59 protein-coding genes, 2 tRNA genes and 3 pseudogenes are annotated in these 52,102 nt (G+C 33.4%); 25 read left to right on the forward strand and 39 right to left on the reverse strand.

Annotated elements, in window-relative coordinates; all coding sequences use genetic code 11:
- Positions 1-94: 94 nt before the first annotated feature.
- Positions 95-268: a hypothetical protein gene (locus JR312_RS00940; protein ID WP_179943622.1), complete on the forward strand. Its 174-nt coding sequence runs from the start codon at positions 95-97 to the stop codon at positions 266-268.
- Between the two features lie 141 nt (positions 269-409).
- Here the strand turns inward: JR312_RS00940 and JR312_RS00945 are convergent.
- Positions 410-482 (reverse strand) — tRNA-Thr (locus JR312_RS00945).
- Between the two features lie 19 nt (positions 483-501).
- Here JR312_RS00945 and JR312_RS00950 point away from each other — a divergent pair.
- From JR312_RS00950 to pdxH, 3 genes are read left to right on the forward strand one after another with little or no spacing between them, the layout of a single operon-like run.
- On the forward strand, positions 502-723 hold the full coding sequence (locus JR312_RS00950; protein ID WP_264330807.1) for a hypothetical protein: 222 nt from the start codon (positions 502-504) through the stop codon (positions 721-723).
- Between the two features lie 17 nt (positions 724-740).
- Positions 741-1,556, forward strand: coding sequence for a bifunctional DNA-formamidopyrimidine glycosylase/DNA-(apurinic or apyrimidinic site) lyase (gene mutM, locus JR312_RS00955; RefSeq protein ID WP_416647488.1), 816 nt, complete (start codon positions 741-743; stop codon positions 1,554-1,556).
- Between the two features lie 15 nt (positions 1,557-1,571).
- A complete protein-coding gene (gene pdxH, locus JR312_RS00960; protein WP_006014087.1) occupies positions 1,572-2,165 on the forward strand; it encodes a pyridoxamine 5'-phosphate oxidase in 594 nt (197 codons plus the stop codon).
- Between the two features lie 113 nt (positions 2,166-2,278).
- On the opposite strand, the gene JR312_RS00965 is transcribed toward pdxH, so the two are convergent.
- The 4 genes from JR312_RS00965 to trmD form a co-directional block, all read right to left on the reverse strand.
- Complete coding sequence (locus JR312_RS00965) at positions 2,279-3,076, reverse strand: phosphoribosylformylglycinamidine synthase subunit PurQ (protein WP_416647489.1); 798 nt, start codon at positions 3,074-3,076, stop codon at positions 2,279-2,281.
- A complete protein-coding gene (locus JR312_RS00970) occupies positions 3,073-4,323 on the reverse strand; it encodes a PstA family ABC transporter permease (RefSeq protein ID WP_264330701.1) in 1,251 nt (416 codons plus the stop codon). The genes JR312_RS00965 and JR312_RS00970 overlap by 4 nt, the downstream gene beginning before the upstream one ends.
- Positions 4,324-4,576: 253 nt before the next feature.
- On the reverse strand, positions 4,577-4,954 hold the full coding sequence (rplS, locus tag JR312_RS00975; RefSeq protein ID WP_006014069.1) for a 50S ribosomal protein L19: 378 nt from the start codon (positions 4,952-4,954) through the stop codon (positions 4,577-4,579).
- Positions 4,951-5,649 carry a tRNA (guanosine(37)-N1)-methyltransferase TrmD gene (gene trmD, locus JR312_RS00980; RefSeq protein WP_416647490.1) on the reverse strand — a complete coding sequence of 233 codons (699 nt, stop codon included), beginning with the start codon at positions 5,647-5,649 and terminating at the stop codon, positions 4,951-4,953. Before trmD ends, rplS begins: the two co-directional genes overlap by 4 nt.
- A gap of 74 nt (positions 5,650-5,723) precedes the next feature.
- On the opposite strand from trmD, the gene purC reads away from it, so the two are divergent.
- Complete coding sequence (gene purC, locus JR312_RS00985; protein WP_416647491.1) at positions 5,724-6,446, forward strand: phosphoribosylaminoimidazolesuccinocarboxamide synthase; 723 nt, start codon at positions 5,724-5,726, stop codon at positions 6,444-6,446.
- Here the strand turns inward: purC and purM are convergent.
- Positions 6,443-7,480, reverse strand: coding sequence for a phosphoribosylformylglycinamidine cyclo-ligase (gene purM, locus JR312_RS00990; protein ID WP_416647492.1), 1,038 nt, complete (start codon positions 7,478-7,480; stop codon positions 6,443-6,445). The two genes, purC and purM, sit on opposite strands and share 4 nt — an antisense overlap.
- Before the next feature lie 137 nt (positions 7,481-7,617).
- On the opposite strand from purM, the gene JR312_RS00995 reads away from it, so the two are divergent.
- From JR312_RS00995 to virB9, 3 genes are all read left to right on the forward strand, one after another.
- Positions 7,618-7,893, forward strand: coding sequence for a hypothetical protein (locus JR312_RS00995; protein WP_264330698.1), 276 nt, complete (start codon positions 7,618-7,620; stop codon positions 7,891-7,893).
- Between the two features lie 14 nt (positions 7,894-7,907).
- The gene (locus JR312_RS01000; RefSeq protein WP_264331008.1) at positions 7,908-8,243 is read left to right on the forward strand and encodes a histidine phosphotransferase family protein; all 336 of its coding nucleotides are present in this window, start codon (positions 7,908-7,910) and stop codon (positions 8,241-8,243) included.
- Between the two features lie 534 nt (positions 8,244-8,777).
- Entirely contained in the window at positions 8,778-9,563 is a 786-nt protein-coding gene (gene virB9, locus JR312_RS01005; RefSeq protein WP_006014058.1) for a P-type conjugative transfer protein VirB9, read from the forward strand.
- A 7-nt stretch (positions 9,564-9,570) separates the two neighbouring features.
- Here virB9 and JR312_RS01010 read toward each other — a convergent pair whose 3' ends face one another.
- Together JR312_RS01010 and mraY are read right to left on the reverse strand one after the other, a co-directional pair.
- Positions 9,571-10,164: a ribonuclease HII gene (locus JR312_RS01010; protein ID WP_006014056.1), complete on the reverse strand. Its 594-nt coding sequence runs from the start codon at positions 10,162-10,164 to the stop codon at positions 9,571-9,573.
- A 5-nt stretch (positions 10,165-10,169) separates the two neighbouring features.
- Positions 10,170-11,150, reverse strand: a complete 981-nt coding sequence (mraY, locus tag JR312_RS01015) for a phospho-N-acetylmuramoyl-pentapeptide-transferase (protein ID WP_264330696.1) — start codon at positions 11,148-11,150, stop codon at positions 10,170-10,172.
- A 155-nt stretch (positions 11,151-11,305) separates the two neighbouring features.
- Here mraY and JR312_RS01020 point away from each other — a divergent pair, with 155 nt between their 5' ends.
- The 4 genes and pseudogenes from JR312_RS01020 to JR312_RS01035 form a co-directional block, all read left to right on the forward strand.
- Positions 11,306-12,145, forward strand: coding sequence for a hypothetical protein (locus tag JR312_RS01020; RefSeq protein ID WP_264330695.1), 840 nt, complete (start codon positions 11,306-11,308; stop codon positions 12,143-12,145).
- 68 nt (positions 12,146-12,213) lie between these two features.
- On the forward strand, positions 12,214-12,756 hold the full coding sequence (locus JR312_RS01025) for a DNA-3-methyladenine glycosylase (protein ID WP_416647510.1): 543 nt from the start codon (positions 12,214-12,216) through the stop codon (positions 12,754-12,756).
- Between the two features lie 16 nt (positions 12,757-12,772).
- Complete coding sequence (locus JR312_RS01030; RefSeq protein ID WP_416647493.1) at positions 12,773-14,005, forward strand: IS256 family transposase; 1,233 nt, start codon at positions 12,773-12,775, stop codon at positions 14,003-14,005.
- 33 nt (positions 14,006-14,038) lie between these two features.
- Positions 14,039-14,122: pseudogene (locus JR312_RS01035) on the forward strand (DNA-3-methyladenine glycosylase); the annotation flags it as partial.
- 586 nt (positions 14,123-14,708) lie between these two features.
- Here JR312_RS01035 and JR312_RS01040 read toward each other — a convergent pair.
- Positions 14,709-15,728: an Mrp/NBP35 family ATP-binding protein gene (locus JR312_RS01040; protein WP_264330683.1), complete on the reverse strand. Its 1,020-nt coding sequence runs from the start codon at positions 15,726-15,728 to the stop codon at positions 14,709-14,711.
- A 79-nt stretch (positions 15,729-15,807) separates the two neighbouring features.
- On the opposite strand from JR312_RS01040, the gene JR312_RS01045 reads away from it, so the two are divergent.
- Positions 15,808-16,671, forward strand: coding sequence for a WD_0033/WD_0034 family tandem repeat-containing protein (locus JR312_RS01045; RefSeq protein ID WP_416647494.1), 864 nt, complete (start codon positions 15,808-15,810; stop codon positions 16,669-16,671).
- 79 nt (positions 16,672-16,750) lie between these two features.
- Here the strand turns inward: JR312_RS01045 and JR312_RS01050 are convergent.
- A pseudogene (locus JR312_RS01050) lies at positions 16,751-17,132 on the reverse strand (IS4-like element ISWosp8 family transposase); the annotation flags it as partial.
- 510 nt (positions 17,133-17,642) lie between these two features.
- On the opposite strand from JR312_RS01050, the gene JR312_RS01055 reads away from it, so the two are divergent.
- A complete protein-coding gene (locus JR312_RS01055) occupies positions 17,643-18,395 on the forward strand; it encodes an ankyrin repeat domain-containing protein (protein ID WP_319606752.1) in 753 nt (250 codons plus the stop codon).
- Positions 18,396-18,497: 102 nt separating this feature from the next.
- Here JR312_RS01055 and tyrS read toward each other — a convergent pair whose 3' ends face one another.
- The 4 genes from tyrS to JR312_RS01075 form a co-directional block, all read right to left on the reverse strand.
- Positions 18,498-19,760: a tyrosine--tRNA ligase gene (gene tyrS / locus JR312_RS01060; RefSeq protein WP_341813228.1), complete on the reverse strand. Its 1,263-nt coding sequence runs from the start codon at positions 19,758-19,760 to the stop codon at positions 18,498-18,500.
- 230 nt (positions 19,761-19,990) lie between these two features.
- Complete coding sequence (gene rsfS / locus JR312_RS01065) at positions 19,991-20,317, reverse strand: ribosome silencing factor (RefSeq protein WP_006014384.1); 327 nt, start codon at positions 20,315-20,317, stop codon at positions 19,991-19,993.
- 18 nt (positions 20,318-20,335) lie between these two features.
- Entirely contained in the window at positions 20,336-20,923 is a 588-nt protein-coding gene (locus tag JR312_RS01070; RefSeq protein ID WP_416647495.1) for a hypothetical protein, read from the reverse strand.
- Positions 20,884-22,422 (reverse strand): aldehyde dehydrogenase family protein, encoded by a 1,539-nt coding sequence (locus tag JR312_RS01075; RefSeq protein WP_416647496.1) that lies wholly within the window; start codon positions 22,420-22,422, stop codon positions 20,884-20,886. Before JR312_RS01075 ends, JR312_RS01070 begins: the two co-directional genes overlap by 40 nt.
- An 81-nt stretch (positions 22,423-22,503) precedes the next feature.
- On the opposite strand from JR312_RS01075, the gene JR312_RS01080 reads away from it, so the two are divergent.
- The 3 genes from JR312_RS01080 to JR312_RS01090 are packed head-to-tail and all read left to right on the forward strand — an operon-like array spanning position 22,504 to position 24,377.
- Positions 22,504-23,112 carry an AAA family ATPase gene (locus JR312_RS01080; protein ID WP_264330813.1) on the forward strand — a complete coding sequence of 203 codons (609 nt, stop codon included), beginning with the start codon at positions 22,504-22,506 and terminating at the stop codon, positions 23,110-23,112.
- Positions 23,105-23,599 carry an RNA pyrophosphohydrolase gene (locus tag JR312_RS01085; protein WP_416647497.1) on the forward strand — a complete coding sequence of 165 codons (495 nt, stop codon included), beginning with the start codon at positions 23,105-23,107 and terminating at the stop codon, positions 23,597-23,599. Before JR312_RS01080 ends, JR312_RS01085 begins: the two co-directional genes overlap by 8 nt.
- Positions 23,589-24,377 carry a TatD family hydrolase gene (locus JR312_RS01090; RefSeq protein WP_264330815.1) on the forward strand — a complete coding sequence of 263 codons (789 nt, stop codon included), beginning with the start codon at positions 23,589-23,591 and terminating at the stop codon, positions 24,375-24,377. Before JR312_RS01085 ends, JR312_RS01090 begins: the two co-directional genes overlap by 11 nt.
- A gap of 5 nt (positions 24,378-24,382) precedes the next feature.
- Here JR312_RS01090 and mdh read toward each other — a convergent pair whose 3' ends face one another.
- The 7 genes from mdh to JR312_RS01125 all read right to left on the reverse strand — a co-directional run bounded on the left by mdh (position 24,383) and on the right by JR312_RS01125 (position 28,177).
- Complete coding sequence (gene mdh, locus JR312_RS01095; RefSeq protein WP_416647498.1) at positions 24,383-25,327, reverse strand: malate dehydrogenase; 945 nt, start codon at positions 25,325-25,327, stop codon at positions 24,383-24,385.
- A gap of 6 nt (positions 25,328-25,333) precedes the next feature.
- Positions 25,334-25,906 carry an NADH-quinone oxidoreductase subunit C gene (locus tag JR312_RS01100; RefSeq protein ID WP_416647499.1) on the reverse strand — a complete coding sequence of 191 codons (573 nt, stop codon included), beginning with the start codon at positions 25,904-25,906 and terminating at the stop codon, positions 25,334-25,336.
- Position 25,907: 1 nt separating this feature from the next.
- Entirely contained in the window at positions 25,908-26,411 is a 504-nt protein-coding gene (locus JR312_RS01105) for a NuoB/complex I 20 kDa subunit family protein (protein ID WP_264330817.1), read from the reverse strand.
- Positions 26,402-26,755, reverse strand: a complete 354-nt coding sequence (locus tag JR312_RS01110; protein WP_416647500.1) for an NADH-quinone oxidoreductase subunit A — start codon at positions 26,753-26,755, stop codon at positions 26,402-26,404. Before JR312_RS01110 ends, JR312_RS01105 begins: the two co-directional genes overlap by 10 nt.
- A 17-nt stretch (positions 26,756-26,772) precedes the next feature.
- Positions 26,773-27,141: an HIT domain-containing protein gene (locus JR312_RS01115; RefSeq protein ID WP_416647501.1), complete on the reverse strand. Its 369-nt coding sequence runs from the start codon at positions 27,139-27,141 to the stop codon at positions 26,773-26,775.
- Positions 27,142-27,147: 6 nt separating this feature from the next.
- Positions 27,148-27,429, reverse strand: coding sequence for a hypothetical protein (locus JR312_RS01120; protein ID WP_319606744.1), 282 nt, complete (start codon positions 27,427-27,429; stop codon positions 27,148-27,150).
- A 97-nt stretch (positions 27,430-27,526) separates the two neighbouring features.
- Positions 27,527-28,177, reverse strand: coding sequence for a hypothetical protein (locus tag JR312_RS01125; RefSeq protein WP_416647502.1), 651 nt, complete (start codon positions 28,175-28,177; stop codon positions 27,527-27,529).
- 184 nt (positions 28,178-28,361) lie between these two features.
- On the opposite strand from JR312_RS01125, the gene JR312_RS01130 reads away from it, so the two are divergent.
- Both JR312_RS01130 and JR312_RS01135 read left to right on the forward strand, forming a co-directional pair.
- The gene (locus tag JR312_RS01130; protein ID WP_265022835.1) at positions 28,362-29,738 is read left to right on the forward strand and encodes a UDP-N-acetylmuramoyl-tripeptide--D-alanyl-D-alanine ligase; all 1,377 of its coding nucleotides are present in this window, start codon (positions 28,362-28,364) and stop codon (positions 29,736-29,738) included.
- Positions 29,739-29,786: 48 nt separating this feature from the next.
- Positions 29,787-30,737, forward strand: coding sequence for a complex I NDUFA9 subunit family protein (locus tag JR312_RS01135; protein WP_176691187.1), 951 nt, complete (start codon positions 29,787-29,789; stop codon positions 30,735-30,737).
- 8 nt (positions 30,738-30,745) lie between these two features.
- Here JR312_RS01135 and JR312_RS01140 read toward each other — a convergent pair.
- The 4 genes from JR312_RS01140 to rpmF form a co-directional block, all read right to left on the reverse strand.
- A tRNA-Arg gene (locus JR312_RS01140) sits at positions 30,746-30,819 on the reverse strand.
- 142 nt (positions 30,820-30,961) lie between these two features.
- Entirely contained in the window at positions 30,962-31,918 is a 957-nt protein-coding gene (locus JR312_RS01145) for a beta-ketoacyl-ACP synthase III (protein ID WP_264330822.1), read from the reverse strand.
- Complete coding sequence (gene plsX / locus JR312_RS01150; protein WP_416647503.1) at positions 31,911-32,948, reverse strand: phosphate acyltransferase PlsX; 1,038 nt, start codon at positions 32,946-32,948, stop codon at positions 31,911-31,913. Before plsX ends, JR312_RS01145 begins: the two co-directional genes overlap by 8 nt.
- A gap of 8 nt (positions 32,949-32,956) precedes the next feature.
- Positions 32,957-33,139: a 50S ribosomal protein L32 gene (rpmF, locus tag JR312_RS01155; protein WP_006014434.1), complete on the reverse strand. Its 183-nt coding sequence runs from the start codon at positions 33,137-33,139 to the stop codon at positions 32,957-32,959.
- Between the two features lie 231 nt (positions 33,140-33,370).
- Here rpmF and JR312_RS01160 point away from each other — a divergent pair, with 231 nt between their 5' ends.
- Positions 33,371-34,153, forward strand: coding sequence for an MlaE family ABC transporter permease (locus JR312_RS01160; RefSeq protein WP_012481974.1), 783 nt, complete (start codon positions 33,371-33,373; stop codon positions 34,151-34,153).
- Positions 34,146-34,847: an ABC transporter ATP-binding protein gene (locus JR312_RS01165; RefSeq protein WP_006014440.1), complete on the forward strand. Its 702-nt coding sequence runs from the start codon at positions 34,146-34,148 to the stop codon at positions 34,845-34,847. The genes JR312_RS01160 and JR312_RS01165 overlap by 8 nt, the downstream gene beginning before the upstream one ends.
- 279 nt (positions 34,848-35,126) lie before the next feature.
- Here the strand turns inward: JR312_RS01165 and ffh are convergent, their stop codons facing one another.
- Together ffh and JR312_RS01175 are read right to left on the reverse strand one after the other, a co-directional pair.
- The gene (gene ffh, locus JR312_RS01170) at positions 35,127-36,470 is read right to left on the reverse strand and encodes a signal recognition particle protein (protein ID WP_264330824.1); all 1,344 of its coding nucleotides are present in this window, start codon (positions 36,468-36,470) and stop codon (positions 35,127-35,129) included.
- Complete coding sequence (locus tag JR312_RS01175; protein ID WP_416647504.1) at positions 36,455-38,014, reverse strand: proton-conducting transporter transmembrane domain-containing protein; 1,560 nt, start codon at positions 38,012-38,014, stop codon at positions 36,455-36,457. The genes ffh and JR312_RS01175 overlap by 16 nt, the downstream gene beginning before the upstream one ends.
- Before the next feature lie 404 nt (positions 38,015-38,418).
- Between JR312_RS01175 and JR312_RS01180 the strand changes: the two genes are divergently transcribed.
- Both JR312_RS01180 and JR312_RS01185 read left to right on the forward strand, forming a co-directional pair.
- Positions 38,419-38,766, forward strand: a complete 348-nt coding sequence (locus JR312_RS01180; RefSeq protein ID WP_213864026.1) for an IS630 transposase-related protein — start codon at positions 38,419-38,421, stop codon at positions 38,764-38,766.
- A 28-nt stretch (positions 38,767-38,794) separates the two neighbouring features.
- Positions 38,795-39,277: an IS630 family transposase gene (locus JR312_RS01185; RefSeq protein WP_264330460.1), complete on the forward strand. Its 483-nt coding sequence runs from the start codon at positions 38,795-38,797 to the stop codon at positions 39,275-39,277.
- Positions 39,278-39,553: 276 nt separating this feature from the next.
- On the opposite strand, the gene JR312_RS01190 is transcribed toward JR312_RS01185, so the two are convergent.
- The 6 genes from JR312_RS01190 to rseP all read right to left on the reverse strand — a co-directional run bounded on the left by JR312_RS01190 (position 39,554) and on the right by rseP (position 47,602).
- The gene (locus tag JR312_RS01190; protein WP_264330826.1) at positions 39,554-39,955 is read right to left on the reverse strand and encodes a hypothetical protein; all 402 of its coding nucleotides are present in this window, start codon (positions 39,953-39,955) and stop codon (positions 39,554-39,556) included.
- A gap of 85 nt (positions 39,956-40,040) precedes the next feature.
- A complete protein-coding gene (locus JR312_RS01195; RefSeq protein ID WP_416647505.1) occupies positions 40,041-43,106 on the reverse strand; it encodes a WPE palindromic element domain-containing protein in 3,066 nt (1,021 codons plus the stop codon).
- A gap of 45 nt (positions 43,107-43,151) precedes the next feature.
- Positions 43,152-43,583 (reverse strand): 3-hydroxyacyl-ACP dehydratase FabZ, encoded by a 432-nt coding sequence (fabZ, locus tag JR312_RS01200; RefSeq protein ID WP_264330828.1) that lies wholly within the window; start codon positions 43,581-43,583, stop codon positions 43,152-43,154.
- Positions 43,584-43,587: 4 nt separating this feature from the next.
- On the reverse strand, positions 43,588-44,148 hold the full coding sequence (locus JR312_RS01205; RefSeq protein ID WP_416647506.1) for an OmpH family outer membrane protein: 561 nt from the start codon (positions 44,146-44,148) through the stop codon (positions 43,588-43,590).
- Positions 44,149-46,479, reverse strand: coding sequence for an outer membrane protein assembly factor BamA (gene bamA / locus JR312_RS01210; RefSeq protein ID WP_416647507.1), 2,331 nt, complete (start codon positions 46,477-46,479; stop codon positions 44,149-44,151). It abuts the gene before it with no gap.
- Between the two features lie 7 nt (positions 46,480-46,486).
- A complete protein-coding gene (rseP, locus tag JR312_RS01215; RefSeq protein WP_006014462.1) occupies positions 46,487-47,602 on the reverse strand; it encodes an RIP metalloprotease RseP in 1,116 nt (371 codons plus the stop codon).
- Positions 47,603-47,701: 99 nt separating this feature from the next.
- Here rseP and JR312_RS01220 point away from each other — a divergent pair, with 99 nt between their 5' ends.
- Positions 47,702-47,968 (forward strand): succinate dehydrogenase assembly factor 2, encoded by a 267-nt coding sequence (locus tag JR312_RS01220; RefSeq protein WP_010404229.1) that lies wholly within the window; start codon positions 47,702-47,704, stop codon positions 47,966-47,968.
- Here JR312_RS01220 and JR312_RS01225 read toward each other — a convergent pair.
- The 3 genes from JR312_RS01225 to JR312_RS01235 are packed head-to-tail and all read right to left on the reverse strand — an operon-like array spanning position 47,946 to position 50,257.
- Positions 47,946-48,263, reverse strand: coding sequence for a cell division protein ZapA (locus JR312_RS01225; protein ID WP_010404232.1), 318 nt, complete (start codon positions 48,261-48,263; stop codon positions 47,946-47,948). The genes JR312_RS01220 and JR312_RS01225 overlap by 23 nt on opposite strands.
- A gap of 43 nt (positions 48,264-48,306) precedes the next feature.
- Complete coding sequence (locus JR312_RS01230) at positions 48,307-48,585, reverse strand: HU family DNA-binding protein (protein WP_006014469.1); 279 nt, start codon at positions 48,583-48,585, stop codon at positions 48,307-48,309.
- 19 nt (positions 48,586-48,604) lie between these two features.
- Positions 48,605-50,257, reverse strand: coding sequence for a 30S ribosomal protein S1 (locus JR312_RS01235; RefSeq protein ID WP_416647508.1), 1,653 nt, complete (start codon positions 50,255-50,257; stop codon positions 48,605-48,607).
- Between the two features lie 103 nt (positions 50,258-50,360).
- On the opposite strand from JR312_RS01235, the gene trmB reads away from it, so the two are divergent.
- A complete protein-coding gene (gene trmB / locus JR312_RS01240) occupies positions 50,361-51,005 on the forward strand; it encodes a tRNA (guanosine(46)-N7)-methyltransferase TrmB (protein WP_264330833.1) in 645 nt (214 codons plus the stop codon).
- Between the two features lie 40 nt (positions 51,006-51,045).
- Here the strand turns inward: trmB and JR312_RS01245 are convergent, their stop codons facing one another.
- The 3 genes and pseudogenes from JR312_RS01245 to JR312_RS01255 form a co-directional block, all read right to left on the reverse strand.
- On the reverse strand, positions 51,046-51,234 hold the full coding sequence (locus JR312_RS01245) for a hypothetical protein (RefSeq protein ID WP_416647509.1): 189 nt from the start codon (positions 51,232-51,234) through the stop codon (positions 51,046-51,048).
- On the reverse strand, positions 51,210-51,731 hold the full coding sequence (locus tag JR312_RS01250) for a pyrimidine dimer DNA glycosylase/endonuclease V (RefSeq protein WP_264330834.1): 522 nt from the start codon (positions 51,729-51,731) through the stop codon (positions 51,210-51,212). Before JR312_RS01250 ends, JR312_RS01245 begins: the two co-directional genes overlap by 25 nt.
- A 130-nt stretch (positions 51,732-51,861) precedes the next feature.
- A pseudogene (locus JR312_RS01255) lies at positions 51,862-52,102 on the reverse strand (hypothetical protein); the annotation flags it as partial.

The raw sequence follows: 52,102 nt of genomic DNA on the forward strand, positions 1-52,102 counted from the left end.
AATACCATAATGGAACTTTATCATCCATTTTAGAAAATACTATAGTTGGGCTAAGTTCTTATCAGATAAATTTTTTAATAACTTTTTGAGTGATATGGAAAATAGGCCTGATGATTGTAAGCAGTGTTGTTATGAAAATATTTGTGGTGGGGGAAGTTATGGTAACAGGTTTAACCCTGCCAACGTAAGTTTTAATAATCCTTCAGTATATTGTGAGGGATTTTTGGCAAAGGATTATACAATTTCTTTTAATGCATGGATTTTCTAAAGAAAAATTACGGCAGGTATTATTGAATAGTGATACTGAAAAAGCAGCTTAATGGTAGTGTATAAAAGGTATTTACTAGACATTTTTCTATAATCTAATTAGCATCTAGAGGGTTGACTTTATGAATATCGTCCTCTAAACTGCCGTTACCAAGGTTCGAACTTGGGACCTCGTCATTACCAATGACGTACTCTACCACCTGAGCTACAACGGCAAGTTCACGTATTATGATAATGAATAACATAAAAAAAAATAAGGAAAAAGAAGAAGAGAGAAAAAGATTGGCAAAAGCTTTAAAGCAAAATATTCTAAAAAGAAAAAAACAGCAACAGAGTAGACAAAGCAGACCCCTTTCAAAATTTGTTTGTGGTGAGGAATTTTTAGGAGAAAGCGCCGCAGAATACCCAAACATATTTGAGGAAGCTTTAACGACAAAATTACCATCAGAAACTTAAGTTTTTAAGGAGGTATCATGCCAGAGCTGCCAGAAGTGGAAGTCATCTCTAACTTCTTATTTGATAAAATCAAAAATAAGAAAATAAGCAATGTGACAGTCAATAATTGTAATTTGCGTGTACCAATAACAAAAAATATTGATGATTTGCTAAAGGGCAAAGTTATAAATGATATCAAGCGTAGAGGTAAATATATAATCTCGAATATAGATGCTAGTATGGCTGTAATCATACACCTCGGCATGAGCGGAAAGCTTATATATGCTGAAGACAATCAAGCACAGAACAAACATGATCATGTGATATTCTTATTTTCTGACAACACTTCACTAATCTTTAATGACCCAAGAAGGTTTGGATTAGTGATTGTTTTAAACAGAGAGCAAGAACTAAATTTTTTTAATAACCTAGGAATAGAACCCCTCACAGATGAATTTGACGGACATTATTTACAGAAGTTGCTAAAGAACAGAAAAGCAAATATCAAATCAGTATTAATGAATAATAGGCTAATAGTTGGCGTAGGTAACATATATGCTTCTGAGAGCTTATTTAGAGCTCGCATATCACCACTTAGGCTAGCGCAAGATTTAACATATATAGAGTGCGAAAAACTTGCTATCGAAATAAAAAATACTCTGAGTGATGCAATTGCTGCTGGTGGTTCAACACTGAAAGATTATGCACAACCATCTGGATCTGCTGGATACTTTCAAAATAACTTTTACGTATATGGTAAAGTGCAAAAACCTTGCAGAATCTGCAACAATATCATAACACTTATACGACAAAATGGTCGTAGCACTTATTTTTGCAATGCATGTCAGAATTAAATTTTATTTTTGCATATGACACTCTTACCTGAAAAAGATCCTTTTGATTTGTTTTCAAAGTGGTATCAAGAAGTACTTAATTTTCCGTGTAAAGAGTCAACTGCAATGACGCTAGCAACGTGTAGCAAAGACTGCATTCCATCTGCAAGAGTGGTATTACTAAAGGAATATAGTAAGGAAGGTTTTGTGTTCTTTACTAACGTAAACAGTAGAAAAGGAAAAGAATTGACTGAGAACCCCAAAGCTGCACTCGTATTTCATTGGACAGAATTTTCTAGACAAGTACGAATTGAAGGAGAAGTTAGGCTTCTAAGCGGCAAAAAGGCTGACGAATATTTCTCTTCTCGAGCACGCGATAGTCAAATTAGCGCGTGGTGCTCAAAACAATCAAGAGTTCTGAAAAATTGGCAAGATTTTGAGCAGGCTATAGAATTGAAAGAGAAAGAATTTCACAATACACAAGTTTCTCGTCCTGACTTTTGGGTGGGATTTTGCGTAATCCCAAAGGTAATTGAATTTTGGCAAGAAGGTGAATATAGGAGACACACTAGATTTAGATATACTCTTGTTGAGAAAAGCAATTGGAAAGTGGAACAATTATATCCCTAACGTTAGAGAAAGCTACTCTGCAGATCAAAGATAAGGATTTATTGTCATAACAGGACCTGATCAAGTAACTTTTTATGGTTTAAAAACTTGTTGTATGTAACGTATTGTAATACTTACGCAAAATATTTTAGTGCATTCTCAAATATGAGCATTCCATCACCATATTTTGGCATAGCCACTCCTGAACGTTTACATTTTTCTTTTTCAAGAGGCCAGTTGTCCTGCTGAGTAAAAAATATTCCTCTCTCTGGGTGAGGCATTAAAGCTAGTACTCTTCCACTTTTATCTGATAAAGCTGCCAGGTCGTATATAGATCCGTTTGGATTGTAAGGAAATTGTAAATTTGCATAGTCACCATTTTCATCAACGTAACGCAGTGCAACGGAATTATCTTCAATCAATTGATTCAAAGTATCTTGATCCATAAAAAATTTGCCTTCCCCATGAGCAATAGGGAGATATAGTTCACTCAGGCCCCGTAGCCAAACAGAATTACTCTGCGGATTAACTCTCACTCTAATCCAACGACATTGGTAATTACCTATATCATTAGAGGTTAAAGCTAGATTAGAGAATTCTGGAACTAACTTTACTAATATCTGGCAACCATTACATATCCCTATAATAAGCTTATCCTGAGATAAGAAATTTTGAAATTCGTCTAACAAGTTGTTTTTTATACGCAAAGCAAATGCATTGCCAGCACCAGTGTCATCACCGTAAGAAAAACCTCCTGGAATTGCAAGTATATTACTTGATTTTAGTTCATCTGAATTACTTATAACTTCATTAATGTGAACGATTTTTACTTCAATATTATTAATACCAAGCTTTCTGCTGCATTCCATAAATGCAAATGCAGTTTCTTTTTCACAATTCAAGCCATAACCAGATAAAACAATAATTTTCATGAATCAAAAAACTCAAACTTTCTTTTTACAAAATTTGCTATTAAATTCAAAGCAAATAGCATTAACAATAAAGCTATAATTGCAATGGCAGCAAGCTCAATAAATGCAATTTCAGGACTACTTGACCATATGTATATTTGTACAGGTAAAACAGTTGCCGGATCGAAGAAGGATGTAGGTGTATCAGCAATAAATGCTACCATGCCTATCATAAGTAAAGGGGAAGATTCGCCTAAAATCCTTGCAATTGCAAGCACTGCACCATGTATTATCCGTGGCAATGCAATCGGTAAAGAGTGATCCAATATCACCTTGATGTGAGGTGCACCTAGCGCAAACGCTGCATCTTTTATTGCAATAGGAACGTTTGTAAAGGCATTTTTTGTTGCAATAATAATATTAGGCAGCATCATAAATGAAAGAGTCATCCCGCCAACAAGCGGTGAAGAACGGGGTAACCCAAATATGCCCAAGTAGAGAGTCAGTCCTACCACACCAAATATTATTGAAGGCACTGCAGCAAGGTTATTCATGCTAATTTCTACAATACTGGTTATTAGCCTATTTCTAGGCATAAATTCATAAAGACAGATACCTGACATAATTCCTATTGGCAATGCCAACGCTAAGCATACTATAATTGTCATTAATGAACCGATAAATGCCCCTAAAATCCCTGCATTCTCAGGTTCACGAGAGTCAGATTTAAGGAATAAAGACTTATTAAAAAATTTTTTCACTCTCCCCTTTTCTTTTAGCCAATCAAGTAATTTAGCATAACGATCATTCAAATGTTTATCTTTATTTATTGAATTAATTATACTTGACGCGGTAAACCAGATCTCATATTCACCACTATTTTTTACTCTCTTACGAAAAAATTTCTCTAGTTCTTTGTAAGAATTACGACTTAAAATTTCGTCACCGTCTTTAAAATCAGTTCCTTCAAACACCTTACGTAAAGAATTGTTGAGTAAGCCAATGGACTTATATCGTAAATCACCAGGATTATTAGTTAAAATAAGATCAGCATTTATTTCAACTGGCAATAAAATTTTCGTTACTGTTAAAGCACTGTAAGAGTTAACTAATATACTCAACAATATACACACAGGACAGCCAAGTGAGATAACTAGTGCCGTGAAAGAACAAAAGCGTAACGCTCTGTTCTTTTTATTTTTTCTTTTTACACGAGCATGTACGCGCTTAGATTGAAGTAACTTAAGAAAGTTTTTCTTTATACTCATTTACTTTTCTTTACATGAGGATTTGAAAAAACTTTCCCCTTTTTCCAGTGCTTGACACTGAGATCTAGCAGGCTTTGCCTGCAAATAATTTTTATATTTTCCATGAAAGCACAAACCAAAAGGAGAATCTGGATCCCAGTGTCAAACACTGGGATGACACCACAGCGGGAGGCAAAGTACAGTTGTGCGTCACACATTGGGATAATAAGAGAGGGTTTTGAGATGATACAATTGACATCACTCCCTATTGTATCTACTTAGATTTTTTTTTAACATAAGTAGTACGTTCTTTGATCCTTGCAGCTTTCCCAAATAGCTTGCACAGATAATATAATTTTGCTCTACGGACCTTTCCCTTTCTCATCACTTGTACTGAAATTAATGCAGGAGAGTAAACAAAAAATTGTGATACTATACTTTCTCCATGACTTACCTTTCTAACTGAAAAAGAAGAGTGTAATCCACGATTTCTTTTTGATATACATACGCCCTCAAATATCTGTATACGCTCACCCGTACTATCAACTACCTTAAAAGTGACCTTCAAATCATCGCCAGGACAAAAAACCGGCATCTCTTTGGCTAATCTTTGTATTTGTTGTTCGTTAAATTTTTCAAGCAAGTTTGTCATTTATCATCTCCATTCAACAATTCAGGTCGACGTTCCTTTGTTCTAACGTATGACTGTTCCCTTCTCCAATCACTTATTTTTCTGTGATTGCCAGACAACAGAACCTCAGGAACTTTGTACCTACTCCACTGCTCAGGCCTAGTATATTGAGGATATTCAAGCATACCACCACTATAACTAAAACTTTCTTCAGCAACGCTATCGAAATTATTTACTACACCTGGAAGAAGCCTAATACATGCATCAAGAACCACCATCGCAGCTGGCTCACCTCCCGAAAGTATATAATCTCCAATACTTAACTCATAAGGAGTATACACATCAACTACTCTTTGGTCAACACCTTCAAATCGACCACACAATATTGTTACATGAGGAATTTCTGTTAACTCCTTTGCAATTCTCTGATTAAATTTTGTACCAGATGGAGTCATATAAATAAATCTAGTATTTTTATGAGCAGAAAGCACATTATCAACTGCATTACCAATCACATCTGGGCGCATAACCATCCCTGCTCCACCTCCATATGGAACATCATCCACAGTTGAATGTTTATCTTTAGCAAAAGAACGAATATTTACTATTTCAAGATTCCATATTTTTTTTTCCAACGCTCTTCCAGCAAGAGAATAGTTCAAAAATCCGGGGAACATTTCTGGAAATATGGTTAATATTGTAACATTGAACGCCATTAAGGTTTATTTTAAGTTATTTGGGGCTATACTCTAAGAACAGTAAATTGATATGATACATAGTTAAATTAAATATGCCACTGAATAAAACTATATACGAAGGTAAAGCCAAAGTCATTATTGAAACTGAAGACTCATCAACTGTTATACAGTACTTTAAAGATGATGTTACAGCATTCAATAAGGAAAAATATGAAATTATTGAGGGCAAAGGAATAATTAATAATCATGTTAGTGCTTTTATCATGGAAAAGCTTGAAGAAGCAGGAATTAGCACGCACTTTATAAAAGCTCTAAACGAAAGAGAACAGCTAGTCAAAAAGCTCAAGATAATACCTCTTGAGGTAGTGGTTAGAAATATTGCAGCTGGCAGCTTTTGCAAACGTTTTAATATCAAAGAAGGTGAGGCACTTACATCTCCTATAATCGAGTTTTTTTACAAAAATGATGACCTAGCCGACCCAATGGTGAATGAAAATCACATACTATATTTTGGTTGGTTATCCCATAAAGAAATGGAAGAAGTTAAAACTACAACTTTAAAGATCAACAAAATCTTAGTCGACCTATTTTCAAATGCAAATATATATTTAGTTGATCTCAAGTTAGAATTTGGCAAATTGATAAACAACAGCACTAAAATCATTTTAGCCGATGAAATCAGCCCTGATAATTGTAGGCTATGGGATAAAAATACTCATAAAAAGCTAGACAAAGATGTTTTCCGTTTAAATCTAGGAAACTTAAAGGAAGCATACTCAGAAGTTGCAAAAAGACTGTCGGTAAAGTTAGACTAACTAAATACTACTCTATCAAGTGGAGGCTGACATGCTTCATCAAGTTTTCCAATAATCTCAATTTTTTCTCCACGCTTTTGGAAATGGCTTTCCACATCCTTCATATTATCGGGATCTACAATCAGTACTATACCTATGCCGCAATTAAATGTTTTTAACATTTCTCTCTTTTCTATTTTGCCTTCTTCTTTCAGCCATAAAAATATATCTGGCCATTTCCAAGAATTAATATTTATGTCTACAAATAAATTTCCTGAGAGAATTCTTGGAATATTGTCTATTAACCCGCCACCTGTTATATGCGCAACGCCTTTTACCTTTGGCATAATAGGCAACAAAGAATCAACATATATCTTTGTTGGCTTCAGTAATATTTCACCCCAAGATTTATTATTCCATGGAGATATATCATTATAATTTATACCTAAGCTTTTAAAAATATGGCGCACCAAAGAAAATCCATTTGAGTGAATTCCATTTGATTCTAAACCAACTACACAGTCACCTGCTTTCATTATACTACAGTTTGGAAGAATTTGCTTTCGATCAACAACACCAACCACAAACCCTGCAAGGTCATAGTGATTGTTACCATACATTCCAGGCATTTCTGCAGTTTCTCCACCAACTAATGCTATTTTAGATTCCTTGCACCCTTCTGCAATGCCCTGGATTACAGACAATAAAACGTTTTTGTTTAAAACGCCTGTTGCAAAGTAATCAAGAAAAAATAAAGGTGTTGCTCCTTGTGCAAGTAAATCATTTACACACATTGCAACTAAGTCTATACCTATAGTATCATGCTTATTCACCTCTTGAGCTATTAATAGTTTTGTGCCCACTCCATCAGTTGAGGAAACAAGTACTGGATGGTCGTATTTCTTACTCAGCGAAGAAAAGTCAAACAATGCGGAAAATGATCCTACTTCACTAATTACTTCTTCTCCTTTAGTCTTTTCAATAATAGGTTTAACTTTTTTTATTAGTTCATTATATAGTTTAAGGTCTATTCCAGATTTAGCATAAGTACTCATAGCGCCTTCATAAATCTTATAATTATTAATACTACATTAATGCTTTGACACAAAAAGCGCAACGAAACTTTCTCTTAAATTGACTACTACGTGCCTACCAATATAGGGTTAACTTAAATCATTTATACTTTTATCCAATGAATAAAAACATAATGTTAATAACAGAATGCCTATCAGGACGAATTCTTCATGATTTTGCTAGTTCTATGCAAGGAATAGTGGGTGGATTGGAAGAGCTTGAAGAAAACAATTCTAATATGCTAAAAGAAATAACATCACTACTTGAAGAAAGCTCTAATGATTTAATATATAAATATAAAGTTATGAAGCAAGCGTATTCTCGTTCATCAGATAATAGCAGCTTTGATAAGACTAAATCCAATATAGAAAATTATTTATTAAAAAAAAAGTAAAGCTTAAGTGGAAGATAAGTGAATGCCCTACAGAAGACTTAATTGAAAGAATAAATAAGATAATCTCCAATATGGTGATAACTATAGTCAGTGCAGTGGCACAAATTGAATTAGTGTCTATTTTGCTGGCTAAAACAGAAGATAAAACACTACTAACTATAAAAGTAGAAAATGAACATAGATCAATAAGCACATCATTAGTAAGCAAGTTAACAAAAAAAAATGATATTCCTTTGGACACAAAAAACATTAGTATCTATATGACTTCTTTACTGTTAGAGCATTATAACACTAAAATCAATTGTATTTGCGAAAGTAACTCGCTGAATATAGGCTTAACTATAACTTGAGATGGCTTCATATTTCATGAAAAGGACTCGATACTATAAATTTGAATCTTGGATAAGGAAAGAAAAAATTTTGTGGAGTAACCTAGACATGAAATCTGTAGTTAATTTGCAGGAAGTGTTAAATAAACCATACGCGTCAAGTTAAGGAAATATCGTGAAATATAGCAACATTTGAGATGGGCATTTTATTTGTTACATTTATTTTTTTAGGGAGTTCTTATCTAGAAGAAGATGATTTTTTCAGAAGAATCTATAAATTAATAACTTTATTACTTAATATATAAAATAGTTTTTTTCGTTTCCTTTCTTCCTTATACTACTTTTCCTTAACTTGACGCGTATGGTTTATTTAACACTCCCTAATTTACCTCACAACTCATTTTAACATATATGAAAATAATGTTTAAAGAATTTTTTCCTGCAGTAATGAATTATTATGAAGCTTGCATCTTCTGTCGCTTACTACTGGGATAGCTTGATAGTTGCAGTACATGTCTATCAATGATAAAATAAAGATCAGTTTATTTTGGTACTATGATTAGGGTACTCTTTGTTGCACTATTATTTTTTTGTGGTGGTTATGCACTTGCAAAACAGGAACCAAGACCAATAGCTGGTGATAACCACATAAAGGTAATGAATTATAATCCACAGGCTATACATAAGTACACGGGCTTTTATGGTTATCAATCCAGCATATTGTTTGAGCCAGGGGAGGTAATAGAGAGTCTTTCAATGGGTGATGCAACCGGTTGGCAACTCCTTCCTCAAGGTAATAGATTATTTATTAAGCCTATAGATGATATTGCCGATACTAATGCAACTATAATTACCAATAAAAGAGTTTATTATTTCGAATTTCATGCTGAAGAAGCAAACGGGCTAGATGATCCAAGGTTAGCATATGAAGTAAGGTTTCTTTATCCACTGTTCAACAGTGATGAAATTTATTCAACGAGTAACGGTGATATTCTAGAGCAAGCTAGTTATACCACTATCCCTGATATAAGTGATATTGAGGTTATAAAGAAAGGCTTGAATTTTAACTATTCCATCTCGCACGTTAAAGGCAGTCAATCAATAATACCAATTAAGGTTTTTGATGACGGAAAATTTACATATCTACAATTTAATAAAATAAACTCTGATTTCCCGGCAGTTTTTATGGTTGATTCTGCAGGATATGAGTCCTTGATAAATTTTCGTACAGTTGATGACTACCTGATAATTGAAAGAGTAAGCTCGGTATTTACCTTAAGAAACGGATCAAGTACAGTCTGCCTGTTTAATGAAAACATACCTTTCAAAAAAGGTAAGTGATTAAAGGCTATAGTATTCTTATAGGTGCAAAATTCTTTCTATGGTGCTTCGTAATTCCATGAAGGCCAATAGCGCTGAGGTGTTCTTTTGTTCCATATCCTTTATTTTTATACCAATTATATTGAGGATGTTTATTATGCAATTCTTCCATAAGCCGATCTCTTGTAACTTTTGCAACGATTGAAGCGGCTGCGATTGATATACTTAAGCTATCACCATTCACTATAGATTTTACTTGCCATTTTACTTCAGGTGGTTGATTACCATCAACTAACACATAATCTAGTTCTAAATCTAAATTTACCAGAGCACGTTTCATTGAAAGCTTTGTTGCTTGCAAGATATTGTATGAGTCTATCTCCTCTACACTTGCCATTCCTATACCAAATTTTGCAACAGACGTTATTTTTTCGTATAGAACTTGCCTACACTTAGGGGTTAGCTTTTTTGAGTCGTTTATTCCATCAATAACCGTATCTCTATCAGTAAATATTACAGCTGCAGATATCACTGGACCGGCAAGCGGACCTCTTCCAACTTCATCTACTCCTGCTATAATTCCTGATAATGTATTTTCTAATGTGAAATCTGGATATTTCATAGTTCCTATAATAAGAAAGTTAAAGCAAAAATCGAACAAACGAAAGAAATTATCCAAAATTTTATAACTATTGTATTTTCTGACCACCCTTTCTTTTCAAAGTGATGATGTATTGGTGTCATAAGGAAAATTCTTCTTCCTGCTCCATATCTAAATTTTGTATATTTAAAATATGATACCTGAATAATCACAGATAAAGTCTCTATTACAAAGATTATTCCAATAACGGCAAAAAGCATTTCTTTTTTAATTAGAACACTAGTGAGTCCTAAAGCTGCACCGATTGATAGGCTTCCAACATCACCCATAAATATTTTTGCTGGATGTGTGTTAAACCACAAGAAACTTAAAATAGCTCCTATAAATGCAATGCAGAAGAAAGTAATGTTTACATCTGTCCGAGTGATGTATGCAACTAGTCCCAAAAAAGCAAAGGAAGTAATGGCTTGAGTTGCAGCAAGGCCATCCAAACCATCTGTGAGATTCACAGCATTGGCAGAGCCAACAATAACAAATGCAGCAAACGGAAGATATAGATAGCCAAGGTCGATTGCTACTTCTCTAAATAGAGAAATTTTTGTAAAACCTTCAGCAGATTGTAGCTTAAGTATAAACATACAGACCAGAGTAACGACAAACTGAATAAGTATTTTGGTTTTTGCACTTAAACCTCGGTGGTGATTTGTTTTCAATTTTAAATAGTCATCAATAAATCCAAGTAGAGCAAAAAATAGGGTTATAAATACTAAAAATAAAATTTCTTGTGTTAATTGAGTCCAAAACAGGATTGGTAATAAAGCAGAAGTGAGTATTATTATTCCACCCATAGGTGGTATATTCTTTTTTGTTATTAAATGACTTTCTGGTCCATATGATCTGATTGGTTGTCCATCTTTACTTATCTTTTTTAGAAGTTTTATAAAATAGGGAAAGAGAATAAACCCAAAAATAAATGAGATAAAAAACGTCTTTTTAGCTAAGATCACTTGCCTATTCAAATTGACTAGGTATTATACCAAAAGCTTTACCTAACCTCAATTTATACCTTTTTAGCAGCTCATTTTATTTATGATAAATTAGTTGTTGATTAATTATGACAAAGTTTGCATACTAATATTTTGTTAATGGTAAGAGGTAATATATGTTAGGTTTAGGTTATGTTAAAAAGCTTTTTGGAACCATTTCAGCATTCTATAGTACTCATAATAAGTCTAAATCAGCATTAGACAAAAACAAGCGTGGATATATAAAATTAGACAGTGATGAAGAATGGGATAAATTCTTTGAGTTACAGAATGATCCAGACACTAATACTACGAACAAAGAGCCTTTTTCTCCGAAGAAAGGAGAATCTCACTATCATGGCAAAGAGATCATAGGTAAAATTGCTGACCAAATTAAAGCAGAGATATCTGAAGGTATGAAAAATCATACTATAGGGTCCATAATGATAAAAGAAGGCAAAAGGGAAGGTAATATTGTTTACCCCACCGTGAGAGTTGTGCTACATGCCAATAAAGAAGGAGTAGATATAGCTAAACTTCTAGGCGGTAGTATATGTAAAGAGTATGGTGTAAGAACAATTACATTTTGTCATCCTAATCAAGAAAAAAAGAGGGGGGCATGTTGCTATATTAATAATGATAGTGATAATGAGGAAAGAGTTTATGAAATAATTAGTGGGTTATATGAAATGACTTTAAAGTGGTATGTTGATGGAAGAGAATGCAAAATTAAAGTTAACATTGATGGTAAGAATGGTGTAACTCTACTTGAAGGCAACGGTGTTACTGCAGAGCAGTTGCGTGCAAATAAAGAAGTCAAAATAGTTAAGAGACGTGAGCCAAAATCTTTATATGAAGCGTTAGTACCGCAATTGCAACAAAAGAGCTCTGAATCAGTCAAGGTTTTACAGCAGCCTTCAACAGATGTAACAAATGTGACAACAACACCAACTTCTACTTCTCAGAGATGCTCTTGACTAAATAAATAAGAAAAAGCAAAAATAGTATAACTTGCTTACAAATGTAAGTAACTTGTACTTCTATGATGAATAACACAATATTACCAAGAAATTTCTATGAACGACCAACTTTAACCGTAGCTGGGGAGCTGCTAGGGAAGATGCTGAAATTTTCTAATTTTAGTGGAATAATAACTGAAGTTGAAGCGTATATAGGAATGGATGACCCAGCTTGTCATGCAGCAAGAGGCTATACTAATCGAACCTCAGTAATGTTTGGTACGCCAGGGTTTTCGTACGTATATTTTATATATGGAATGTACTATTGTCTAAATATTGTAACAGAAGCAGAAGGATTTCCAGCAGCAGTGTTAATACGAGGATTAAAGCTCACTGAACCGCTTGAAGCAAATTTAGGCGGGCCAGGCATACTGTGCAAAAAATTAAACATTACAAAAGAACATAATAAACAAGACCTTACTATAAGTCATGAATTTTGTCTCTATGAATATCACCTCAAACCAGATTATGTGTGCACTCCAAGAATCGGAATTAGTAAAGGCAAGGAGAAATTTGGGAACGTTCAAAAAAGTGTATCAAACCGAAAAAAAAGTAATAAATTGATATAAAAAATGGAGGTTTGATATGAGTCAAGCAAATAGAACTACTGGTTTGGTAGATTATAAAGAATTAGAAACAAATATCCTGTCATCTATACGAGAAGGAAGACCATTGACAGGAAGAGATGGAGCATTAACACCGTTTATAAAAAGGTTGCTAGAGGCAAGTCTGGAAGGTGAAATAGAAAGCCACATGTCAGCTGAAAGTGAAGAAAATAACCGAAGAAATGGGAGAAACGCAAAAACTTTACGCACGAGTGCAGGCTCATTTGAGCTGCTAACACCAAGAGATAGGGAGGGAAGCTTTGAACCGCAAATAGTCAAAAAAAGGCAAACAAGCCTACATCCAGAACTTGAAGCAAAGGTCTTAAGTACATACGCCAGTGGCATGGGATACAGAGACATAGCTTCACACGTTGAGGAAATATATGACCACAAAATATCAGCAGCAGAGATATCTAGTATTACTGATAAACTGCTTCCAGTAATCAATGAATGGCGCAGCCGCCCACTGCAATCAGTGTATCCAATAGTGTTTATGGATGGCATGTTCTTTAAGGTCAAGGAGGACGGACATTGTATAAGTAAATGCATGTATAATATATTGGGCATAAATCAAAATGGCAGAAAAGAAGTATTAGGTTTTTATTTGGCTGAAAGTGAGGGAGCTAACTTCTGGTTGGGAGTTCTAAATGACCTCAAAGAAAGAGGAGTAGAAGATATTCTAATTGCCTGCATTGATGGACTAAAAAGCTTTCCTACAGCTATAAATAGTGTATTTCCTAAAGCAGAAGTACAGCTATGTATAGTGCATCAGATAAGGAATTCACTGAAATATGTATCTAGCAAAGATGTAAAAGTTTTCATGAATGATTTAAAAAAAATATATCGTGCTTCAAGTAAAGAAATCGCTGAGAATTATTTGCTTGAGCTGGAAGAAAAATGGAGTGAAAAATATCCCTTAGTTACAAAATCGTGGCAAAACAATTGGGAAAATTTATCTAGTTATTTTAAGTATTCTGGGCCAGTTAGGAAGATGATTTACACCACCAATCCAATTGAGGGGTTGCATAGACAAATCAGGAAATTTACTAAAACTAAAGGTTCATTTACCAGTACAAATGCCTTGTACAAACAGGTATATTGTGCTATAAAAAAGGTAGAGCAAAAGTGGATTACTGCTTTGCCTAATTGGGCTTTAACTATGTCTCAACTTGATATCTTTTTTCCTGGTAGGTTAAAAATTGAGTTGAATTGAAAATGCGGTTTGACACACTTTTTTGAACGTTCCCAGAAATTTTGGCGATTTAAAAGTTGCGTTTTAGCAGAAATGCCTAAAATCACACTCAACAATAAATATAGATCTCCTGCATAAACTAGATAAAAAGGCAAATAGCCTTTTATGTTTACCAACAATAGACTTCTTGGATAACCTAAGGATATTTTTTGATCTTCTATGGGGGAGTTGAACATTCCCTTTTTATAAAACTTTTGCATACTCCTATTTAACTTTAATAGCTCTTTATCTTCCTGAAATCTGGATGTTTTATCAATGCATCTTCTATTCAGCTGTTAGCAAGAACTTTCACTTATTCTATAGCTTTGCGCTATATGGAAATATGTACGGTATTTACACAAATATTCGAGTGCTATTAATAAATATGCATTATTTATTTGGTTTTCCTCCTCTTGCCTTTTTCTTGGCCTCTTCCTCTATTAAAATTTCTATTATTTTTCCAATGTTTTTCCTTTTACTCCTCTTAGTCTTCGAAGCTTCTCTTCATCAAGTTTACTTACCTGCTCAAAATTTATACCTTCCCTAATATTGCTTCTACTACTTGTTTCCTAAGTTATCCAAGAAGTCTATTGTCTGTTCAGATACGAGGTAGCTGCTGCCATTTGAAATATTTTATTCACCTAAAATTACATTCTACCTATTTTAAAAGTAGTTTAAAAAAACTTTATAGACTGCATACAAAAGACCTAACATCTTTAGCAATGCCTTCATAAATCCTTACTAAATCCTCACTTAGCATTGAAGGGTCTCCACAATCAGAAGCACTACATATTTGCGGATCTAGAGGAACTCTGCCCAAGAGTTTGACTCCCAGCTCTTCAGACATTTTTTTTGCACCACCTTTTCCAAATATGTGTATTTTTGAATTATCTTGAACAAAATAGCTCATATTTTCCACAATGCCGATAATTGGCACGCTGAGCTTTGTGAGCATATCATAAATTTTTTGTGCATCGACTAAAGCAAGCTCCTGTGGAGTTGAAACTATTATTGCTCCAGTTAAACTAAAATTCTCCATCAGACTTAAATGTACATCGCCAGTGCCAGGAGGTGTATCAATGATTAAATATTCTATATCAGACCACCTTGTTCCCATTAGCAAATTGTAAAGTGCTTTTGTGATCATAGGTCCACGCCATATTGCTGCCCGGTCCTTATCAATAAAATAGCCAATTGAAATAGTATAGAGACCATGTTTCTCTATAGGCATTGCTTTACCACTCTGTATTTCTGGTTTTAATTTCTCAGTGCCCAACATTTTAGGAATCGAAGGACCATATATATCTGCATCAACTAGCGCAACTTTATGTTTTAATTCTGCTAACGAAAGAGCTAGATTTAGTGCAACTGTCGACTTACCCACACCTCCTTTACCAGAAGCAACGACAATTATATTTTTCACTCCTTCGATATGAAGTTTAGCTTTTTGTTGCCTAGCTTGTTTTTGACCAGTAGCAACTACAGTAACCTTCCCTACTCCCGGTATCGCCTTAACAGCTTGCTCACAATTTTTTCTTAATTCTTCATTTGGCTCAGTAACTTCAAGAGCAAAAGCAACATCTTTACCCTTAATAACAATTGAGGATACTACACCAACATTCTTACCACTTTTCTTCTCTATAACCTTTTTTAGGCTCTCTCTTACGATTTCCTCATTAACCTGTGTAAATTTTTTCCAGAACATATGATGAAATTTTTTCTATCGGTGTATACTAACATAGAATAATTAAACTGCACTGACTTTAAAGCGAGGTTACAAAAATATGCTAAATCATCAAAATTTAACACGAAAACAAAAAGGTTTGTATTTTCAGCTAAAAAGATCCATATGGAATGGAAGGAGCATCAGTAATATCTTGAAAGCAGCTTCAAGAAATGATTTACTAAAAGTTCTTATCACTGGATGTACTACACGATTTTCAACAGATGGAGTACGCACTTTAACACTGCTTAGCCTAGCCATACATGGAGACAATAATGAATGTGTTAATTCTATTTTAGAACAAGCTCAAAACAATGGTATACTACAAGATATTCTTACTACTGCAAATATTATAAACTATCAAAATGGTTTGATGTACACCTTAACATCGCTTGGCTTTGCCATACATCATAATAAGGGAAGGCATATTAATGTTATTTTAACAAAAGCCCAAGAAAATGGTATATTACAAGATATTCTTGCTTCTAGAAATATTGTACAGTATTTAAATATTATAGCGTATACTTTAACGCCATTTAGCTTTGCTATATATAAAGGCAATAACGAATGTATCAATTCTATTTTAATACGAGTTCAAAATAGTGATACACTGCGAAATATCCTTACTTCTAAAGATATTGTGCAGTTTCCAGGCGTGACGTATGTCATTAAACCACTTGCCTTTGCTATATATAAAGGTAATAATGAATGTGTCAATTCTATTTTAATACGAGCTCAAAATAGTACCATGCTACAAGATGCATTTACTGAAGTAAGTACTGTACTGTTTCCATATGGTAGATATACTTTGAATGCTTGTGAGCTAGCTATAGTTGTTAATGAGAACAATGCTAGTATTAGGACCGCATTAGATAATGTATCTATTTCTTCTAGGTATGTTAGAGAAAATAGCAAAGTTAATTAATTTCTTAAGTAACTCTTTCTTGCAAGTACTACTTTTTTATGTATTTGTTCAGGCAATGGCGTTAACTTAAGAGAATAAATTAGCAAGCTCTCCTAAAGGCATGATGGCGTTTAGGCTTATCTACTTTATTGAGGCTATACAATCTTCACGTTAACTTTAGTGCGTATTTTAAAAAGGGCTTGAAAGTTTTTTGGTGCTAATAAGCACCTGATAAAGTTTCTGTCTCATTACACCAAATAAAACTGAAAAATTTAAACGATACTCAGCAATTTGATCTGGGTTCCAAGGCTCTTGTGCATCACACATATGAAGTATTGCACATGACCAAGTTTGCACAAAACTCTTGTTTCTAAATTTATCCCAGAAAAATTCTCTAATTCTGCTTCTACTTTGAGTCGTTTATAGCACTCCTCTATGTGACACCTTAATAGATAAGCTTTACTGATATCTTCTTTATTGAAATAAAATAGAAACCAAAGGTCCTATTTTTTACAGTATTTTACTCCTTAACATCTTTCCTTAAGTTGACGCTATTGGGCTTTGTTGCATCGCTATCTACGATGGATAAAAGATAAAAATGTAGAATATCAATAGCTTGTTATTCTAGCATTTATAGTAAGGACAGTCAGTAAATATCTAAATTTAAGTAAAAGAAGTTTTACTATCATTCACTAATCTAGCTAGAATTCAAGAATTTCAATGCTTTAGCTATTTTAAGTAGAATTAAATTTACTAGTACAAACAATAAATTACTATTCTTAAATTTAATCAGATTGATTGCAAAAAATAAGATTTTCAATAAGCTGCTTGTATAGTTAGCCTTTCATAGATAGTGATGCAACAAAGCCCGCTGGAATCTAGTTCATATTATATATTTATCTGATAAGTTCCATGTATGTGTAATTTATTTAAATTGACTTCTTATCATATAATTAAATACATTATTGAAAATTAAAGGTAAGGTTATGGCAATGGAAATTTCAAATTGGCACGAATTATTGAGTTTAGTTAATGTTGACAAAGATTTAAGCAAAGATAACGTAATTGAAAAAATACAAAATGAGCTGAAAAGATATTCAAAGGAATATGAAGAGTGGGAAAAGTCTGGCTTTGATATAAATTATGTGTTTAAAGATGGTGAAAAAGCGACTCTTTTGCACTTGGTGGCTTCCTTTAACCTAGAAAATATAGCGAAGGCTCTCATGGAAAAAAGGGCAAATGTTAATGAAAAAGATGTAAAAGGAGATACTCCTTTACATAATACTACTTATCTTGATAGTATAAACATAGCAAACGCTCTCATAGAAAAAGGTGCAGATGTTAATGCAATAAATATATGGAGAAGGACTCCTTTACACTATGCTGCTTTATTTCGCAGTATGGCCATAATAGATGCTCTTGTAGAAAGAGGTGTCAATGTTAATGCAGTAGATATGTGGGGAGAGACTCCTTTATACTATCTTAATTGTCAAGCAATCAAGAAAGGGTGGATTGCCGGTGGAGTAACTGCATTATTAGGTACTGCTATATCTATAGCACTTTTTACAGCCGGAGCAATTACAGCTGAGTTAATACCTATAGTGATAGCAGTAGTTGCAATTACAGCAACAGCACTAATAGTTGGCAATGCTATATATAAATTGTCAAAGCCTGATACTCAAGTTGATAAACCAATCTCAGCAAATCGACAGCAAGAAACTGCTAGCGATAGTAGGGTTGCCTAGCGATTCTGCCACAGTGTCAGCTGCTTCAATGATATCCATTTGTTCCTATAATTGTCTTTTCTTGGCTACCTTATTTTGCTATTCTGCTGAACAGAGACAAATTTACTTTCTTACTTCACTCACTAAAATTTTAATATGGCGTTTCTTTCCTGCAGATAATTTTATAAATGGCTGACCTTTAAAGCTTTCAGATTTTATTGTATAGTTAACATCGTTTATAGTGTTATCATTAACTTTGCATCCATTGCCTTGTATTAAACGCTTTGCCGCACCTTTTGAAGGTTCAAAACCGGTGTCATACAGCAGGTCTATCAAGGGTATACCATTTGCAATTTGTTCTTTTGTAATAGTGTAACCAGAAAGCAATGAACTGTCTTCATTTTCAAAAGCAGAGATTGCAGCAGATCGTGCAAGTTCGGCTTCTTTGCAACCGTGACATATTTTCGTCACTTCTGTTGCCAAAACCTTTTTTGCTTCGTTTGTTTCTTGATCCTTCAAGGACTCTAGTTTTTTTATTTCATCAATTGATAAGTCGGTGAAAAGTCTCAAAAAACGGCCAACATCTCGATCATCAACATTGCGAAAATATTGCCAGTAGTCATAAGGATTTAGCATACTGCCATCAAGCCATATAGCTCCACTTTCAGTTTTGCCCATCTTTTTTCCTTGTGCATTTAGTAAAAGAGGCGTGGTAAGACCAAACAGCTCAGATAAATTCAACTTTTTGCCAAGTTCAATTCCATTTACTATATTTCCCCATTGGTCTGATCCTCCAATCTGGAGACGACAGCCATACTTTTTATTCAACTCGACAAAATCATAGGCTTGTAACAACATGTAGTTAAACTCGAGAAAGCTTAGATTTTGCTCCCTATCTAGCCTAATTTTCACACTATCAAAGCCTAACATGCGATTTACAGAAAAATGTGCACCTATATCACGCAAAAAATCTATGTATTTTATGTTATCTAGCCAATCTGCGTTATTTACTACCACTGCGCCAGTCTTTCCATCATCGAAAGATATCATTTTCTCGAGAGTTTTCTTTATAACTAGTATATTTTGTTTGATATCTTCTATCGGCAAGAAGCTTCTTGCTTTGTCTTTGCCAGAAGGGTCACCAATTTTTGTTGTACCACCTCCAAGTAGAACTATTGGTTTATAACCAAATTTTTGTAGGTGGCGGAGCATCATAATTTGAATGAGACTACCAATATGCAGACTTGGTGCAGTGCAATCAAACCCAATGTATGCAATTATATAATTATCTTGTGATAATAGCTGGTCTAACCCTTCAATGTTTGTACATTGATATAGGTATCCTCTTTCTTGAATGAAATTTAAAAACTCGGATTTATGTTTCATAATATGTTATTTTGTGTGTAAACGGTGTTGTTAACGATGGTGTCATTCCAGTGCTTGACGCTGGAATCCAGTTTATTATGAAATTTCATCAAAAATGTTGTATGGTGTGCTCGTTTATGATTAAGTTTTCTAGATTCCAGTGTCAAGCACTGGAATGACACCACCAACTTCATAAGGGTTGCCTTCAAAATTACAACATTTGAGCAAGTGTATACCAGCTACCTGGATAATCAATTCCATAACTCTTCTATCTTATAATATTCTCTTACTTCTGGCCTGAATAGGTGAACCATTATACCTTGAAAATTCACAATCACCCAGTTACCTTCATCCATACCTTCTACATCTATTTTATCATATTGCTTGAGATTTTTCATCACGTGCTCAGCTAATGCTTTTACATGGCGGCTCGAATCACCGGATGCAATGATCATATATTTTGCAATGACAGTTTTATTCTGCACATCAAAAGTAACTATATCTTGACCTTTGTTTTGATCTATTATATCTACAATCTTACTTTTTATTGATTCTGTGTTATTGTATACCTTAGACATTGTTTTTAATTCATTTTACTAAAGTGGTGAACAAGAAGCAACCTTTTTGCCATAGCTACTTACCTTTACGTCGATAAGTTCCGTCTTAGGCCAATCTATAGTATGCAGTAATATTTCACAAAAGTTCAATTCTCTTAATTTACTAGCTATTTCCTTACTGCTGCACCCAGGATATTCTTTTTTTAAAGCTTTTGGCAAATCAGCTGTTTCAATATTTTCAATATTCTGTAGAATTTCTTCAATTATACTAGCTATTAAATCTTTGGCATGTTCTTTAAGCTGACACAATGAATTACTATCCTTCTTGATTAAAGCAATTTTTGCACCTGTTGCAATTATAGCTGACCAAAGCACTATATCATATATTTTATCGCTACAACATTCAAACTTTACAAGAAAACGGTAATCATACTTTTCATTGTCTAACCAAGGATTGTAATTTATACCATATAATTGATAGTATAAATGATATATCTCTTCTATTAAAGTAGAATATTCCACTATCTCAGATGGATAATCATCGTCAACTTTTAGATTAAATTTCTCATGAAGAACTTTCACTTCACTTATAAAGTATCTAATTTTCTCTTCCTTTTTTTCAAGCAAACAAAAGTGTCCATATCGCTTTTATTGTGCTGAAAAGTAGAGCTTGCTATACTGCCGAATATAAATGCAAATACTAGATTATCCTTAAATGTTTCTTTTGTTAATTTAATAAATTCTGCTGATATTTTACGTCTTGTTTCTTGTAAATTTTTTTTGTTAATGACCTCCTGTACTTGCTCTGATTCAACTCTATGCACCAAGTCATTTATTTTAATCCCTTTTATAAAAATTTCATATATTACCTCTGGAATTAATATAGGAATTGCAATGCTTTCAAATTTTTTGTCTTCTCTTTTACGTATTATAGAAGATGCACCCTTACTGTATCCACCATAAGGTACAGTTCCATTATCTATTATAATGTCGTGTATAATCTTATTATTTAGAACTATTCCCACTTTACCTTTTGCACTACCATTTTCCCTCACTAAATTATTATCATCTCTAGATTCAATATATGGACTTGTTCCAAACAAAGAAACATACATCTTATTTTGTATGTACACTCCATTTTTATCCTCAAAATAGAGTTGTAATTGCTCATCGTCCTGATACGTATAAAGGAATAAAACTGGACCAAATACTTCCTTATAATTTAAGTTTCCAGATTCAATACCTGATAGAACAATCGTTGGATGCACAATTGTACTTTGCACATCCACTCTTCCACCTAGAATTATTTTACTTTTATTACTTTCAATTACGCTGTGCAATCTTTCTAATTCTTCTTTTCTATGTATCCTGCCTAATATTGTATCTGGATCAGAATGGTCTCCCACTTTTAAGCTAGAAACTTTTTCCTTTAGCTTTTCTATGAATTTATTTCTTATTTCTTTATGAACAAAAACTGCATCAGGACCTGCACAATCTTGACCACTATTGAAGAACCTTGAGTATACAAGGCCTTTTATAGCTTTGTCAACATCAGCATCTTCAGTAACTACAATCGGATTATGACCAGACCCGTTATTTATCATCAATGCATTAAGTTTCATGCATTTTTTAATTTTATTTTTTGTCTCATTACGACCTGTAAAAATAATTAAATCTGACCGACTAACATGATTTTGTAGAAATTCATCCCTACTTCCTGAAAAAATTTCTATATTAGGACAAATATCCTTTAACCTTAATATGTTAAATAATTCTTCTATAGCACATTTCTCTATTAATGCGGTATTAGGGCGTAAAACCACACTTCTGGAAACAAAGCTGGGCATTATTACGAACAGCAATAATGAATACAATGGCAAATTTGAAGGTAAGAAAACAGTAATGTCAATATCTGCTTGATTTTTTAGATATTTTTTGATTGTGCGAATATTTTCCAGCGTATATACACAGCGATCAATTTCATACTGTGTTACGCTGACGGGTTGGTATGAAATAAGTAAATCTTTAATATCTTTGCCTTTTTTACTATCTGTAAGAATTTGTCTTAATTCATCGTATTTCTTATAAATCTCTTGCTCTTCTTGATTTCCATAAAATATACTCATCGATACCTCTAGCTTATTTACAATTTCATGATATTGTAAACATTAAGAAATTATAATTCAAATTTAAAGACACACATTATTATGAATACTACTCTTATTTACTTAATCGGATTTCCAGGTAGTGGCAAACTTACGATTGCAAAAGAGCTGTGTAATATTATTGATGGGGTGATAGTAGACAATAACCTGTTTAATAATATTATATTTGATATGATTGACTTCAGAAATGCTGAGGTTACAAGTGAAATATGGGAAAAAATTTTTGTGATTAGAGAGAATATGTTAGCAATATTGGAAAAATACCATATAGAATCAAAGCATTATATATTTACAAACGAATTGATAAAAGGTGATTCCTATGATCAAAGAGTATACAACTCAGTGGTGAATTTAAGTAAAAAAATGAATGTGGAGATTCTCCCTGTGGTGTTATATTGTAATAGTGGAGAACTAGTAAAGCGCGTTCAATTAAAGGAAAGAGAGCAGGAGAGAAAAATTACTGATTCAGATTTTGCTATGAGAAGAATTAAAGGAAAGAAACTATTTGTGCCTCAAGGTTCACTTGAAATTGATAACTCAAACCTAAGCGCGAAGGAAGTTGCAAAAAAAATTGTTGAAAGAATGAATGGTAAAAAAGTAGTTGAAACTTCTATGATAGATAATTTAGTAACAGAGAATATTTGTGGTTAGCCAGGAGAAAGAGTATCGCCCTTGTGTTGGCATAATGCTATTTAACAAACAGGGGAATATTTTTATTGGAAAACGCTTTGATAGTGACTCTTATTGGCAGATGCCGCAAGGGGGAGTTGACGATGGTGAAGAGCTAGAGCAGGCAGCGCTACGTGAGCTATTGGAAGAAGTTGGTACTGATAAAGCAGAAATTGTGGCTAAAAATAAAGAGTGGATACACTATAACTTACCTGAGGAAGTTATACCAACATGCTGGAATGGGAGATATTCTGGCCAAAAGCAAAGATGGTTCTTAATGAAATTTTGTGGGGAGGATAAGGATAAGGATATTAATATTAACTATACTGATCATCCAGAGTTCAAAGAGTGGCGTTGGCAAAATGTGGATGATTTGGTAGCCAGTGCCATACCGTTCAAAAAAGAAGTTTATAAAAAAGTGATAGAAGAGTTTTCTTCTATCATAAAAGGATCTATTTATGATAGTTGATTCTCATTGTCATCTAATTTATTTTTCTGATGATGAAATACCAAAGGTAATTTCAAGAGCAGAGCAAAATGGTGTGAGAATTTTGCATAACATATGTATAAGCATTAATGATATCCCTAAATTATTAAAAATCTCTTCATCCTATGATCAAGTCTACTGCTCCGTTGGTATACATCCGCTTGATACTACTGTGGAAAAAGGTGAGTGTATAAATGCTGATGAATTGATTGAATTTACTAAGGGTCAAAAGGTAATTAGTATCGGTGAAACTGGATTAGATTTTTATAAATCTGATAACAAAAGCAATCAAAAAAAAAGTTTTGCATCACACATAGAAGCGGCAAAAGTAACAGGATTACCTTTAGTTATTCATACTAGAAGTGCTGATAGTGAGATGATTGATATGTTAAATTCAGAAATGAAGAAGGACGCTTTTAGTGGAGTAATGCATTGCTTTGCTTCTTCTAAAGAGCTTGCTTATAAGGCTATGGACTTGGGATTATACATTTCATTTTCTGGAATTATTACTTTTAAAAATGCAAACTTACTAAGAGAAATTGCACAAAATGTGCCACGTGAGCGTGTTTTAGTTGAAACTGATGCACCTTATCTATCTCCTGAGCCTTACAGAGGAAGAAAAAATGAACCGGCAATGGTGAAATACGTTGTGAATTGTTTAGCGAAATTATGGAATGAATCGCCAGAAGAAGTAGCAAAAATAACTACAAATAATTTTTTTAGACTGTTTTCGAAGCTTGAGCTCAAAGAAATTCTATAGGGCAATTAATTTAGCTGACAGAGCTCTTTTACTGCACTTACAGATTTATAAAACATCTCTTGTTCACTATCGTTCATTTTAACTTCTAGAACTTTCTCAACTCCATTTTTGCCAATAATAGTAGGAACACCAATGAATAAGTCTTTCACACCATATTCACCATTAAGATAAGCAGCGCATGGTAATATACGCCTTTTATCTTTTAAGTATGATTCTAGCATGCTTACGGCTGAAGATGCAGGAGCATAGTATGCAGATCCAGATTTAAGTAGATCAACTATTTCTTTTCCACCATTACGAGTGCGCTCAACTATTTCATCAACTTTTCCTCGCGTAATCAAACCCATCTCAATGATTTGGGTAAGTGGAATGCCAGCAATTGAAGCATAATTGATTAGTGGTACCATAGTGTCACCATGTCCTCCAAGCACAAAAGCAGATACATCTTCGACAGAAATATTTAACTCACTTGCAAGAAAATAACGAAAACGAGCAGAGTCAAGCACTCCTGCCATACCAACAATCATATTAGTTGGCAGACTCGAAGATTTGTGCACCACTGAAACCATAGCATCTAAAGGATTGGTAACCACTATTACAAATGCGTTTGGAGAATGTTTTTTAATATTTTCCCCAACCTCTTTCATTACTGCAGCATTAGTTTGCAGAAGGTCATCTCTGCTCATTCCAGGTTTTCTGGCAATTCCAGCAGTTATTATAATTGCGTCAGAGTTTTTTATATCTTCATACCTATTTGTACCAGTAATATTGACATTAGATCGATCAATAGGAGATGATTCTGTAATGTCAAGCGCTTTACCTTGTGGTATTCCATCGCTTACATCAAGCAAAATAACATCTCCTAGCTCTCTTAGTGCAATCATATGGGCAAGAGTCCCACCGATATTTCCTGCACCAATCAAAGATATTTTTTTTCTTTGTGCTGTCATTTTCTACTACTTTATATTTACTTTTGTGGCTTTACTACCTTCCCAAGGGGATAAGCTGTCAAACATACGAAAATCTTGCGGTAAGTCTATAGGATTATATACAACCTTTTTTGCCTCTATATCGTATCTTACTTCCTCGTAGCCAGTGAGAGGAAAATCTTTTAACATTGGATGACCTTTGAATCCATAATCCGTTAAAATCCTACGTAAATCTGGGTGATTAGAAAACTCTATTCCATACATATCAAATACTTCACGCTCAAACCACGAAGCTGCGTTAAATATCTTTGCTGCACTTAGAGGTATATCACCTTCACATAACTGAAGCTTTATGTGCACTCTGATATTGTGCACAAGGCTGAGCAAATTGTATATTAGCTCGAAACGTTTTTTTCTATCTGGGTAGTCAACTCCAAAAACGTCAACTAATAATTCAAGCCTACACTTTTCATCATCACGTAGAAAGAGTAAGTGATTTTCAATGTCATTCAAAGCCGAATATATTACAATAGTGCCATCATTTTTCTGAATACATTCACATTTAGTCTTTTTTTGTATGTATTTTGCAGTTTTATCCATGCTATATATTCTTAGTTCGTTTTATTTTATTTTGTAGACATAGCATTCCATATAGTAACGCCTCAGCAGTTGGAGGGCATCCAGGAACATATACATCAACTGGTACAATTCTGTCGCAACCACGGACTACTGAGTAAGAATAATGATAATAGCCACCGCCATTTGCACAACTTCCCATAGAAACGACGTATTTGGGATCCGCCATTTGATCATAAACTTTACGCAATGCTGCTGCCATTTTATTAGTTAACGTGCCAGCAACAATCATAACATCTGCTTGCCTTGGGCTTGCACGAAAGATTATGCCATATCTATCAAGATCATAACGACTGGATGCAGTGTGCATCATCTCTACTGCGCAACATGCAAGACCAAATGTCATTGGCCACAATGAACCAGACCTTGCCCAGTTCATTATATAATCTATTAAATCGCCAAATTTAGTGATAAGAAAACCTTCTTTTTTGTAACGATTCCAGTCGCCATTAGATAAATTTACTTCCATTCCAACGCACCTTTACACCACTCATAAATAAAGCCTATAGTAAGTATTGCAAGGAATATCATCATAGACCAAAATCCGCAATAGCTTATTTTAGATAAAGAAACGGCCCAAGGGAAAAGAAAAGCAATTTCTAAATCGAATATTACGAACAATATTGCAACTAAGTAAAATTTTATGTCGAAACTTTTTCTGGCTCTTGATAAAGGATTAAAGCCACACTCATATGTAGAAAGCTTTTCACCATCTGGGTTACTGACTGCAAGAAACATAGGTAATACACCTAAAGTAAAGGATACTACAATTGATACACAGATAAAAATTAATATGGTTAAATATTCACTCATTTAAAAAACATATAACACTATGAATTTACATGCTTTCCTAATCTTTTACCACCTAAAATATGTATGTGAAAGTGCGGTATAACTTGCTCTCCATCTTTACCGTGATTAGTAACTAATCTATATCCTGTTTTTTCTAAGTTATATTTATGTGCTATTTCTCTAACAGTTTTAAAAAAACTTACTATTTCCTCTTCGGAAGCTTTCAGAACAAAATCATCATATGAAACGTATTGAGCTTTTGGTATAACTAGAATATGAACTGGTGCATCAGGATACTTATCACGAAAAGCTAGCACATTTTCATTTTTGTGTATTTCCTCATAAGACAACTCACCTCTTAATATCTTAGCAAAGATATTAGTGTCATCATAAGCTGTACTAACCATACTTTATTAAATTCCTGGTCCTCTTCTATTTTGCTTATGATTTGGTGTAGAAGGTGGGCTTATTGCTGCTTCGCTAGAAGCATCTTCAAGACTTGAAACGTCTTTTAGCTGTATATCTTGTCCACGTAAAACTGACCCATAGTCCATTTGGTGTCTTTTTGAAAACGTTTCTATTCTATTTGCCCTTCTTGCAGCAATAACTTCTGGTTGTAAATGATACATATCTCCAGGAATAGTTAGGCTATGATACCTTTCCTCTATTTTAACTTCTTTCATAACACTCTCCATAATTTATTTCCCCCTACCTCTTATGCTTTCGCAACTTTCAAAATCTTGTTTAATAGCTTTTTGCCAATTATTTAGAATTTTCTCTGATGACTCTTCTTTATCCGTGGGACTTACAACTTCCTTTGACTGCTGCTGACTGCTGCTTTTTACTATCGTATCCACTATACAACTTCTCTGCAATATCATACAGCAACTTTCGGTCTGTGTGAACTTTAAACTCTCCACCAGTAATTTTTGCCAAATTTTTGAGATCACAATCAACTTTATTATGAATTCCTTCAAGAGCGTACTTTTTCATTACTTTTTCATCTATACCTGGATTTTTATCTTTTATTTCTTTGATAATCTTTTCAACATCAACTTCAATTACAATTTTGTTTTCTTCTCTAAAAATAGTTATATTTGGCAGATCTTTCCTTATTTTATCTAACTTCTCTGGACTCAAGTAAGGTATATCCCCCGTTAAAGTTCTTGACGCTAAAAAACTTACCTTACCTTTTTCTTGTTTTGTTATTTGTATACCAAGGTACTTACTAGCTTCTGTGGTTTTTATAGGTGGGTCATATTTCTCTTCTTCTTTAGGTACATCACTCACAGCCTTTTTTAATGAAACTTTAGCATCATGCTTCATTTCATCAATTGAAGCAAACGGTTTCTTTATAGGATAAATAAGTGCTTTAGGCACAAGAAAAAACACGCCTTTTATCCTAGCCAAAATAGACTTTTTATTTAACTCATCTTTTGCCATACATACCTCCAAGTCACTTTCTACAATCAGATAGTAAAATACACCCAATTATAGACGAAAATATTTAAGCTTGTATATTTATTATAAGATGAAATTATAGAGATAGCAATCGTTATTTGTACATTACCAAAGTATGTAGTATTTTTGCTGCTTTTCTTGTTCAAATCACCTTTAAAGATAAATTATGTTAAAATGGAACGCAAATAATATTATCGATGCTACTGGCGGAAGAGGGGAGGGTGTTTGTAATTCGGTGTATAGCTCAAATATTTCAACGGATACAAGAAGCATAAAAAAAGGTGATTTATTTATTGCTCTCAAGGGAAAGAAATTTGATGGGCATGATTTTCTACATGAAGCATTTTTAAAAGGAGCTGTTGCTGCGGTAGTAAGCGAAGATAAATATAGAAATTTTCCTCTAATTATTGTGCAAGATACTCTAAAAGCTTTGCATAATATGGCATCATATTACATTAGAAATATTCTTGTTAATGCTAAAGTTATCACAATTACAGGTAGTGTTGGGAAAACCACTACAAAAGATATGCTTAACACTGTTTTGTTGCATTATGGAGTATCTCATGTAAATGAAGGTAACTTGAATAATAATATAGGATTGCCTTTTACGATTCTAAAAGCGCCAGAAGACTGCCAGTATTTAATCCTTGAAATAGGAATGAGTAGAGCTGGTGAAATAAAAGAGTTATCGGAGATTAGCAATCCGGATATTGCAGTTATTACCAACATTGAACCTGCGCATGTTGAAAATTTTTCATCTCTACTTGATATTGCGCAAGCGAAATTAGAAATTCTACATGGTATGAAAAATAATGGTACTTTGGTTTTGAATAAGGATAATGAACATTATGATTATCTCTTATCAAATGCTAACAGAAATGTAGTAAGCTTTGGTAAGAATGAAAGTGCTACTGTTTGTTTGTTAGACCTAATAAGAGACGATAACGGTCTAAATTTAAAAATCAAACTGAACAGTGGTCAAATTATGAACTGTAATTTACCTGTAAAAGGCGAACATTTTGCATACTCTGCATTAGTTGTTACAGCAGTTTTGCAAAGTCTCGAACTTGATTTATCTAAATTACCACTAGCACTTGAGAATTTTACTGTAACAGAAGGTAGAGGTAATGTTCATCAAGCTAAATACAATGGAAAATTAGTACATTTGATTAACGACTCCTATAATGCTAACCCTACTTCAATGAAGGCTGCAATAAGAACTTTAGGTACATATTCTAATTTAAGAAAAGTGGCACTACTTGGCGATATGTTAGGACTTGGTAATGAAAGCATAGTATTTCATACAGAATTGCTTGACTCTATAGTAGAACAAAATGTGAATAAAGTTCATACAGTTGGTAAATTTATGTTAGAATTGAATAAACTTTTACCGGAGAATATAAAAGGCATGCATTTCGATGATTCTAACCAATTGAAAAGTAATTTAGCTAATATTGTTCAAGGTAATGATGTAATTTTAGTTAAAGGTTCTCATGGAATGAGAATGGACCTTATAGTGCAGGAATTCACAATAGAATATTAAATAAAACTATTGTATTAATTTAAAGTTAAGTTATTGGAAGTTTTAACTGTGATAAAACGTATAGTTATTTTTGGTGGAACGGGATTTATAGGAAAACACATCGTAAGACGCTTGGCAGCGGCGGGGTATTTAATAAGAATATTTACTCGTGATCAGGAAAAAGCTGCTTGTCTGAAGTTATGTGGAAATTTAGGACAAATATCAATAATTGAAGGAGATTTTTTTAATGAAAAATCAATTTTAGAAAGTATGGAGGGGTGTGATGTTGTTATAAATTTAGTAGGAATATTATATGAAAAAAGAAAATACGATTTCTATGACGTTCATGTTGGAGTAGCTGAAAGAATAGCAAAAGCTGCGCAAATAAAAAGTGTATACATGATGATACATTTTTCTGCCATGGGAATAGAAAATAGTAAGCTGTCAAGATACGCCCACAGTAAATTAGAAGGTGAAAAAGCTGTAACTTCAGCATTTCAGGGAGCAATAATAATTAAGCCAAGTCTTGTATTCGGTAAAGAAGATAGTTTCTTCAATAAATTTGCAAGATTAGCAACAATTCTTCCTTTTTTGCCGTTAATCGGTAGTGGAATAACGAAGTTTCAGCCGATATGTGTAACAAACTTAGCTGAAGTGGTATACCGTATTATCAGCTTTAATAAGCAAGATAAAAAAATTTATAATATAGGTGGACCAAAAGTTTACTCTTTTAAAAGCTTATTAAAGTTTATTCTGAATGTGACTAACAGAAAGTGTCTACTGATCAATGTACCTTTTCCAATGGCAAGATTGATAGCCTTTTTCTTAGAAAGTAAAGTTGTTTCTGTGCTGTTAAAACCTATAACCGGAGATGCAAGCCCTATACTTACTCGAGATCAGGTGAAAGTTATGATGAGTAGTTCAATCGAAAAGTCAGATGATCTCGGAACAATGAAAATTAGACCACTAGCAATTGAAAATGTGGTACCAGAATACTTGAAAATTTATAGAAAGCATTGATAGAAGAATGTGCCCGGTAGGATTCGAACCTACGACCCACAGCTTAGAAGGCTGTTGCTCTATCCAACTGAGCTACGGGCACACATCATATATAAAATGCTTCTTAGTACACGTGAAGTCAAGTATTCCTTGTGAATATAATGTTTGTGATAATATCTCAAAACTTTGTCAGTACAGCATGTAACGATAAAACTGAGAAAAAAGAAGCGTGGGTAATAGGAAGTCTAATAGCGCAGTAACACAGAACCCCAGGTCAGGCCTGCACCTATTGAAATCAGCAGTACCAGATTTCCTGATTTTATTTTTGATTCTTGTATTGCATAGTCTAAGGCCAGTGGAATTGATGCTGCTGAGGTGTTTGCATGCTTATCAACGGTATTAATCACTTTCTCTATAGGAAAATCTAATTTCTTTACTACTGCTTCAATAATACGAATGTTTGCTTGATGGGGAATTAACCAGTCAATATCAGTAATCTTCAAACTATTGCATTTTAGAGTTTCCTCTACTGAGGCTGTTAATTTCTCTACTGCATGTTTAAACACTTCTCTTCCATTCATAAGTATCTTTCCAGAATCACGAGTGGAGGATATTCCTCCGTTTGTACATAATAAGTCCACATTGCCATCAGAGTGTAAGTTTGTTGATATAATGCTACTGCTACTCATTTCTGATTTCATTATCACTGCACCAGCACCATCACCAAAGAGTACACAAGTTGACCTATCTTCCCAATCAACAATCCTAGACATTATTTCAGCACCAATAACAAGCGCGTATTTAATTCTATCGTTAGACTTTATAAGTGAATCAGCAACTGTAACTGCATATATAAAACCAGAGCATGCCGCCTGTACATCAAAAGCAAATGCGTTTTTACACTTTAATTTACTTTGTATAATCGTTGCACAGCTAGGAAAAGTTTTGTCAGGTGTTGTTGTTGCAACTATGATCAAACCAATTTCATCTATTGAAATTTTCGCTTTTTCTATAGCATTTTTTGCTGCATTAACAGCTAGATCTGACGTTAATTCTTCTTCATCTGCTATATGTCTTTGAACTATTCCTGTTCTTTGCCTTATCCATTCATCGTTTGTTTCAACTATCGATGCAATTTCGTTATTACTCAAAATTTTTTTTGGTAGGTAAGAACCAGTGCTTAATATGAAACTTTTATTCAATATGACTTACCCCGTTAATTATCTTCTGGTTTAAATTTTCACTGATTGCATTTACTGCAAATTTTATAGCGTGAGCAAAAGAAATAGCATCAGAATTTCCGTGGCTCTTTATAATGATACCATTTAGCCCTAAAAACATAGCTCCACTTCTAATTTTAGGATTAAAACGTCCTAATGCTTTATTTAGCTTGGGTTTCAACAATATGCCGACAAGCATTTTTGTCATCCATGAATTAAATACTTCCTGTTTTATTAGACTGATAAAAGTACCAGCAGTTGCCTCAGCTGTCTTGAGCATTACATTACCAACAAAACCATCAGCAACAATTACGTCTATATTACCATCTAAAAATTCACTTGCCTCTATATATCCTTTGAAGTTAATACTTGGAGCATTTTTGAGTAACTCAAAAGCTCCTCTTACTGAGTCAGTACCTTTCACTTCTTCTGTACCAATGTTTAGCAAAGCAACTTCAGGATTTTCAACTTTTAATGCTATTTTTGCAAATATACTCCCCATTAATGCAAATTGAAATAATGAGTCAGTATTACAGTCAACATTTGCACCAAGATCAAGCAATGCAAAGCTTTTTGTCTTAGTTGGACAGACAGATGCAATAGCAGGACGATAGATATTGGGTAATGTTCCTAAAATAAATCTGGAGATAGCCATCAATGCTCCAGTGTTGCCTGAAGACACCATCCCAAAAGCTTTACCTTTTTTCACTGCTTCAACAGCTGCCTTCATACTTGAATCTTTGCGATGTCTAAGTGCAAAAGAGGGTTTATCATTTGGGAGAACATTATCAGAGCAATGGGTAAATTCGGAGTTATCGCTTACTTTTTTGTATTTTGAAAGCAAAGGAGATATTTCTTTCTGATCTCCATAAATATGAAAAAAAACTTCAACACCTGGGTCAACAAGATTATCCAAGAAAAAACTAGCACCCTGAATTACGGAGAGAGGTGCAAAATCCCCTCCCATAGCATCAAGTGCGATAACTATGTTGTTGTTGACCGTGGGTAACATATCATGAGTTACTCCGCCTTTTGTTTAATGAAAACACGTTTTCCTTTGTAACTATTGTCAACTGCTATGTTGTGAGGCAACATGAATTCTCCAGTTGTTGCACATACCACAATATTCTTAGGCTTAATAGCATGATGAGAACGATGCATATTACGCCTTGACTTTGACTTTTTTCTCTTTGGAACTGCCAAAACTTACTCCAATTCAACTATATAACACAATTTATTAGTAGCATGTTTTTTACAAGAAGTAAATAGCGAAATAAGTAAGGTTTTCTTATACAATTCAGTCTTATAAACTTAAACTCAAGCATTTTGATCAAAGTATATTGAACTTAAGACATATCTTGACTATACTCTGGCGAAGTTAATAAAAATTTTAATAAAATCAGTAAAACTAATTTTAGCTAAGATAAATGTAAAGTGAGTTCCTTTAATATAGACAGCGTTAGAATAATCGGTAGATGCTTTATGAACTTTCTGTTGAGGATTGGTAACGCATTTGTATTTTTTATTCAATCTCTATACCACTGCTTTATTCCTCCATATTATTTTAGCAATGTGGCAAGACAAATTATAGAGATAGGCTTTTTCTCTTTGCCAATTGTTGGGCTCACTGGAGTTTTTATAGGAGCAGTGATAGTTTTACAGAGTAGCTTAAGTGGTATATTGATTAATCAAGAACAAGTAGTACCTAAACTTGTTACGATCACTATCATTAAAGAGTTAGGGCCAGTTTTGATCAGCTTAATAATGGTAGGAAAGGTTGGGTCCTCAATTGCAGCAGAAATTGGCACGATGCGCATCACTGAACAAATAGATGCACTTACAACTTTGGACATCAATCCTTTCAAATATTTAATTGTACCAAGAATTCTAGCGTCAGTTATAGTATTTCCAATACTTACAGTATGTGCAGATCTAATAGGAATATTTGGAGGGTATGTCACCGCAGTCTTTGAATTTAACCACAATTTAAATATATACATAAAATATACAGCTCAATTCTTTAATATGTACGATTTTATTGTTGGGCTAATGAAAGCGACTGCTTTTGGCGCCATAATTTCTGTTTCAAGTTGTTATTACGGTTACCATTGTAGGGAAGGTGCACGAGGAGTAGGTATTGCAACAACATCAACTGTTGTTATATCCTCTATATTGATAATTTTAGCAAATTACTTGATTACTTTAATACATGCATAGCCCCATAATATCAATATTGAATCTAAGCTTATCCTTTGATGATAGAACGATATTAAACAACATAACTTTCAATATATCGAAAGGAGAATCATTAGTCATACTTGGCGGCTCAGGAAGTGGTAAATCTGTATTAACAAAAATAATTATTGGATTACTGACACCAGACTCAGGGTCTATTAAAATAAATAGTAAAAGCAAAAATAAATTTGGAGTCTTATTTCAAAATTCCGCTTTGTTTGACTACGTTACAGTGTGGGAAAATATATCTTTTAATTATAAAAAACGCTTTAATATCAGCATAAAGGAGGCAAAACGCCTAGCAATCGAGAAGTTAAATGACGTTGGACTGGAAGCAAACATAGCAGACATGTTTCCAGTAGAACTATCAGGTGGAATGAAGAAAAGAGTGGCACTTGCAAGAGCAATTGCACACAACCCAGAAATTATTGTATTGGATGAGCCAACTTCAGGATTAGACCCAATCATGTCAGATGTAGTAAACGAGATAATAATAAAATTATCTCAAGATCTTCGTCCTACAATTATCACGATTACACATGATATTCATAGTGCATTTAAAATAGCTGACAAAATAGCAGTATTATATGAAGGGGAGATCATTTTTCACGGAACTGTTCAGGAAATACAAAATACTAACAACGAATATATAAAAAAGTTCATTTATTGTATATAGCTACAGGTTTACAAACGATATTGTGGATGCTGTAACTAGCCTAACTTGAGATATCGATAACCTTCGGTCTGTTACTAGTGTAGTGCTACGGTGGTATAGTGTGTTAGCTATAAAACAGCGCATTAAATATAGATAAAGTAACTTGTATCAATTTTTATTATCATGCCAATTCCAACTGAAGAAATTTATTGAATTTATTACTTCACGCTAAAATAATATACTTTACTATTCAACAGCAATTACAACTGATGATTTTATTTCATTCCACTACCTGCTGACTTACTTTCTGCTTAGCATATCCATCAAATCAGATTCTTTGAGTTTACTATGGTCAACTTTACTGAACTTATTCACCATAGAGCTCATTTGATTATACTGCTTAATTAGAAGATTAACGTCAGTTACACTTGTTCCGGACCCCTTAGAAATTCTAAGTCTTCTTTTGCCATTTAAAATATCTGGATTTTGCCTTTCTTTTTCGGTCATTGAGTTTATGATGGCTATATATTTTTTCACTTTATTGTCATCTGGCACACTGCTACTTAGCTTTTTTGTGAATGAACTAGGGATGAATTTCATTATGTTGCTAATGCCATCCATTTTACTCAGAGTTTTTAACATTCCCACTAGGTCGTTTAGGTCGAATTTACCCTTTTTTACTTTCTTTTGTAACTTATCAATTTCTTCCTGACCAACAATCTCAGCAGCTTTTTCAACCAATGATACAACATCACCCATGCTAAGTATCCTTTTTGCAATTCTATCGGGATAAAAATCATCGAGGTCACTTAATTTTTCACCACAAGCAATAAATTTAATTGGACAATTGGCGATCATTTTCATAGAAAGAGCAGCACCACCACGTGCATCACCATCAACACGGGTGAGAATAATGCCAGTTACACCTATTACCTCATTGAATGATTTGGCAATATTGACCGCATCCTGGCCTATCATTGCGTCGGCTACTAAAATAACTTCTGTAGGTGAAGCTATTTCCTTTACGACTTTCAACTCATTCATCATATTATTGTCAATATGAAGCCTGCCTGCGGTGTCTAGTATTAATACATCATAATTATCGTTCTTTGCTGCTGCTAGTGCCCTTTTTGTAATTGCAATAGGCCCTTCATTTCTTACTATAGATAAAGTTTGTACGTCTATTTGTTTACCCAGCACCTCAAGTTGTTTCTGGGCAGCAGGCCTATAAATGTCTAAAGAGGCAAGCATCACTTTTTTCTTTTGCTTTTTTAGTTTTAAAGCAAGCTTTCCTGAGGTAGTTGTTTTACCTGCACCTTGTAAGCCCACCATCATAATCACAGCAGGGGGTTTAGTTGCTAGGTTTAAGTCGCTTTTCTCTGATCCGAGAACTGCAACTAAATTATCCTGCACAATTTTGATTATCATTTGCGCTGGGGAAACACTTTTTATGACTTTTTCCCCGATCACTTTATCTTTAATGTCATTGATGAATTTTTTCGCAACTTCAAGTGAAACGTCAGCTTCAATTAAAGCTATACGTATTTCACGCATGGCAAGATTAAAATCATCTTCAGAAATGATTGACTTTCCTCTCAGTTTACTAAATACGGAATTTAAACTTTCGGTTAACGATTTAAACATAATAGCATTAGTAGAATACTCATTAAAAAGAGAGAAGAAACTGAAACAAAACTCACTGAGTTATAACTCAGCACTTCTTTAAGTTTGGTAATATTATTAAAGTATAAACTAGTAAGTGAATTAGTCAAGTTTTGCAGTACATTGGCAGACATTTCTCTCACTTTAAGGACCAGTTGATTGAACAGCAAGACAATATAGGGTATGAAAGCTCTAAAAGTCCAATCAACATCCATTTTAAAATTTACTCTCGGGTAAAATAACTTGCGTAAAGGAATAAACAATAAAGTGGTACATAGTAACAAATTAAATTGCGACAAAATATTTTTTGTGTTGTACACAAAATCGAAAATCGAAGGTTTATTGTAAATAGGTAAGTAAGGATTGCCAGCGATTACGCATATAAATGCTAAAATAACCATAGTCATTTTGCCTCCCCTCTCTGCTAAAGGTTTTGACTTACTTTTTGCAATAAATAAGTAATAAAGAAACTTTAGCCCCACGCTTAAATGAAGCAGCAAATTTAGAAGCTTATATAAATTTTTATACCCTTTTAAGGCAACAGTGTTCATTTCAATTTCAGCTGTGATATATGATTTACTGATAAATCCAACGGTTCCAGGAAATGCAGCCATTGTAAGTATTGCGATTATAGCACACATGCCTTCCACTGACATCAGTTTACCCACTCCATTAAAACTAATTGTTTTTGTTTGTAAAATAATCGAATTACTGACCACAAACAATAATGATTGATAAACAAGAGAGAAGATTATATGCAGTATCAAAATTGGTATTGCTTTTTCCGAAGGACTGAGCAAACTTCCTGCAATAATCAGCAAGCCCATTTGTCCTACAACGTTATAGCATAAAAATCTTCGAATATTTTGCTCAAGAGAAGCAAATATAATGCTGTAAATTGCAGTGATGGCGCCTACAAGCGCTAATATTTCAGTACAATCTTGCCATAGGTTATAAGTGTGTAAAAGCATCACTAAAAAAGAGACTTTAGTGGTAAATAAAGAGAGATATGTGGTGCCATGTAGCGATGCAGCAGGATATGCATCAACAATCCAAAACGAAAAAGGAAAACAAGCGCAGTTTATCAATAAACCCAAAATCATCAGGTTAGTGCTTTGAAGTGCCAATCCTGCTATTAATATAACTCCAACGAAAAAGTGTACACAAGCGTACCTTATTGTAGGTCCACTATCTCTACAGCCAGCTGCGATAGTAAAAAATGCACTGACGGTCATTAATTCACAGAATATTATAACCAATATCATATGTTCAGATAAAACTGCATAAAGTGAACTAATAGTGTAAGCAGCAAAAGATAGCATTTCTGAAAAAGTCAAATTTTGTGCTGGTAGAACAGCTAAAAATGCAACTGATAAAAAAGATATTAGTATGATACGAAAAGATAAATCAAAATTTAGAACTGGATGAGAGCAATTCAGTGTAGTACCTAAATTTTCAGGTAATATTAGGACTATCACTATTAATGTAGTCAATAGAAGTAGCAATAAAAATTTATAAAGTTGCACAATGATGTAAAACAGTATGGTTTATGCTACCTCAACATACAAATAAAATCAATTTGCATATTAACCACTAGTTAAGCTAATTACCATATAATTATATCAGGGTTTAGAAGGTTATAGAGAAACCGGTCAGATCAGGTTTTTAATCTAATCTGACCGATAGTTTTAATAGTGAGGTAAGCTTTAATATAGCACTCCTAATTCACAGTGCTACACTCGTGCATAATTTATTTTTAATTTGTGCACGAGCGTTAGTAAATTATTTACTTTTTGAAATAAAGTTTGGCATCACTTTAATATCTAGAACTTCATTAAGTCTGTCAGTTGAGAGTTATTTACTCGCTTTCTCTTCAGTATAGTATTTCCTAAAGTAAATGATAAAGGTATAATAAAGTATTTGAGTTATAATGGCATATAGTGTGGATTTAAGGGAAAAGGCAGTATTGATGATAGAAAAAGGTAAGACAAAGGTTGAGGTAGCAGAGCTTATGGAGATAGGAATAGCAACTCTGTACCGTTGGTTAAAAAAGAAAGCTGCTGGTGAAAGCCTCAAGCCATCTAAAAACGGTAGCTTTATTCGAAAAATAGACCCCAAAATACTCGAAGAATATGTTACAAAGAATCCAGATCATACTCTGGCAGAGATGAAACAAAATCTTGGATTTGGAATAAACTCAATTTGGTATAGACTAAAACAGCTAAAAATTACTTTAAAAAAAAGTCACACTATATCAAGAGCGCAATCAAGAAGATAGGGAGCAATTTATTGATAAAATCTCAAAAATAGACCATTCCAGCATCTTATATATAGATGAAGCAGGAGTTGATAATAAGTTATACCGAGAATATGGACGCGCTCCAAGAGGAAAGAAAATTTATGCAGATATTCCAGGGAGAACTCGAGAGAGAATCAGTATAGTAGCCGGGTGGATTGGAAAGAGATTTATTGCACCAATGACTTTCAAAGGTGGGTGTGACAAAGAGGTATTCAATACATGGTTGGAGAAGATGTTATTACCTAAATTGCCACTTGGCACAACTATAGTTATGGATAATGCTACATTTCATAAGACCACTAAAACAAAATCATTAATAGAGTCTTTTGGCTGTCATTTGCTGTATCTTCCAACATATTCACCAGATTTGAATCCTATAGAATACTGTTGGCATACCATCAAAAGCCGCCTCAGACCTCTCATGTATAAATATACAGACTTACAGCTTTTGGTTGGTAATACCATAATGGAACTTTATCATCCATTTTAGAAAATACTATATTTGCATAAATATAATGGAGCTGCCAGTTTTTAATGCACTCATTCGACTTTTATGCTCTTCGCAATATCTGATTCTATTAAAGAATTCTTCGTTAATTTAGTTTTTTATGTTTTTTGGATAATGATATAGATAGGTTCCGCTAACACGTAGTGGAATATTAAATTGTTTATCTATAGATCCCTGTATCAAGCACTGTAATGACGGCATTCGAGTAGAGATAATGGAACCAAGAGAGCTCTGAGTAGCTGTATAATGAAAATTAGATTATATAAAAACCTCTGACAACACATTCTGTGTTGTATCATTGTCCATAACTGTGTAATCAATATTATATTTATCGAATTCATTGCGCATCCTAGTTAAATGTCCTTTATCATGATCCAAAAGAACACTTACGTAGCTCAAGCTATCATTAAAAAGATCATTATAAATTACTGGAAATTGAACTGTGTAGGATGTTGTACACTCATCTTGACCGTTATTATCTTTACAAAGGGACATTTTTCCTGTTTTGCCAGTATCATCTTTAGTAGAAATAAGAAATTTCATACCTACGTCTTCGTTTTTTGCTATAAACTCCTTACACTTTCTACTTTTTGCAGAACATGGTCCTATAGCTATAGAGTAGCTTTCTTTTGGAAGTGTGAATATTAACTGATGTGTCATAATACTACCTTAATAAAAATCATTATTGTAGTATAGATTTATTAATAAATAATATACATTATGGTATAATTAGTACAAAATAGGTTTAACCAATCTCAGTAGGACTCCCAGTTGGACCCATAAGAATTACTTGTTCACCTTTTTTAAAACATTTACATAAATTAGTGGAACCGCCAGTTTCAAGCACAATAGTGGAAATAAATCCTTTTTTTTTGTCTACTTCAGTGCCGGTTACTGCTATACCTTCCATAGCAAGGTTTGTATTATTGGCTTTTCTGCTATTGGTTTCAAAATTTTGCAACCTAAAGAATTGTCCAGGTTTAAAATTCTTTGCCGCAAGTGGTGCTTTGATCACTATTTCCACAACTTTGTTTGTTAAATATTGAACTTTTATAACCTTTGCAGTGAATTGCTCTTTGATTTTATTGAAAAATTCTTTGTTAGCTAGGTGTTCTGATATTATTCCAGCGCGTGACGCTTTAGTGTGCAAATTCTGCAATTTGTAGGTAATTCGCATAGCAGGTGGTGTCGTGCAAATAGCTGACACTGGAATCCAGTTCTGACTATACAACCATCTGGTGTACTCATTCAAAATTAAGTTTTCTGGATTCCAGTGTCTGGGCACTGGAATGACATCTTTTTTGGTGAAAGTTACTCTTATATTACAACATTCATACAATTGTGCATATGACTCCGAGATTCTAGCCGGAGTGACATAAATGAAGCTATTAACTCTATTCAAAAGCTGAGAAATGATAGGGTAACCATTCTTAGCGCTTGCCATAGCTTTCACGACGCTGCCGCTATACGAAGGATGAAGATCACCAAAAAAGCTAATTGTTTTATTGCCTTGCTTATATACTAATATTCTGTCTTTATTCTGCATCTTAGGAGAAAAGATAGGATCTATTTCTTTTCCCGATGAATTCAAATGAGTAAAATATCCGTTACTTAATTTAAAATGCTTTTTATCTTCTGTTGCAATAACTGTATTTGGCTCAGTACCTGCTGCTATAAAAATAGAACGTGCTTTTATATGCTTGATTTCATCAGATTTTGTGTCTATTAGTTTTATTGATTCAGCGTGGTTATATTTATCTGTTACAACTTCAATCGGCTCTAAGTTTTCAATAAAGTAAATCCCTTCTGATAGTGCATTTTGCACCTCTTCGCTATTTAATCGATAACTTGGTGAATCTTTTAGCTCTTTTCTATATACAATTTTCACTCCCCCTAGACTTTGCATTAGTTCCAATATTTTTGCTTCTCTATTCTCTTTTTTTGCTGATTCTTGCTCTTTTCGGATCAATTGTGCATGTGATATCAGCTCATTTGCAAGTTCATATTCCTCTTCTTTCCAATCTTTTTCGACATATTTCTTTCCATACTTATCAACCAATATTTCATAACGAAGAAGAAATTTTTCTACTTGAATCGGATAGTAAGCTAAAACTTCAGTAGCAGTATCAATTGCAGTGAGTCCTGCACCTATGACAACTATCGGCATACGAACTTGCAGATTTGCTATAGAATCAAATTTAAGAGCGCCAGTCAGTTGTAACGACATAAGAAAGTCAGATGCCATGCGCACTCCACGGGCTAGTATGTTTTTTATTTTGATCATTCGTGGCTTACCAGAGCCAAGTGCCAAGGCAATGTGATCAAAACCCAAGTTAAATGCGTCATCAACAGTTATCGTGCTGCCAAAACGAATGCCTCCATAAAGTGCAAAATTCTCACGTCTTTCCAGCAGTAATCTAATAATCTTTAAGTAATTTTTATCCCACCTAGAAGTAATGCCGTATTCTGACACTCCACCAAACCCATCTGCCGTGCGTTCACTCAATTTTTCGTGTTCAAAATCTTTAATTAGCTGTAAATTATCGATCAAAGGTTCAATCTTTAGTCCATCAATGGCGATAACGTTATGCCCATCGTTTAATAAATGATGAGCTAAATTAAAACCCGCAGGACCAAGGCCTACAACTAGAACGTTTTTTCCAGTGTTTCCTTTTGGCAATGGACGCTGAAAATTTAAAGGATTCCAACGGCTAAGCAGAGAATATATTTCAAATCCATACGGTAAACTAAGCACATCATCTAGAGTCCTTGTTTCAATTGCTGGCACATTTACGGGTTCTTGTTTTTGATATATGCACGAATTCATGCAGTCATTGCATATTCTGTGTCCAGTAGCCGCACATAATGGGTTATCTATCATCACAATTGCAAGACTTGCTATGCTGTATCCTTCGCTTTTTACCAGATTCATTTCTGATATTTTCTGCTCTAGTGGGCAACCGTGCAGCTCAACCTTGAGTGGGGACTGTTTAAAGGTATTGTCGTTATTAATTAGCCCCTTTGAACAACTGTCCTTATTTTGCTTATGACAAAATACGCAGTAATGAGCATTATCCAATGCTTTACTCAAACTCACCTTTTCACTTGTCAGATCAAAACCATGTCGTCTTTTTGTTTTGCTTGAATACAATACCTCAACTTTGTCTACCTCTTTTTTGAAGAACGATACGAGATTTTCGTGATCAATTTTTCTGTGAATACTAAAAAGTATACTCTGTTTATTTTTCACTCTCCACACCGCATATTGCGCTGCAAGTTCTATTTCTTCTTTGTGATCCTCTTTATTTTCAAACCAACGCATTACCTGCTCAACAAAATTTTTTTCTGTTGTTGGTAGGACAAGAAAGCGATTTAATTTGCTGGTAACATAATCAATATCTATATCTGCTATATCAGTGTACTTCTTTAATGCGTAGCGTTGAACAAATAACCTTTTACACTTATATATTGCAGCAAAGTCGTTGTGCTTTTTCTTTAGCTCCTCTACTTCTTTTCCAATATTAAAAAGTTTTGCAATAAATTCATCAAGTAAATATGAGAGGTCTATTATTAACTGGCTATTACAATCATCTGTCATCCAAGCTGGAATCCATCCTTCTTGTTTTCTAGATCCCAGTGTTAAGCACTGGGATGACATCGAAGAAGAAGCTGCTTTTTCTCTTGCTTCAATTAATGAACAAAACAAGCTTTCATCGGACGATTTTATATAATCTAAAAACGTCTCATCTAATTTTATTAATCCACTACGAGTGTATAAGTTTGAAAATGAGATTTTGAAATTCAGTTGCATCGCTATACTATACAGTGTACATACTGTTTCTTGCAGATGAAGATTTTATTTATCTTGCAGTTTTGCTAAGATTGTTGCTCCTGCAACCTCTTCTTTTCCAACAGATGCAACACACTTAAATTTGTATACACCTAAACGCAAACCTTCAAAGTTAGATTGAAGAATTAAGGTATCTCCTGGAGTGACTGGCTTTCTGAATTTTGCGTTTTCAATGGACATAAAGTATACAACTTTATTTTCTACTGTCTTTTTATCGAGAACACATATAGCAGATGCCTGAGCTAAAGATTCAATTATCAAAACTCCTGGCATTATCGGATGGCCAGGAAAATGACCAATAAAAAATTGCTCGTTGAAAGTCACGTTTTTAATTGCTTTTATACTCATACCAGGATCGCATTCTATAACCCTATCTACTAAGAGAAAAGGATAAGAATGTGGTAGTATTTTTATAATATCATTGATATTACATTGCATAAGTCTATTCAATGTTTTGCAAAGCAAATTCGGGTATTTCCTTGTTTACATTTTTTAATACTACATCCGATAAATCTACTTCATTCATAGAATATAAAACTTGATTCTTTTTTGAAATAAATAGTACCAAATCTATGTTGTTTTTTTCTGCTGTTTTTTTAGCAACTTCTTTTATCTTGTTAAAGACACTTTCTACTGCTTCTCTATAATTTTCTTCTAAATGTGAAATTTTCTTAGCGTAATTATCCCTAACACTTACAGTATGCTTACTAAATTGTTCTGTCTTTTCTTTTTTTGCTTCTTCTGACAAAAGGTCAAATTCTTCTTTCGATGGCTTAAATTTTTCTAACTCATTTTCAAATTCCTTCTGTAATCTAGAATTCTGCTCCTTTATTTGTTGTTGTATATTTTGCAGAGCCAGAGATTCATTGATAACCTTATCACTATCAATAATGGCAGCCTTTGCATTAAGCGTGCTCTGAGGCTGATACCCTACAAACTTATACCCCACAAATAAGGAAATAATTAAGGCAATAACTGATGTAAATAACTGTATATATTTCATTTAAATCCCCGCTTCAATAGAAATTTTAACGTTTGTCGATGGTATTATGTCATAAGCTTCCTTTACTAAAGGAAACCCAAAATCTAATCTAATTCTACCAAAAGGAGAAGGCATTGAAAAGCCAAAACCTGGTGATACTCTTATAAGCTTACTATCGTAATATTCTCCACTATATACCTCTTTTTCATCTAAACCAAAAAGTGTTGCATAGTCAACAAATAGTGAGCCTTTGATACCAGTGTAGTCGTATAATTTAGGTAATGGAAAATCTACTTGCTGTGTTAAATTAAAATAAGTTTTACCTCCTAACGAGCTATCATTTTTATCTTTTGCTCTTGGTCCAATACCAGAGAGGTCAAATCCTCTAATTTCATTACCACCTTTAAAAAAGTGCTGTCCAATATTTAGCTCTTTATCGGTATAAGAGAAAATATGACCTGCTGCTATTTTAAAGCGCAGTGTTATATCATCATCAATTTTGCTTAGTATAGGGCGTGTATAAAAAGACAAAAACTCAGATTTTAGGAAATTTACATTTCCTCCCAATCCTGAAATATCTTGATTTAAGCGCAATAAATATCCCTCTTTAGGAGTATAGAGGTTATCCAGTTTATTGTACGCTAACGTGTATCCCACTGATGAAACCTGATACTCACCTTCTTGATCTCTTATTATCTCAGAGATATCCTCATCTTTTCCACCCTTATTGTCCATGTGTATGCGATTATACTTATAAGAATATTGAAAGGAATTGGTTAGATTTTCTGAGATTTTATATGATACTTTTGCTATTCCTCCCCAGTTGCAGGTATCGAAAGTAGTGTTTGGTTTGTCTTGTTTTTCATAAAAAATACTCATGCCTAGTGAAGTATCAGAGTCGTTAAAATTATTTTCAACAGCGTCTATACTAGTAGAAAGAACATATTGACTCTTTTCAAGAGCAAAAGATACCTCTTTACCACTACCAAATAAATTACGATCTGTGAAATCGGTTTTAACAAATACTCCACCAGGAAGAGACATGCCACCTGTTAAAGATAACGAGGCAGTTCTTTTTTCTTTGACATTTAAATCAAGATTTACTGCATTTTCATCCACTATATAACTATTTATTTTTACTGTTTCAAAAAAATCGCTATATATAAGTTTTCTACGTGATTTTTGAATCTCAGATGTGTTATATGCGTCGCCTTCTGCCATGCTAAGTTTTCTTCTAATTACTTTATCTAAAGTGCGGTCATTGCCATCAATGGTAATTTGGTTTATATAAATCTTTTTACCTGGTAGCACTTTGTAAGTTACATCCACAACATTGTTATGTTGTGTATATTCTGGATTAACTTTTGCAAATATATATCCTTTTTCGTTTAAATGTTTACTTATTTTTTCTGCTGTATTGTTAATTTTAACTCTATTAAATATTTGATTATTTTCCTCTTTGATAAATTCTAATATTTCTTCCCTTAAACTTAAATCCTGAATCTCAGTTTCAATATCAACTTCATTATTTCCAAATAAGTATTGCTGCTTTTCATCAATCAAAAAAGTTAACTCTATTTGGTTGTTATTATCAACCTCAACAATTGGTTGGATATTATTTTGAATATATCCCTTAGATGAATAGAAGCGATCAAGCAGTTCTGTGTTAATCAGTAGATATTGAGGTGAATAATGAGTTCCTCTTTTAAAAATGGCTCTAAATAACTTACTAAATATATCATTGCTATGCCTTTTGATAACTTGCTCTAGCTCATTTGCTGAAAAGTTTTTATTACCTATGAATCGTAAACCCTTAATTTTAGACGTTCTTCCTTCTTTTATCTTAAAAATTAGGTTTATCCTATTGCTACCAAGCTTATCTAGCTCATATGCAATTTTAACACCAATTTTACCACTGTTCCTATAAAGAGTAGCTATATTTATTAAATCGTTTTGTAATTTTGTTTCAGTGAAAATAGTTAGTGATTTTGACTGGATAACGTTATTTAGCAACTCTTTACTGTTAAATAACTTATTGCCTTTCAATATTACTTTGTTAATCAATGGATTCTCATGAATTTTTACTACTAAGTTTTTTTCATCATCGATATAGGCGTTAATACTAGCAAATAACTTTGTTTTGTATAAATCTTTTATAACTGAATCTACATCATCATCATTTATATGACTACCTGGTTCTAATTTTGTATAAAACCTTATTGTTTGATCACTTACTCGCTCATTGCCAATATACTTAATATTTTTTATCTGTACTTTTTCTTTATTTTCTAGAGCAACAAGTAGAGTGGGAAAAGAAATAAATATTATTAGTATGTGAAATAACTTTTTCATATGTATCTTAAAAAAGATGCCTAATATCATTTGTGATTGCAACTGCCATCAACAAAAACAGTATGGTAGCACCAAAAGTGACTGCATATTTTTGATATTTCAAACTCAAATCTCTACGTATAACTGCTTCTATAATATAATGAAATAAATGCCCACCATCTAGTAGTGGTATTGGCAGCAAGTTAATTGCAGCTAAATTAGCTGAAATAATTGCCATAAAATATAGAACCATAATAAGTCCCTTTTTAGCTGATTGCCCTGAATATTTTGCAATTTTTATTGGCCCACCTATTTCATTTATACTCCTTTTACCAACAACAATTTGAAAGAGTGCTTTGATTGTTAAACACATAGTGTGGTAGGTTTCATTCACTGATAGGCTAGCAGCTCCAAGAAAAGATGACTGTTTTAACCCTATCATATTAATTGAGGTAATTCCTATAGTTTTTCTTTCTATTATGTTACCAAAGACATCTCTATCCTCAACTATAAACGGAGTTAGAATAGTTCTGTACTCTTCGTTATTTCTGCTATACTTAATTTCTATTCTTGTTTCAGGGTTGGACATTATCACGCGTGAAATATCTTCAAAGTATTTTATTTTGTACTCATTGATCTGTGTAATAGTGTCACCTGGTAATAGGCCAGCTTGCTTTGCTGCACTTTCTTCAATTACATTACCAATTACTGGTGGAGTACGATAATAACCTGCCACGCTGAAAAATATTGTGAAAGCTATAACGGTAAATATCATGTTTGCAAAAGGCCCTGCAAAAACTATTGCTGCTTTTTGATATCGAGGTTTTGTATGGAATGAGTATAATTTTTCTTCTTCAGTTAATTTTTGTTGATCAACAGGAACGCTTGCTGCATTAGTATCCCCTAACATTTTAACGTAGCCACCCAATGGAAAGGCACTTAATTTCCATCTAGTTCCAGACTTGTCGTTAAAACCAAAAATTTCAGGACCAAAGCCTATAGAAAAAGATTCAACTTTAACCTTGCATGCTTTAGCGACAATATAATGCCCACATTCATGCACGAATACTATGATAGAAATTATTAAAGAAAACGATAAAAAATAATATATTCCAGCGCTAAGTTGATGAGAAATTAATTCCACCTATGTTTTAAATCTTAATCAAACGTTGAGTATATTAAAATGCGCCTTGCTTGACAAGTATTTAGTTTAGTCTTTAAATTAAAAAAAAGTTTAATGACAATGATAGATATCTCCTTATTAAGAAGAAAACTGATGTATAGGAGTTGGCATAGGGGTTGTAAAGAAACTGATATACTTTTAGGGCATTTTGCATTGAAATATCTTGATAAATTTTCCTTAAGTGAACTAATTGAATACGAAAAAATAGTTGATCTTGATGATTGCGAATTATATTGTTACATAACTCGTAAGAAACTTCTCCCCCCTGATTTGAGTAGTGAGGTAGTCGATTTGATTGCTTGCTTTAATCACTTATGCACCCAATAATCTTGTTTACCCTATCTAATACTTCAGCATATTCTACTCTTTTTTCCTCCCTATACTTTTTGCATTCTTGATTTATTTCGTCTAATCGCTTTGTTAATTCTAAAATTTTGTCTTCGAGAGTCAATGCTGCAAGTAAGAAATTTAATGCATCTGAGCCCTTACCTCCAGTTCTTTGAGATATGGAGCTAACTAGCTTGTTGAAGCTATTAGCAAGTTGTAATAAATGGTCCTTCTTTTTACTTTCGCAAGATATTTTATATGTGTTATTGTGTATAACTATTTCTACTACTTGCATATGATGCTATATTGTACAACTTTCAAATCTACAATATAGATTTTCATTCATTTATCAAGAGGGATAACTTTTTACTGCTACGAAAATAAGTTTTAAAGTATTGATGTTTTGCAACCTTCTGTGACGTCAAATTACTTGCTTCTTTCAAGTTATAGCTTCTAATTGAAAAAGAACCAAACCCCCTGATTTCAACTCTATTATGATATTTCAACGTGTTTGAAAACACTTGAAAAAAAATATCAACTATGGCTGCTATAATGACCTTATCTAACAAAAGGTGTTTTTTTGCCACTCTTGCTGTTATATCAGATTTCGTTGCCATTTATATGAAGCACAAGAAGTTATTTGGCAGATAATATGATATTATATTTTTCAACACCTACTACTTCCACTTGTATTTTTTCTGATATAGAAAACTTTTTATTTTCTGGTAAATGCTCTTGATCTACTAAAAGGGTTACATTGTTCTCAATTTCAACGATTAGACCATTTTCCTCTCTCTTATTTACAGTAACCTGCATTTTATCCCCTACTTTAACTTTCTCTATCAGTTCTTCAAGAGGATCATACTCTATTTGCTTTACTCCAAGATAAATTCTTGTTCGATCTACGTTAGCCCTTATCACTTTTGCTTCTATTTCATCACCTACATTATACTTTTTTATTTCATCTGAATTGTTTTTGGACCAACTTAGATTTTGCATATAAATTGTTCCTTCTACATCCTCAGATATCTCAGAATCATCAAAAGTCACAGATATTTGTGAACCATTGTTGCTTTTAACTTTACCAGAAACAATAGAACCAAGGGGATATTTATCAATAAATACTTGCCAAGGATTCTCTACGCACCTTTTTGTGCTTAAACTCATCTTATTTTTAATAATGTCAATACCGAGAATTTTTACATCCACTTCTTGTCCTATTGTTACAAAACTACTAATTGGTAAATTACTCTTGCTCCAAGTTATTTCTGATGAGTGTACCAAACCCGCAATCCCAGGTTTAATCTCAACAATGAATCCACAATCTTTTATACCCGTTACACATCCTTTGTGTACGCTGTTAATTGGACATTTTGACTCTAGATCTTGCCAAGGATTGGCTCCTAACTGTTTTACACCCAGGGAGATTTTTCCATTTTCTCTATCTATTTTTATAATTTTAGTTTTTATATGCTGACCACAAGAAAAAATTGCAGATGGATGACTTACATTACTCCAAGAGATATCTGTAATATGTAGCAGCCCATCTATAACTCCCACTGTATCTGATTCATGAATGCCAACAAATGCACCGTAGTTAGTGATGCTTTTTATTTTGCCTTCTACTACATCACCTTCATTTAAAGATTCTAAAAACTTAATTTTTTCACCAGCATGCAATTCCTCTAATACCAGCTTTCTTGATACTACAATATTCCCCTGCTTCTTATCCATTTTAAGCACGATGAATTTTTGTTCAGTTTCAATAAGGTGATTAGCATCTTTTATTTGCTTCAAATCCACATGACTCAGCGGTAAAAACGCACTTATTCCATCACCAAGATCAACAATAAAACCGCATTTAATTGAGCGTTTAATGATTCCTGTTACTTCATCTTTTGTAACTGCGCTTTCTTCCAATTTATTCCATTTTTCGTCTCTGATTGCTTTCTCACGACTAAGAACAACATTACCATGGTAATCTTCAATTCTTTCAACATAAACTCTAATTTTCGAGCCAACAGTGATATCATCATTACAACTGAGCTCCTTAATCAGAATTCTTCCATCTGACTTTAAACCAACATCAACCACAATGTCATTAGAATTTCTTCTTGTGATTATACCTTCTACCACATCTCCTTCTTTGATTTTGTTAGCAAAAGAATCTTCACAAAAGTCATTATCTTGATTATCAAATTGATCTTGAAATATCTCCTCTATGAACCTATTTGATAATAGTCTCTTGATAGCAACTGTACTTTCCATACCTTTTAATTTTAACTTCATTAGAACTCATATATTATATAATATTAATAATTAGTGACAAGTAAATTCTCATTAATTCATTTCGAGAATTGTTTAAGCTATAAAAGATTAAGTTATGTAAGATATGCTATCTAGGAATAATAATTGGATTAGGTCATTTTCCAGAAGATCTAGGTTGAAGTTGAATGTTTTGGAGAAGTATTCTATTAAAAACAGCAAGGAATCTATAAAAAAGATCGTAGACTTACAAAAAAGAATACGGGTAGAAATAGGTTTCGGTAATGGTGAAAATATGCTCCATCAGGCATTCAATGAATCTGATCTATTATTTATAGGATGTGAGCCTTATTTAAAGGGGGTCTCTTCCTTGCTAAAAAGCATAGAAGCACACAGCATAAAAAATATTTTAATATGGACAGAAGATGCAAGAGAATTAATTGTCAATTTTCCTGACCACAGTGTTGAAAAATTCTTTATTCTCTTTCCAGATCCATGGCCGAAAAGAAGTCACAACAAAAGACGGTTAATTAATACGGAATTTTTAAATTTATTAGCAAAAAAAATACTTGTCACAGGGGAAATATTTATTGCAACTGATCATCAGGATTATGCAGAGTGGATAGAGTTACATATAAAGCAGTGTAACTCTTTAACTTATAAGGAAGATAGTTTTGCAAATTATACCCCAACAAAATACCACAGAAAAGCGCTAGAATATCAGCGTAAAATAAAGTTTTTTAAAGTAAGTGTTATATCTAAACTGACTTAGATTTACCTCTACTTGTTAGTACAGATGTGTACATGACATTCTATAGTGCAAGTAGCCCATTATGTATTGGAAATAACAGTTCACTAAATTCTTTAATCTCACTAGGAAGATCAATAAACTTGATAAATATCAACATTATCAGCCAGCATTGCTTTTGTAGCTTCAATTTACCTTTTTTATGACCGATTTGGATAATTTTATAATCTATAGCATTTTGTCTAGCAACCAATCTGGTGCTTCTCTACCTTTTTCCCACTTAGCAAATCTCATCTTTTCTTTTAGGTAATATTCTCTATAGGCTTCTATTGGGTTACTACATTTATATCGATCAGGTAACGCTTGTGTAAAAGCTTGTATATCAGCTGATCGAAATATTAGCAAATCCTTGTTATTATTGCACCAATCTATAACTTCTTCGGATTTATGCGTTCTTTTGTATCGCAAGCTATATTCTATACACAATTCTTTTCCATGTTTTATTAACCAATCAAAGTTTCCTTTTGATTGTCTAGCCCATAAAGAACAAGGATGGTTTTTGTGAGTAAGTTTATATGGAACTTCTATATTCTGGTTTGTAATGCTAACTAAAGGATTTGGCTCTTTTAATGCTATTGAAAAAACACTGCTAAGCAATTGAGCAGTTTCTAGCGGCATTTTTACTATGTGCTTATCGCATAACATTTGTGCTGCAGTTACAGGATTTTCGTCTAATATAAAGATATTCATCTAAGCACCCAGAGATAGAATTTTTGCGTAGTATTTATTTCAATAAACCCTAAAATATCATTTAGAAAATGGATAAGTTAAATAAGCTCAGTTAAAAAAATTATACACAATTCCGAGGAACCTTTTCAAGCTACAATGAACGTATAGCTACCACTCTAGCAATATTGTTTCTCACCCACTGAAGATATTGCACGGTACTGTCTACTTGATCGTCGTGACGGGTTTCTGGAAACATTAAAATCTCATACTCAAAGTTGCTAAGCCATACTCCTTGGTTAGGGAGAAAAACCCGCTCAGATTCTATAATTGGGACAATTCGGTGAAATCGGGAACGTTCAAAAAAGTGTGTCAAACCGAAAAAAAAGTAATAA

The organism is Wolbachia endosymbiont of Nasonia giraulti, from assembly GCF_048054155.1.
Lineage (GTDB): Bacteria > Pseudomonadota > Alphaproteobacteria > Rickettsiales > Anaplasmataceae > Wolbachia > Wolbachia pipientis_C.

Coding starts and splice junctions, on each gene's coding strand:
- JR312_RS01220 (WP_010404229.1), top strand. CDS start 47,702: ATGATAGATATCTCCTTATTAAGAAGAAAACTGATGTATAGGAGTTGG.
- JR312_RS01045 (WP_416647494.1), top strand. CDS start 15,808: ATGCTAAATCATCAAAATTTAACACGAAAACAAAAAGGTTTGTATTTT.
- JR312_RS01020 (WP_264330695.1), top strand. CDS start 11,306: ATGTTAGGTTTAGGTTATGTTAAAAAGCTTTTTGGAACCATTTCAGCA.
- JR312_RS01115 (WP_416647501.1), bottom strand. CDS start 27,141: ATGGTTAGTACAGCTTATGATGACACTAATATCTTTGCTAAGATATTA.
- plsX (WP_416647503.1), bottom strand. CDS start 32,948: ATGTTACCCACGGTCAACAACAACATAGTTATCGCACTTGATGCTATG.
- mdh (WP_416647498.1), bottom strand. CDS start 25,327: ATGACAGCACAAAGAAAAAAAATATCTTTGATTGGTGCAGGAAATATC.
- JR312_RS00995 (WP_264330698.1), top strand. CDS start 7,618: ATGAATAAAAACATAATGTTAATAACAGAATGCCTATCAGGACGAATT.
- purC (WP_416647491.1), top strand. CDS start 5,724: ATGCCACTGAATAAAACTATATACGAAGGTAAAGCCAAAGTCATTATT.
- JR312_RS00940 (WP_179943622.1), top strand. CDS start 95: ATGGAAAATAGGCCTGATGATTGTAAGCAGTGTTGTTATGAAAATATT.
- trmD (WP_416647490.1), bottom strand. CDS start 5,649: ATGGCGTTCAATGTTACAATATTAACCATATTTCCAGAAATGTTCCCC.
- JR312_RS01055 (WP_319606752.1), top strand. CDS start 17,643: ATGGAAATTTCAAATTGGCACGAATTATTGAGTTTAGTTAATGTTGAC.
- JR312_RS01025 (WP_416647510.1), top strand. CDS start 12,214: ATGAATAACACAATATTACCAAGAAATTTCTATGAACGACCAACTTTA.
- pdxH (WP_006014087.1), top strand. CDS start 1,572: ATGACACTCTTACCTGAAAAAGATCCTTTTGATTTGTTTTCAAAGTGG.
- mutM (WP_416647488.1), top strand. CDS start 741: ATGCCAGAGCTGCCAGAAGTGGAAGTCATCTCTAACTTCTTATTTGAT.
- JR312_RS01230 (WP_006014469.1), bottom strand. CDS start 48,585: ATGGCAACGAAATCTGATATAACAGCAAGAGTGGCAAAAAAACACCTT.
- JR312_RS00950 (WP_264330807.1), top strand. CDS start 502: ATGAATAACATAAAAAAAAATAAGGAAAAAGAAGAAGAGAGAAAAAGA.
- JR312_RS01010 (WP_006014056.1), bottom strand. CDS start 10,164: ATGAAATATCCAGATTTCACATTAGAAAATACATTATCAGGAATTATA.
- rsfS (WP_006014384.1), bottom strand. CDS start 20,317: ATGTCTAAGGTATACAATAACACAGAATCAATAAAAAGTAAGATTGTA.
- JR312_RS01120 (WP_319606744.1), bottom strand. CDS start 27,429: ATGGAGAGTGTTATGAAAGAAGTTAAAATAGAGGAAAGGTATCATAGC.
- JR312_RS01105 (WP_264330817.1), bottom strand. CDS start 26,411: ATGGAAGTAAATTTATCTAATGGCGACTGGAATCGTTACAAAAAAGAA.
- JR312_RS01225 (WP_010404232.1), bottom strand. CDS start 48,263: ATGCAAGTAGTAGAAATAGTTATACACAATAACACATATAAAATATCT.
- bamA (WP_416647507.1), bottom strand. CDS start 46,479: ATGAAAAAGTTATTTCACATACTAATAATATTTATTTCTTTTCCCACT.
- ffh (WP_264330824.1), bottom strand. CDS start 36,470: ATGTTTAAATCGTTAACCGAAAGTTTAAATTCCGTATTTAGTAAACTG.
- JR312_RS01250 (WP_264330834.1), bottom strand. CDS start 51,731: ATGAATATCTTTATATTAGACGAAAATCCTGTAACTGCAGCACAAATG.
- JR312_RS01165 (WP_006014440.1), top strand. CDS start 34,146: ATGCATAGCCCCATAATATCAATATTGAATCTAAGCTTATCCTTTGAT.
- purM (WP_416647492.1), bottom strand. CDS start 7,480: ATGAGTACTTATGCTAAATCTGGAATAGACCTTAAACTATATAATGAA.
- JR312_RS01235 (WP_416647508.1), bottom strand. CDS start 50,257: ATGAAGTTAAAATTAAAAGGTATGGAAAGTACAGTTGCTATCAAGAGA.
- JR312_RS01190 (WP_264330826.1), bottom strand. CDS start 39,955: ATGACACATCAGTTAATATTCACACTTCCAAAAGAAAGCTACTCTATA.
- trmB (WP_264330833.1), top strand. CDS start 50,361: ATGCTATCTAGGAATAATAATTGGATTAGGTCATTTTCCAGAAGATCT.
- tyrS (WP_341813228.1), bottom strand. CDS start 19,760: ATGAAACATAAATCCGAGTTTTTAAATTTCATTCAAGAAAGAGGATAC.
- JR312_RS01180 (WP_213864026.1), top strand. CDS start 38,419: ATGGCATATAGTGTGGATTTAAGGGAAAAGGCAGTATTGATGATAGAA.
- JR312_RS01040 (WP_264330683.1), bottom strand. CDS start 15,728: ATGTTCTGGAAAAAATTTACACAGGTTAATGAGGAAATCGTAAGAGAG.
- JR312_RS01100 (WP_416647499.1), bottom strand. CDS start 25,906: ATGGATAAAACTGCAAAATACATACAAAAAAAGACTAAATGTGAATGT.
- JR312_RS00970 (WP_264330701.1), bottom strand. CDS start 4,323: ATGAGTATAAAGAAAAACTTTCTTAAGTTACTTCAATCTAAGCGCGTA.
- JR312_RS01110 (WP_416647500.1), bottom strand. CDS start 26,755: ATGAGTGAATATTTAACCATATTAATTTTTATCTGTGTATCAATTGTA.
- JR312_RS01205 (WP_416647506.1), bottom strand. CDS start 44,148: ATGAAATATATACAGTTATTTACATCAGTTATTGCCTTAATTATTTCC.
- JR312_RS01030 (WP_416647493.1), top strand. CDS start 12,773: ATGAGTCAAGCAAATAGAACTACTGGTTTGGTAGATTATAAAGAATTA.
- fabZ (WP_264330828.1), bottom strand. CDS start 43,583: ATGCAATGTAATATCAATGATATTATAAAAATACTACCACATTCTTAT.
- JR312_RS01075 (WP_416647496.1), bottom strand. CDS start 22,422: ATGAGTATATTTTATGGAAATCAAGAAGAGCAAGAGATTTATAAGAAA.
- JR312_RS01080 (WP_264330813.1), top strand. CDS start 22,504: ATGAATACTACTCTTATTTACTTAATCGGATTTCCAGGTAGTGGCAAA.
- JR312_RS01130 (WP_265022835.1), top strand. CDS start 28,362: ATGTTAAAATGGAACGCAAATAATATTATCGATGCTACTGGCGGAAGA.
- JR312_RS01090 (WP_264330815.1), top strand. CDS start 23,589: ATGATAGTTGATTCTCATTGTCATCTAATTTATTTTTCTGATGATGAA.
- JR312_RS00965 (WP_416647489.1), bottom strand. CDS start 3,076: ATGAAAATTATTGTTTTATCTGGTTATGGCTTGAATTGTGAAAAAGAA.
- virB9 (WP_006014058.1), top strand. CDS start 8,778: ATGATTAGGGTACTCTTTGTTGCACTATTATTTTTTTGTGGTGGTTAT.
- JR312_RS01195 (WP_416647505.1), bottom strand. CDS start 43,106: ATGCAACTGAATTTCAAAATCTCATTTTCAAACTTATACACTCGTAGT.
- JR312_RS01125 (WP_416647502.1), bottom strand. CDS start 28,177: ATGGCAAAAGATGAGTTAAATAAAAAGTCTATTTTGGCTAGGATAAAA.
- rplS (WP_006014069.1), bottom strand. CDS start 4,954: ATGACAAACTTGCTTGAAAAATTTAACGAACAACAAATACAAAGATTA.